This window comes from Microvirga sp. BSC39 (genome assembly GCF_000739015.1).
Lineage (GTDB): Bacteria > Pseudomonadota > Alphaproteobacteria > Rhizobiales > Beijerinckiaceae > Microvirga.
Genome location: NZ_JPUG01000057.1, coordinates 1 through 40,532, shown reverse-complemented (window position 1 = coordinate 40,532; position 40,532 = coordinate 1). Strand labels below are relative to the sequence as shown.

Here is a 40,532-nt window from a genome sequence, read left to right as displayed (position 1 = left end):
GGCTGGACGGCCGGCTTCGATATCGGCGCGCATTTCTGGACTGAGGTCGAGGCCGACGCCCGACGCCTTCTCAGCGAAGTGGCGGCGCTGGCCGAGCGCTTCGGCTGGTCGGAAGAGGCGCTGCTGACGATGCCCGCAAGCCGGCGGCGGGCCTATCTCGAACTCGCGAGGGTGACGTGAGCGTCCTCGCCCGCCTTGCGCTGCGCGCCATCGGGGTCGCAGGCCCGGTACGGCCCCGCATTGGCGGGCTGTTCGAGCGTGGGGCGCCCGGTGCCGCCATGGACGAAGGCGTGGACGCCGTCGCATCCGCGCTTCCGGCAACCCCCGTAACGCCTTCCGTGGTGGTTGCCGTGGCGCAGGGCGAGTCGCCCGGAAGCGCTCCCGTCCCGCCGATGATCTATCCTGCGAGCGCCATACCCGACGCCGGGCAGGAGCCGCGCGCGACCACACTTGCAACCACGCTCGCAACGGCGGGACCTCTTTCGGGGCCGCGCCCCGGGATTCCGTCACCTCCTAGGCAACGTGCTCGGCCCGGCGAGGAGATCGGGACGTCCCTCGCCGCTCCCGCCCGGCCCGCATGGACGCCAAATAAGCCTCTCGCTCCCGGGGTGGCCGATGCGCCGGTCGGGGCAAAGCCCGTCACAGAGACCCAGGCCTATCGCCCGCTGCTGCCGGAATTCTTCGCGACGCGCGGGTCCGCCCCACCTGTCGAGCTGCGGGCCGAGAGCGTGAGTCGCGACCAGACCGCGCTCCATATTTCCATCGGCCGCATCGAGGTGCGCGGCGGGCCGGAGCGACAGCGCCCCGCTCCCATCCCGAGGCCGGGGCCCCGGCTCATGTCCCTGGAGGACTATCTCGCCAAGGGGCGTCGCCGATGAGCAACGCCCTCGCCATCGCCTCCGTCACGCGGCTCCTCATGGACCTTTTGAATGACACCATGGTGAATGGCGACGTCAGCGGTGGCATCGGCGCGGACGTGATCGTCACCGCCCTGCCTCCGGACCGCGTGCTGGAGCAGCTGGGCGAGAACCGGCCCAGTCAGCTGAACCTGTTCCTGCACCGGATCACGCCGAACCCGGCGCTCACCAACACCGACCTGCCTACCCGAGACGCCCGCGGCCAGATCACGAACCGTGCACGGCTCGCACTGGACCTGCACTACCTGCTGACGGCCTACTCCACCCAGGAGCTTCAGGCCGAGATCCTGCTCGGCTATGCCATGGAGATGTTCCACGAGACGGCGATCCTGCCGCGGAACATGGTGCGCGCCGCCCTTGAGGGCAACGTCAACGGCGCGATCCTGCCGCCGGCGTTCCAAGATACCGACCCGGCGCGGCTCGCCGATCAGCTCGAGCTCATCAAGATCACGCCTCAGAACATGTCCCTGGACGACATGTCCAAGCTCTGGACCGCCATGCAGACCCACTATCGCACCACCGTGGGGTACATGGTCTCCGTAGTGCTGATTGAGCGCGAGGCGCCAAAGCGCACGCCCTTGCCGGTGCTGTCGCGAGGGGCGGTCGACCCGGTCACGAACCACGACGCCGGCGTCATCGTTCGGCCGGAACTCGCGCCGACCGCGCCCATCCTGACCCGGCTCTCACTGCCGGGCGAACGGCCAGCGATCCGACTCGGCGACACGCTGACCTTTCGCGGGCACCATCTGGACCGCGGCGAGCCGCGCGTGCGGTTCACCGAAGTGGAGAGCGGCGCCGTGATCGAGCTCGTCCCGACCGCCGCTCCTGCGCCCGACCGGTTGCAGGTGGAGCTGCCGCAGGGCGCGCCGCTCGATCCGGCCTCGCCGCTCGCCGGGACGGGAGCCGATCCGGGCGCATGGCGGATCGGCCATTACCTCGCCGATGTGACGCTGCGTAATGGCCCGGTCGAGCGAGTGACGAACCGCCTACCGGTGACGCTGGCGCCCCGCGCGTCGCCGACAGCGGCACCGGATGCCGGAGGCGTGCGGATCACCGTGGCATGCGAACCGCGCATCCGGAGCATCCAATCCGTTTCGATCCTCGCCGGTCAGCAGGAGCAGCCCCTTCCGGCCCTGGACGACGACGCGGATGAAGTGGAGGCGGTCTATGCCGCCATGCCCTCCGGGGCGACCCTGCCGGTTCGGCTGCGGGTCTCCGGCATCGACAGCCTTCTCATCGATCCGGCCGCCAAGCCGCCGCGCTTCGATCCGACCCAGCTGGTGGTGACGCCATGAATCACATGCCGCATCAGGACTGGGCCGCGGCAAACCGGCGCCGCCTGGATTTGAGGCTCGAGGCTCTCGCCGCCGCCCTTTCCGGCACGGAGCGTCCGGACGAGCCGGGCGCCGAACTCGAGCCGCCCGCCCGTCTCGACAGCCTCGCAGGGCTCTTCGACCTCAACCGCGTCGATACCATCCTCCTGCTGCTCGCCGTTGCGCAGGAGCTCAACTCCCAGAGCCTGCAGGGTCGGCGGCCGAATGTGGCCCTCGCCCTCCAACTGGGCGGCGAGGAGGTGTGGACCGCGATCTGTCCGCAATCGCCCCTGCGGCGCTGGCGGATGATCGAGCTGGAGGGCGCTGGCCCGTTGCGCGATCGTGGTCTCAAGCTCGACGAGCGCATCCTCAACCACCTGCTCGGCATCGACTACCTGGACCCGCGTCTCGACGGTCTGGTGGCCCCGGCGCCGGAACCGCCCGACCTGTCTGCGGGCGAGGCCGAACTCCTGGAGCAGCTCTCTCCCCTGTGGACCTGCGCGCCGGCTGCCGGCTGGCCGGTGCTGCAGATCTGCGGACCGGGGGATGACGCCAAGCGCGCGGTCGCCGCGGCCCTGTGCGCCCCCCGCGGGCAGCGGCTGTTCCAGCTCTCGCGGTCCGACATCCCGCGCGCTGCCTACGAGCGTCTGGCGCTGGCACGTCTCTGCGACCGGGAGATGGCGCTCATGGACGGCGTGCTGCTCGTCACCGGGGACGGCGCGGAAGAGGAGGACCGGTCCGCCGCCGCCTTCATCGATCTGCTGCTCGGCCCGACGATCGTGGCGGGACGCGATCCCCTGTCCCTGACGCGGAATCGCCGTCTGCGGGCCGATACGTCGCCGCCCGCCGTCGCCGAGCGGCGCGACCTCTGGCGACGGACCCTGGGCGGCCGCGCTCAGATGCTGGGCGAGGGCCTGGATCAGCTCGCGGAACAATTCACCCTCGACGGCGCAGGCGTTCGGGCCGTCGCCGACCTCGCTGCCGAAACGGCCAGCTCGAGGGAAGGCGACCTGTTCGTCCGGCTATGGGACGCAGCGAGGGCGCAAGCCCGGCGGCGGCTTGACGATCTCGCCGAGCGCATCGAGGCCAAGGTGGGTTGGGATGACATCGTCCTGCCGCCCGACCGGCTGGCGCAGCTCGCCGACATCGCGGTCCATGTGCGCCGCGCCCATCAGGTGCATGGCCGCTGGGGCTGGGCGGAACGAGGCGGACGCGGGCTCGGGGTCACCGCGCTATTCGCGGGATCGAGCGGCACCGGCAAGACCATGGCGGCGGAGGTCCTGGCCAACGATCTGCGCCTCGACCTCTACCGGGTCGATCTCAGCCAGGTGGTGTCGAAATATATCGGCGAGACGGAGAAGAATCTTCGCCGCATCTTCGAGGCCGCCGAGCAAAGCGGCGCGATCCTCTTGTTCGACGAGGCCGATGCCCTGTTCGGGAAGCGCTCGGAAGTGAAGGACAGCCATGACCGCTACGCCAATGTCGAGGTCAGCTACCTGCTGCAGAGGATGGAGGCCTATCGCGGGCTCGCCATCCTCACCACCAACCTGAAGAGTTCACTTGACTCCGCCTTCATGCGCCGTCTGCGGTTCGTGATCGACTTCCCCTTCCCGGACATCGGCATGCGCGCCGAGATCTGGCGCAGGATCTTCCCGGCGGACACCCCGTTGAAGGGCGACCCTTCGCGGATGGCGCGCCTGCCGGTGGCGGGAGGCACGATCCGCACGATCGCCATCAACGCGGCTTTCCTGGCGGCGGAGGCGGGCGATCCCGTTGGCGTGAACCACCTCGCAGCCGCGGCGCGGCGCGAATACGCCAAGCTCGACAAGCCGATCACCAATGCCGAGTTCGGAGGGCTCGCATGACGCGCAAGATTTATCTCCGCATCGATCGACTGGTCCTGGACGGCGTCGGACGCATGGACGCCGCGGCGTTCGAGCGGAGCCTTAAGACCGGCATCGCCGAGTCGCTCGGCGCGGCGGTCGATTCCGGCGGGCTTCGCGGTCTCGGTTCGACGGCCGAACTCGACGGCGGGCGCATGGCGAAGCCGTCCGATCCCGCGGCCCTCGGACGGCACATCGGCGGCCGCATCGTCAGGAGCGGCTCATGAGACGGGCGGCGCTGCAACGACGGCCCAGAAGCCCGGAGCCGGCCTTGAGGTCGGCCTTCGGCGTCCCCGTCTGCGCGCCCGAGCGCGAGGCGGAGCAGGTTGCGGACATGATCTCGACCGGAAGGCCGTTGCCGGCACCTCCGTTCGCTCCCCGCGGACTCGGCGCGCTGCGCAAGGCCGCCTCGATCCGGCCCCTCTCCGCCGCCCCGGCGCTGCGCCTCGCAAAAGAGCCGGGCGCCCCGCTCTCCAAGGGCGAGCGCGGTTTCTTCGAGCCAAGGTTCGGACGCGGCCTCGGCGGAGTGCGCGTGCATCACGGGCCGTCCTCCGAAGCGCTGTCGCGCCAGATTGATGCCAGGGCCTTCACGATCGGCAACGACATTTTCTTCGCTCCCGGCGAGTATGCGCCGCAGACCCAACGCGGGCGGCATCTGCTGGCGCATGAGCTCACCCATACGCTGCAGCCGGCCGCCTATGAACGCCTCCATCGCAAGACCCTGACCGACATTCCGGACGCGACGCGCACGAAGCTGCGTGTCTCCCGTCTGGCGCCGCCGCAATCGGATGTCGACGGGTGGATCGCGAACTACTTCAACCCAAAATCCGGAGCGAGAGCGGCGCCGCGCGCCAGGATGGAATTCAGCAACGAAATCACCGACGCCAACCAGCAGGCCGGCCTCAGAGGCATCGCCCATCACCTTGAGCACATGTCGGAGGTTGATACGACGCCCGCCACCGCGACCGAACCGGCGAAGAAAACCAACACTGACCCGACCATGTGGCCCCTCCCCCCGGGCACGATCCTCAACCTCGCGCTCGACCTGCGCCCGCAAGGCGGAGAGCACGCGATCTTCCGGTTCATTCACTACGTCGACGGCCGGGATACCAAGATCCTCGTCGAGAAAATCCATGTCCTCGCGCCTGCAACGGCGGCTGCCGGTGCGGCCGGCCCGACCCAGGCACCGGCGAGTCAGGCCCCATCTCAGACGGCGACCGGCGACGTTACCGTCGGCAGCGTCAAGATCAAGATCGACAGCTCGTTCGGCAACGATCGCGGCCAGCAGACTGTCGATGCCGTCCGTCTGCTTCCCGATCCGATCCGCGCCAAGGTGGACGGCGTCACGTTCTCGTTCATGGGCGGGACGAAGGGACCGGACGGCCGAGCCGGCGACTACCAGGAGGACAAGGATACGGTCCGCGTCTACGGCGACATGTTCACCGCCTCGCCATACCGCATCGGCAAGGGGACGCAGCCCCAGTACAGCATCGTCCACGAACTCGGTCACGCCATCGACCGGCGTCCGCTCTTCGCCGCCCAGCGCGCCCTAGGCAAGGCCGAGGAGACCAAGAGGAAGCTCGAAACGCAGCTGAAGCACCCGCCGATCGACATCAACAGCGTCGATCCTCTGGGCGATCTGTCGAGCGAGAAAAGCCCTGCCCGCCTCGCCGAGGAGAAGCGCCTCAAGGATGCAATCGCCGCGGCGCAGAGGGACATCGACGCCCAGAACGCCGCCATGGCGAAGGCGAAATCCGTCGCCGGCGATGAATTGGGAAATTCGAACCCGAGCGAACAGTTGCTGACCGATTTCGGCAAGGCGCTCGAGGCCGACGGCGTGAAAGCGGTCAAGGACGCCCGCAAGACGAACCGTAAGATCGAAGCCGAGAACGAGCAGGCCGCCAAGGAGAACGAGGCCGACCCGAGCGGAACGCAGAAGCCCATGAAGCCCGCGATCATGACGCTCGCAGGAGGCGTTACGGACTACGCGGCGACGAACCTGATGGAAGCCTTCGCCGAGAACTTCTCGATCTACATCCTCGATGAGGCGCTGCTGAAAGCGATCCGCCCGAAGACTCACACCTTCTTCGCCAAAGCCTTCCCCAAGGCCGTCGCGCCACCTCCCGCGGCAAAGCCATGAGCGCGCTGGCAGCCAGACAGGCGGCCCCGCCCGCCCCGATTCCGGCCCCTTCGCGGCTGCTGCAGCGGGCCTGCGCCTGCGGCGGCTCGGCCGGCCTGACCGGCACCTGCTCGAATTGCGAACACGAAAAGCGGTTCGGAAGCTCCGGCCTGCAGCCGAAGCTGCAGCTCAGCGCACCCGGCGACGTCTACGAGCAGGAAGCCGACCGGATCGCCGACGAGGTTGTCAGCCTGCCGGGCCCCGGGCCTTTCTTAGGAACTAAGGATGATGTCACGGCGGCGGCCCCAGCCCTGCACCGGAAAATCCTCCCGCTGGTCCAACGCCAGGAATCTCCCGGGGAGGACGAGGAAACCCTGCCCGGCCTGAGCGACGACGCGGGAATCGAGACGGAGGCCGCAGGCGAGGAGAGCGACGACGAAACCAAAACCATTCAGCCCCGGCGAATGCCGGACGCGGATGAAGCCGATACTGGCCCTGCCTTCCAGGCCCGGCTTGAGGCCGAGCATATAGGCGGCAGGCCCCTCGCCGAGGACGTTCGGTCCGACATGGAATCCCGCTTCGGCGTCGATCTCGGTCATGTCCGCGTCCATACCGGCGCGCGGTCGGCGGAGCTTGCGCGCTCCATCCATGCGCAGGCCTTCACCCTCGGCAGCCACGTCTATTTCGGGGAGGGCTACTACGACCCCGGCTCGAAGCGCGGGCGTCATCTCCTCGCGCACGAGCTGACGCACACTGTGCAGCAGGCGCGCGGCGCCATGCGCCTGCTGCCCCCCGAAGCGCAGCAGCCCGCCGCTCCGGCCTCGGAGGCGCCGCCGACGGTGCAGCGGTCGGTCGAGGACAGTTTTGTACCGGAGCGGGTGCCGAGCGGCGACCTGGTCCATGCGGAGATCCTGGAGGAGTTGGGCGAGATCAATCCCAATCTGTTCACCGAGGTGAAGATCCCGGGAGCGATGAGCGTCGGCCTGTCGGACAATGCCGGGCGGGCCGACCTCTACATGGATGTCGACGACCAGGGAAAATCCCGCAAGGCTCCCACCACGCCGGCCGTCATCATGATCGGCGACACGCCCGAATATCTCAGCTCCTTCGCCAATCCGAGGGTCAGGAGCACGAAAGGCATCTCGAGGCTGCTCAAGGGCGGCAAGAACTTCGAGCACAAGGCTCTGGGTGCTCCCCGCGGCGTGGAGGAGGGCGATACGGCTTGCGACGACAAGCCGGGCGTGAAGGTCTGCCGTCTCGACAAGGCGCCGAAGCGCATCCTCCTCGGCGACCTGAAACCGCCGCCCTCGCTGGAGAACTTCCTTGGCGGCACGATCCAGATCAGCAACTACGAAAGCGGGATCAGGGATACCAAGGACAGACTGAACGAGTTCATTCGGCAGCACCCGGACCAGGCCGATCCGCTCAATACCACCTGGTCGCCGACGACCGACAAGATCACGAAGCTCAGGATCCCCAAGGTCCGCAACATCAGGTCCAAGGACGCCACGAAGCTACCACTCCGGCTCTACGACAACCGAAAGGAAGATATCGCGATTGCGGATTTGAGGGGGCACCTGGCGGTCTACAAGGCCAAGGAGGCCGGGATCTGGCAGTATGAATGGATCCCAGAGAAGATTCCCGCCAGGCTCAGAAAGGGCGGAACCTCGGAGCGGGTCACCAAGGCGCTCACGCGCCTCAACGAACTCGTCAGGCAGGTCAGGGCTCCTCCCGTCGAGACGCCGGGCGCCAAGAAGGCCCTGCCCGGTGCGCCGCCACGCCGGACACCGACACCACCTCGCCCGGCACCGGCGAGGATCCAGCGCAAGGAGACCTTCGACAAGGACAAATGGCCCGGCGAGTTCAAGACCTGGCAGGAAACCCATGCCGTGCCGCTGCTCGGCAGCGACGCCGTCGGCCCCGTGGGCAAGCTTGGCGTCCAGACGCCGCAGAGCGAGGAGGCAAAGGCGCTTCGGGTCTTCGAAGGCGTGAAGGACCTCAAGTCCCGCGTGCCGGCGGAGGAACTGCCCGCCGATCTGGCGCAGCTCCCGTCCCTGCCCGCGGCCGCCACGGGCGGGATCAAGAAGCTGCAGCTCTGGGCGCGCTGGGGGTCGCTGATCGGACGTCTGCGCGTGGCGATGGGCGGCGTCTTCGTCAAGATCGCCAATCTCTACGAAAAGGCCAAGGAGCGGTTCGATCGGGCGCGCGGCGCGTTCACCGCCAAGGAGCCGAGTTCGGGCGGATCGATCGGCAAGGCGATCGTCTCAGGCGTCTTCAGGGTCGCCACGACGTTCTTCAAGATCCTGGTCGATCGGATCTCAGCAGAACTGAAGCGTTCGATGAAGCATGCCGCGACGGTGATCGTCGAGGATCTGGTGGGCGAGGACCGGCTCAACACGATCGCCGAGGCGAAGGAGGATTTCGAGACCATGGTCGCGGGCGTGCAGGCCAAGGTCGACGCCGAGGTCGAGAACGTCAGGGCGCTCACGGAGCCCTACGAGAAGATCTTCGAGACCCTGTCGGACGTGCAGAAGTCCATCAGCGACATCATGCGGCTGGTCAGCGCCGTGCGCTGGGGCCTGCGCATCATCCAGTGCGTCACCCCGCCGGGCCTCGGATGCCTGAAGCTCCTTCTCCAGGCCGTCGTCGAGGAGCTCGCCGCCAAGGTGATCTCGAGCTGCTGGTTCGTCTTGAACTTCATCAAGCCGATGCTGACGAAGTTCGACATCTTCACGAACCTTCCCGGCCAGATCAGCGGCTTCATCCTTGAGCAGGTCAAGAAGATCGCGGGACTTCTGCCGGTCACCGGAGAAACTCTCGACAAGGCATTCCCGCCCGTCACCGTGCGCACCGGAATGACGGCCACGGACCTCGAGTGCGACGACAAAGTCATCACGCCGGCCCAGCGCGAGATGAACAAGCTCCTCGACAAGTATGGCGAGGCGAAGATCCGGGAAATGATCAAGGTTCTCGAGGCGGCGGGAATGACGACCGACCGCGAGATGACGATCGCCGACGTAAAGATACTGGGCGGCCTCCTCGACAAGATCGAGAGCGGCGAGGTCACCATGGAGGACATCCAAAACGCGGTGGTGAACCTCAAGGCGGGCAAGGGCTCGGGCGTGCCGAACATCGACGACGCCATCAGCCAGCTCAGCGGACTTGGCGGCAGCGGCGGCGGCCACGGTCCGGGTAAGGGTGGGACCGGCTCCGGAACGGGCGGCGGCATCCGCCGGGTGCCCTTCGATCAGGCGAAGACCAAGATCCCGCCCGCCGGGGGAACGGTCGCGGGCACGAAGTACAGGGCGACCGGTAGCAAGCCCGACCATGTGGCGGGACAGGCGGTGACAATCGGACTGGCGGGCTTCGTCAACAATCGCCAGATCGCCGAGATCACCGACGTGCCGGCCACGGTGGAGGAGGTGCGGGACATCACCGTGAAGGGCGTGCCGCACTGCCAGCCTTTCTACAGGATAACAAGCACGATCAGGTTTGACCACGATGTGCCCGGCGTCGGCTCCTTCGTGGCCGATCCCGCCAAGCTGGTACCCGGAACCGCGTTCCCGGTGGCTGGCAACGCTCCGCCCGCTGACGCGCCGCAAAAGAAAGCGGAGCTTGTCCCATGACCAAAGCGGAGCGTGTCCCATGACTGGCTTCTCCCGCTCCCCAAGGCTCGCCAAGGCCGGGCTGGTGCTGATCGACCCAGAGAGCGGGGCGATCGTGCGCATCATCAGCCTTCAGTACAATTCCGAGAAGCTCACCCGCAGCCTGCAGGTCCAGTCGTCCGGGGAGGAGTCCGACCGGAGCCAGGCGCTCAGGCTGAAGGGCCCCGCCGTCGAGACCTTCACCCTGGAGGCGGTCCTCGATGCGACCGACCAGTTGGAGTTTCCCGACGCCAATGCCGCGGCGGTCGAGGCCGGACTCTTCCCGCAGATTGCCGCCATGGAAACTCTCGTTTATCCGACGAGCGCCCAGCTCCGGAAGCAGGACGCGCTGGCGAATGCCGGGACGCTCGAAATTGCGCCGATCGAGACGCCGCTCGCCCTCTTCATCTGGAGCCGCCACCGCATCGTTCCCGTGCGGATCACGCAGATCTCGATCACCGAGGAGGCGTTCGATCCCAACCTCAATCCGATCCTCGCCAATGTCAGCCTGAGCCTGCGCGCGCTTTCCGTGGACGATCTCGGCTTCGCCCACCGCGGCGGCGGCCTCTTCATGGCCTACCTCATCGCCAAGGAGCAGCTCGCCCAACGGGCTCCGGCTGCATCCCTGGCTACCTTCGGCGTCGGGAGCCTGCCATGAGCAACAACCTCGTAGAGACCCTCTTCGGCGCGGGCCTGCTGCCCAAGACCGACTTTCCTCCCGGGAGCCGCTATCAAGGCTCGGCAGTGCGGACGAGACCCGGTCCCGACGGCGCGCCCGTCGCCTATCTGACGCTGCGCTTCTGCCCGGATCCCGCGCGGTTCGCCACGCTCTCGGTCCATCGCGTCGTTGCGGGCGAGCGGCTCGACCAGACCTCGGCCCGGCTGATCGGCGATCCGCAGCAATTCTGGGCCTTGTGCGACGCCAACGGCGCGGTCTGGCCGCAGGAACTGGAAGCCGAGGATTGCCGCGTCCGCCTTACCCTGCCGATCGACGTTCCGCCGCCGAAGGAAGACAACCTGTGATCAAGGGCCTCACCCTTTCCCTGATGATGGGACCCGGCGTACCGCTCACGGCGCCGCGCGGCGTGCTCGACGCGCTGCAGAGCGTCAAGGTCACCGCTGAGTCGAGCGACACTCAAAGTGGCTTCGAGCTGACCTTTCAGATCGAGAAGAACTCGCCGCTGATCACTCTCTTCATGCTCTCCGGCGGCGCGGCGATCCCGTTCTTCCGCGTGCTGCTGATCGCCACGCTCTCGGGCCGTTCCGAGACCCTGATCGACGGGGTCGCGACCCAGACCCAGATCGCTCCCGGTTCCGGCGGCAGATCCGCGACCCTGACCATCCAGGGCAAGGACATGTCGGCCGCGATGGACATCCTGCCCTTCGACGGGCTGCCCTACCCGGCCATGCCGCCATTTGCGCGGGTGGCGCTGATCGTCGCCAAATACGCCTTCCTCGGGCTGATCCCGAAGGTGATCCCGTCCCTCGACGAACCGCCGATCCCGACAGAGAGGATTCCGCGGCAGTCCGGCTCTGATCTCGAATACGTCCGGACCCTCGCCGAGGAGGCGGGTTACATCTTCAAGATGGAGCCCGGTCCGGCGCCGGGACTCTCCTTCGCTTATTGGGGGCCGCAGATCAGCCTCGGCGCGCCGCAACCGGCGCTGACCATCGACAGCGGCCACGCAGACAACGTGGAGAGCCTCAGCTTCCGTTTCGATAAGGACGGCACCGAGATCCCCGTCGTCTTCATCCACAACCAGCTGACCAAGGCGCCCATACCGATCCCGATCCCGGGCCAGATCCCGTTCATGCCGCCATTGGGCCTCGTCCCGCCCCTGCCGCCGAAGGTCACGCTGCTGAAGGACACCGCCCACCTGTCGCCGATCGGGGCGCTGGTGCGCGGCTTCGCCCACTCGGCCAAGCACTCGCAGGCCGTCCAGGGCCAGGGAACCCTGGACGTGATGCGCTACGGCCGGCTGCTGAAACCCGGCGGTACGGTCGGTGTGCGCGGCGCCGGCATCGCCTTCGACGGCGTGCACTTCGTCGAACGCGTGACGAGCAACCTGACGCGCGGCAGCTTCAAGCAGGACTTCGCCCTGAAGCGCAGCGGTCTTCTCCCCACTTCGGAGCATGTGACAGTATGACGGAGAGAACCAAATTCTACGGCAAGTACCGCGGCACGGTCGTCAACAACATCGACCCGATGATGACCGCCCGCATCCAAGCCATCGTGCCGGACGTCTCCAACGTGATGCTGACGAGCTGGGCGATGCCCTGTTTGCCGGTGGCCGGCATTCAGACCGGCATGTACACGGTGCCGCTGATCGGCTCGGGCGTCTGGATCGAGTTCGAGAAGGGCGATCCCGATTACCCGATCTGGACCGGCTGCTTCTACGGATCGGCGGCCGAGGTCCCGGCGCTCGCGCTCACCGTCCCGCCCGTGATCACCGGCATCACCTTCCAGACGCCGCTGCAGAACGGGCTCTCGGTCAACGACGTGCCCGGTCCGCTCGGCGGGATCGTCATGAAGAGCGCCACGGGCGCAACGCTGATCGTCAACGATACCGGAATCTACATCCAAAACGGCAAGGGCGCGTCGATCGTCATGGTCGGCCCTGCCGTCACCGTCAACAACGGCGCGCTGAGCGTCATCTGAGGAGGCGAACGCCCATGCCAGGACCCGTGCTGCATCTCGGCGCCACCGTCCTGTGCTCGCATGGGGGCACGGCGACTCCCACCGCGCCCTTCCCGCGCGTGACGGTCTCCGGCCAGCCGGTGGTGACGCTCGCCAGCCCCTATGTGATCGCCGGATGTCCCTTCGTGACGCCAAGCGGCAACGGGCCCTGCGTGACCGCGCAATACGTCACCTCCGCCGCGCGGGTGTTCGCCGGAGGTGTCCCCGTGCTGCTGCAGGACAGCATGGCGGTCTGCGCGCCCACCGGCACTCCGACGCTCAACCTCGTCGTGCAGCCGCGCGTGATCGGGAGCTGATGATGCAGCTGGATTATCCCTTCCACTTCGACGGGCGCGAGCGGACGGCGGAGACCGGAACCGACGATCACGTCCGTGACCTGATCGAGCAGGTGCTGTTCACCCAGCCGGGGGAGCGCGTGAACCGTCCGGATTTCGGCTCCGGCGTCATGCAGCTCGTCTTCGCCAGCGCATCGCCGGAGGTCGCCGCCACCGCCGAATTCCTGATCCGTGGCGCGCTGCAGCAATGGCTCTCGAGCCATCTCTCCGTCGTCGACGTGACGGTGGAGGCTGTGGAGGCGCAGCTCATCATCCGCATTGACTACGTGGTTCTTGCCACCGGCGAACCGGCAACGGCTTCGTTTCAGCAGGAGGCCGGTCCATGATCTATCACTGCTGCGACGAAAGACGGCGGCGGAGGGTCCGCGAGCATCCCGTCCTGAACGGCATCGACTATATCGAGGTGCTGGACGCCGACGCCGTGCCGCTGGGATCCCCGCGCCAGCGAACCCTGCTGGTCCGGTTCGTCAAGGCCGCGCCCGCGCTCACCGTCGAGAGCTTCGAGATCACCGGGGGCGAGCGCATCGCCGATGTCAGGATCGAGTGGGCGACCCGCGCCAACGCTCCCAACCCGCTCGTCACGACTCCTCTGGAGCAGTCCTTCCTCGTCGCGCTTCCGGACCCGGAGGAGGTGATCGCGCTCCGCACAAGTTCGAGCGGCGACTACTCCACCTACACCCTGCATCTGGTCGCGGCGGCGGGCGCCATCGTACCTCCGGCCAACATCGATCCGCTGCTGGCGCGGGTGGACTTCTCGTTCAAGGTGGAATGCCCGAGCGATTACGATTGCGCGCCGAATGACCTGTGCCCGGAGCCCGCGGAGGAGACGCCGCAGATCAGCTATCTCGCCAAGGATTACACAAGCTTCCGCCGCCTGATGCTCGACCGCATGGCCCAGACCCTGCCGCAATGGAGCGAGCGCAACGCCGCCGATCTCGGCATCGCCCTCGTCGAGGTCCTGGCCTATGTCGGCGACCGGCTGTCCTACGCCCAGGACGCGGTCGCCACCGAGGCCTATCTCGGAACCGCGCGCCGCCGCACCTCCGTACGGCGTCATGCCCGGCTGGTCGACTACGCCATGCATGACGGCGCCAATGCGCGCGCCTGGGTGCAGGTGCGGGTCGGGGGCGCCGATCCGGTTCCGCTTGCACGCGCCGAAACCAAGTTCCTGACCAAGGTCGCGGGCGCCGAGCCTATCGTGCCTCCGCCGGCCGCCGACCCGCTGTTCGAGCGCCTGCTCCTGCAGCGGCCCCTGGTGTTCGAACCATGCGAGGACAAGCAACTCTTTGCGCTTCACAATGAGATGTTCTTCCACGAATGGGGCGAAGGGGAATGCTGCCTCCCCAAGGGCGCCACGCGCGCCACCCTTAACGGCGACTTCCCCGATCTCGCGGTCGGCGATGTCCTGGTTTTCGAGGAGATCCTCGGCCCCCATACCGGCCGCACCGCCGACGCCGATCTGCACAAGCGGTGCGCCGTCCGCCTGGTGCAAGTGGCCGCCGGGCTTGAGGATCCGCTGACCAATCCGCCCACGCCTATCACCGAGATCCGTTGGGCCGAGGAGGATGCCCTGCCCTTCGCCCTGTGCCTGAGCGCGCGCACCGGCCGCGAATTCGGCGAACGGATCGTCGGACCGGTGAGCCGCGCCCTGGGCAACATCGTGCTCGCCGATCACGGCCTGACGCGGACCGGCGTCGCTATCGGGACCGTGCCGGAGCCGCATCTCTTTCTCGCCGCCAATAGCGGCCGCTGCATGCCCGCCGAGCGGGAGGCGGTTCCGCCGCGCTTCGCGCCGATGCTGGCCGAGGGGCCGCTCACCCAGGCCGATGATCCGCCCGCGCCCGAAATTCCGGCCTCCGCCGTGCTGGTCCAGGCGTTAAGCGCCGTGCGGCCGCAGATCGCGCTCGACAGCACGCTTCCCGGAGGCGGCGGCGAGCGCTGGATCGCGCGCCGCGAGCTCCTGAACAGCGATGCCGCCGCCGCCCACTTCGTCGTCGAGGTGGAGGCGGATGGCCGCGCCCGTCTCCGCTACGGCGACGACCGCCACGGCAAGAGGCCGGCGTCTGGCACGGCCTTCGAGGCGGGCTATCGCGTCGGCAACGGCCCGGTCGGCAATATCGGCGCGGATTCCCTCGCCCATGTGGTCACGGGCCTCGGTGAGATCGTGGGCGTACGCAATCCCATGCCCGCGCGAGGGGGCCGGGAGCCGGAATCGGTGGCGCAGGCGCGCGTCGCGGCCCCGCAGGCTTTCCGCGTCCAGGAACGCGCCGTGACGCCGGAGGATTACGCGGCAATCGCGCTGCGCCATCCCGGCGTTCAGCGCGCCGCAGCGACTTTTCGCTGGAACGGGCATGGGCACACTGTCTTCGTGACGGTCGACCGTTTCGGCGCGAGACCGATCACCGAGGAGTTCGAAGTCGAGCTGCTGGCCTTCCTCGAACCGTTCCGCATGGCCGGCTACGACCTCGAGATCGACGCGCCGCATTACGTCTCGCTGGAGATCGAGCTGCTGGTATGCGCCAAGCCCGGCTACTTCCGGAGCGAGGTTAAGGGCGCGGTGCTGCAGGTGCTGGACGACGGGGTGCTGCCCGACGGCGAGCTCGGCGTCTTTCATCCCGACAGGCTGACCTTCGACCAGGACGTCTATCTGAGCGCGATCGTCGCCCAGGTGCAGGCCATAGACGGGGTGGAGAGCGTCACGCCGGTTGTCTTCCGCCGCCAGGGCCAGCCCGATCCGGCGCCGCTCGAGAGCGGTGTGCTGCCGATCGGGCGGCTCGAGATCCCGCGGCTCGCCAACGATCCGAACTTCCCCGAACGGGGCAAGCTCACCGTAACGATGGGGGGCGGGAAATGAACGGTCTTCCTCCGCTGCTCGCCGGCCTGCCCGACCGCGATGTCCAGGATCAGGATACCTGCGGCTGCTGCAAGGGTCTTGACGTCGTCACGCCCCTGCGGCTGGAGAATCGTCCCGGCCTCATCGAGATCGCCTATCGGCCAGGGACCTATGCCGACTTCCGCGCGAGTCAGCTCGCTCGGCTATCCTCGGCGGAAAATGTCGCCCTGCGGCGCTTGAAGAGCCGTGAAACGGACGACTTCTCCATCGCCCTCATCGACGCCTGGTCCTGCGTCTGCGAGGTGCTGAGCTTCTACCAGGAGCGCAACGCCAACGAGGCGTTCCTCGGAACCGCTCTCGAGGGGCGCTCGATGGTTGAGCTCGGGCGCCTGATCGGCTACCGCCTGCGCCCCGGCGTTGCGGCCGGGACGGACCTGGTCTTCCTGCTCGATGACCCGCCGGGCCAGATCGGCAACGCGGTGAGAGGCAAGCTCCCCGCCCCGTCAGTTGCGGTCGACGAGGTCGCCATCCCGTCCCGCACCCGCGTGCAGAGCATCCCCGGCCCTGGCGAGACCGCGCAGACCTTCGAGACGATCGAGGACCTGAACGCACGGGTCGCCTGGGACGCGCTCGTCCCTCGCAAGAGCCGATTCGAGGCGCCGCAGAATGGCGATGTCGGCTGCTGGCTGCAGGGCGTCACCACGAACTTGAAGGTCGGCGATGCGATCGTCATCGTCGGGTCCCAGCGGCTGACGGATGACCCCGGATCTGAGCGATGGGACGTCCGCAAGCTGACCGCCGTCATCGCCGATCCCGATGCGGATCGTACCCGGATCTCCTTCACCCATGCGCTGGGCTCAGTCGATCCGCCCGCGCTGCCTGCCCAGACCGGCCACCGGATCTTTGCCTTCCGCTCGCGGGCTTCGCTGTTCGGCTGGAATGCGCCGCATCCCAATGTCCTCGCGAAGGAAACGCGGGGCCTCTACAAGTTGGTGGATGGGTCGGACTGGACCTTCACGATCGACGATAGCGGGGTCGCGCTGGACGGGATCCAGGACGGCTGGGTGGCCGGATCGCTCGTGGCGCTGACTAGTCCCAGCTATGTCGAGCTGTATGTCGTCGCATCCGCCGTGGACGACGGAGTCGCCAACTATGCGGTCAGCGGCCGCGCCACGCGGCTGACCTTCGACAGTGCGGAGAACCTCGACACATTCGAGGCGGCCTATCGCAGCGTCTCGGTATACGGAAAAAGCGAGGAACTCGCCTTCGCCGAAACGCCCTTCGTCGAGCCGGTGATGGGCGACGCTCTGGTACTGGGCGTCCTCGTTGACGGCCTGATCGAAGGCCGACGCCTGGTGGTACGCGGCAGGCTGGCGCAGGCGCTGGTTGCCGCGGAAGGGATCGAACTTACCGAGGGCGGCGAGACCCATGCCGTGGAGGTCGGAGAGCGCGTCACGCTCATCGCCGCGCCGCGGCAGGTCTCGCCCGGTTCGTCGAGCTACGAATGGCGGCTGCGGGCCCCGGGCGGGTTCGAAGGTGGAGTGACGGCGCCGCTCGCCAGCTTCCGGTTCGTCGAGGCCGAGGTCACGACGCCCGTCGTGGCCGAAACCGCCGTCCTGAATTCGGTCTCGCTCGCCGACGACACCCATTCCAAGCTGAACCTCGACGATCCGCTCGTGCGCGCCTACGACCTCGCCACCGCGCTGATCCACGCCAACGTCACCGCGGCGACCCATGGCGAGACCACCCAGGAGATCGTCGGCGACGGGGATTCCGCCCGCGCCTTCCAGACCTTCCAGCTCAAGCAGGCGCCGTTGACCCATGTATCCGCCGCCAACAAGACCGGCGCGGCCTCGACGCTGGAGGTCCGCGTCAACGACGTTCTCTGGCACGAAGCGCCGACGCTCTACGGCCGCACCGCCGGGGAACGGGTGTTCGAAACCCGGACGACCGACGAGGGCGCGACCGTCGTGCAGTTCGGCGACGGCGCGTCGGGTGCCCGGCCCGCCTCCGGCCGCAACAACATCGTCGCCACCTACCGCAAGGGAATTGGCCGCGCCGGCTCGGTGAAGGCGGGAGCACTGACGACGGCCCTCGATAGGCCGCTCGGCCTGCGCGAGGTGTTCAACCCCCTGGCCGCCGCAGGGGGCGAGGATCCCGAAACGGAGGCCGGAGCCCGCGAGAACGCGCCGATCTCGACCCAGACGCTCGGGCGCGTGGTGTCGCTGCGCAACTATGAAGACTTCGCCAGGGGCTTCGCGGGGATCTCCAAGGCCAAGGCGGATTGGGCCTGGGACGGCGAGGCCCGCCGCATCCTGGTCACTATCGCCGGCCCGGACGGCGCGGCGGTGGACCCGTCGACCGGCGACCTGTTCGACAACCTCGTCCACGCCCTGCGGACGCTCGGCGACCCATTCGTCCGCAGCACGGTCGCCTCCTATCGCCTGGCGACGTTCAAGATCGACCTGACGGTGCTCGTCACGCCGGACCATCTCGAGGAGGTGGTCCTTGCCGACGTCGAGGCTGCGCTACGCGACGCCTACAGCCTGCAACGTCGCGGCTTCGCGCCCCTGGTGACCTCCAGCGAGATTTTCGCCACGATCCACGCAGTTGAAGGCGTCGCGGCAGTGGACCTGAACAAGCTCTACCGCACGGTCCCGCCCGATTCCGAGCCGATCGTGCACGGGCGGCTGCGGGCCCAGCCGGCGCTGCTCACGCCCTCCGGCGACCTGCTGGCTGCCGAGATTCTCGCCCTCGATCCCGCACCCATCGATCTGCAGGTGATGACATGAGGATGTCAGCAGAGAGCCTCTATGCGCTGTTGCCGTCGATCTATCGGATCCGGGACGCCGAGGAAGGATTCCCCTTGCGCGAGCTCCTCGGCGTGATCGCCGAGCAGGCGGCGGTGGTCGAGGAAAACATCGAGCAGCTCTACGACGATCAGTTCATCGAGACCTGCGCCGACTGGGTCGCGCCCTATATCGGCGGGCTGATCGGCTACCGGCCGCTGCACGGCGCGACAGCCGACATCTCCAGCCCGAAGGCCGAAGTCGCCAACACCATCGGCTACCGCCGCCGCCTGGGCACGGCATCGGTTCTGGAGCAGCTCGCCCGCGACGTCACCGGCTGGCCGGCCCGCGTGGTCGAGTACTTCCTCGTCGTCGCCACGACTCAGCGGATGAACCATATCCGGCCCCATCACCATTTCGCGCCGGACCTGCGCGACTGGCGCGGCCTGGAAGCGCTCGGCACCGCCTTCGATCCGTTCAGCCGCACGGTCGACGTCCGCTCCATCGAGCGCGCCGACGGGCGCTACAACCTGCCCAATGTGGGCGTGCATCTGTGGCGTCTCCAGGCCCAGCCGCGCGGCCGCCGGATCCCCGCGCCCGCCACGCGTCTCGACGACCGCCGCCGCCTCTTCAGTCCACTCGGTGCGCCGCTGCCGCTGTTCACCTCGCCGAAATCGGAGACGCGCATCACACAGCTTGCGGGCCCGCTCAACGTGCCTGGCTCGATCAGCAGACGCGTGCTGCATGCGGATCTCACGGGCGAGGACGGCGGAGCCCCGCCGCGGGCGATCTACGGACCGCAGATCAGCGGCGGCGCCTTGGGCGACCTGCAAAGCCTTGTCCTGTTCATCGACGACGTGGAAGTCGGCGCCGACGAGGTGGAATCGTGCAACCTTTCGGATGATGCGGGCGGTTGGGCGAACGTGCCCGCGGCCAACGGCGACCGCGTGGCGATCGACCCCGTCCTCGGCCGCATCGCCCTGCCCCCGGACCGCACCGGCGACGTCTCGGTGACCTACCACCTGGGCTTCAGCGCCGAGATCGGCGGCGGTGAATATGCCCGCGCAGGCGGGTTCTCGGTGCCGGACGCCACCCATCCGCTCCTGCGTGTTCCGAGCGTGGCCCACCCGACGATCCAGTCCGCCCTCGACGCCCTGCCGGCAATGGGAGGCATCGTCGAGATCCTCGACAATGGCCGCTACGAGGAAGCGCTCGCCATCGATATCGGCCCCGGCGCGGTGGTGGAACTGCGAGCGGCGGACGAGTGCTTCCCGCACTTGCGCCTGCCTGTCGATCTGACGGTGCGGGGCGGCGACGATTCCAGCGTCGCCCTCGACGGCCTTCTGATCTCCCACGGCGGCATCGTCGTGCCGGACGGCGGCGGCAATGCGTTGCGACGGCTGACCTTGCGCCACTGCACCCTCGTCCCCGGCCGCGAGCTCAATGCGGCCGGGGATCCGAGCCAGCCGGGCGAGCCCTCGATTGTCATCAATCGCCCCAGCCTCGACCTCGCTGTGGCCTCCTGCATCACAGGGCCGGTTCTCGTCACCCGGGACGCGATGGCCAAGCTGGAAGACACAATTCTCGACGCCGCCGCAGTGGAGCCGCTCGACAGCGCCGAGAGCGTCGCCTATGCCGCGCCCGACGGCGTGGATTTCGGCGGGCCGCTGACGCTGCTCCAGGTCTCGGTGTTCGGCAAGGTCGCCGCCGAGCGCTTCGACCTCGTCTCCAACAGCCTCCTCGTCGCGCGCCCCGCGCCGGGCGACGTCGCGCCCGCCGTGAGAGCTGAGCGCCGGCAGGCGGGCTGCATGCGGTTCTCATTCGTGCCACGCGGCTCGATCACGCCCCGTCGTTTCCGCTGCCAGCCACAGCTCGCCATCGACGAGGCAATCGCGGTGCGGGCGGCGACCCTCGGCGCGCCGGTTCCTGCGCCTGAACGCAACGCCATCGCCGTCAGGGAAGCCCGCCGCGTGGTCCCCGGTTTCGTCTCGCGCCGCTTTGGCCGTCCTGCCTATGTCCAGCTCAGGACCAGCACCGTGCGGGAGATCCGCACCGGCGCCGCCGACGAGTCGGAAATGGGCGCTTTTCACCTAGCCCACGCACCTCAGCGCGAGACCAACCTGCGAATCCGTCTGGAGGAATATCTCCGCTTCTCACTTGAAGCCGGCGCATTCCACGAGACCTAACAGGAGCGGCATAAAATGGGCGGGGATTATAGCCGCAATAGCTTCGACGCCCTGCGCGACTTCGCGGGTGTCCTCATGCAGCAGGGCCACCCAACCCTGGACGCCGACTGGAACGAGTTCGTCGCCATCGTTGAGCGTCGGCTGCGCGCGGAGACCGTGGACATCATCGGCCGTGCGGCGGTGCCCAAGGAGACGCCGACAGGCTTCCAGATCGTACCGGCGGCCGGGCCGCAGCTGACCATCGGGCGTGGCCGGATGTATGTAGATGGACTCGTGGCGGAGAACCACGGCCTGATCGGGCCGGACAACTCGCCGATCTTCGACCGCAGCCGCCTCGACAGCGGCGGACGGGCCGAGGGCGTGCTGGACGAGACGATCTCCCGCGAGCCCGGCGACTTCATCGACTATATGGCGCAGCCCTACCTGCCGGCTGCCCCCGCCCTGCCATCGACGGTCGGCCCGCATCTCGTGTATCTCGACGTCTGGAACCGCGAGGTCACGCCCTTGAAGGATCGGCGCCTGCTGGAGCCTGCGCTGAATGGCATCGACACCGCGACGCGCACCCAGACCGTCTGGCAGGTGCGCGTCCTCGCCGATGTAGGCGCCGACGCCACCTGCGGCGCGGATCTCGCCGCCTGGGACGCGCTCGTCGCCCCATCGGCCGCACGCCTGACAACCGCGACGATCGAATTCGATGATCCAGACGAGCCCTGCCTGCTGCCTCCTGGCGGCGGCTATCGCGGCCTTGAGAACCAGCTCTACCGCGTCGAGCTGCACGTCGGAGGCGCTCTTGGCGATGTCCGGTTCAAATGGTCGCGCGACAACGCCTCGGTGGGCGCCACGATCGAGGCCATCGCCGATGGCAACCGGCTTCAGGTGCGCCGCATCGGACGCGATTCCATCCTGCGCTTCCGCACAGGCGACTGGGTCGAGGTCACCGATGATCGTCGCGAATTCGCCGGCTTCGCCGGCGACCTGCGCCGCGTCGAGGTGGACGAGGATGCCAGCGAACTTCGGCTCGATTCACCGCTCAGTGCCGATCTGATCCCCGGCGGCGGTGCCGACACGACCGCCAGCCGCCACAGTCGTGTGATCCGCTGGGATCAGCACGGCGAGGTCCGGCTCGACGACGGTACGCTCTGGGTCGATCTCGACGCTGCCGGATCCGACGGATCGATTCCCGTTCCGCCCGCCGGGCAGGTCGTGGTGCTCGAAGCGGGAATCACGGTCCGGTTCGACCTTGAACCCGCCGGAGGTCAGGCGAAGGCTCTGGACCATTGGTGCTTCGCCGCCCGCACGGCCGGCGCTCAGATCGAGATTCTCGACCGGGCAGCACCGCTCGGCGTGCATCACCACTACGCCCGATTGGCCATGGTGACGTTCCCGACGGCGGTCGTGGACTGCCGCACCTTTTGGCCGCCGGAGTTCGGCGACGACTGCGCCTGCATGGTCTGCGTCAGCGCCGAGGAACACACTGCCGGGACCTTCACCATCCAGCAGGCCGTCGCCCAGCTGCCGGAGACCGGCGGCACCATCTGCCTCGGCCCTGGGACTTTCATACTCGGCGACACGCCGGTGGTGATCGAGGACCGCGAGTCCATTCGCCTGAAGGGCCACGGCTCGGCCACCTTCCTCGTCTATGCGGGACGCGGCGCGGCCGTGAGGGTGGTCGAGTCCGAGCACATCGAGATCCTCGATCTGGGCGTGTTCGTGCTGACCGATGTGACAAACGCCGGAGAGGTGCCCGCCGCCTTCCTGTTGCGGACCTGCGAGCAAGTCAAATTGCAGCGCAGCATCGCCTTGCTGCTGGCTCGCGAGGGAGGACGTGGCTTTGGCGTCGCCATCGACGGCACCCACAACCGGCTCAAGATCGCCGACAACCTGCTCTTCGCGCCGAGTGCCATCGGCACGCTGGCAGACCCGGAGCGAGAGGAGGGCCTGCGTTACTGTGCCCTGCACGACGTGCTGATCCAGGACAACAGGCTGATGGGTAACCGGGGCGTCGCGCTCGAAGGCCTAGTCATCCACCTGGCGGTCACGCGCATCGTGTTGAACGCCATCGACGCGTTCGAGGCCGGTATCGTCGTCACGGGTACAAGCGCGATCGAAACGGATGACGGCGAGATCACCAGCGACCAACTTGGCCGGAACGAAGCCTGGGGTCCAGGCGGCGTCGCCATCGAGAGCAACACAATCCTCTTGGGCGCGGTGGCCAGCGGCGTCATCAGCGGCGTGCCCAACCTTCTTCTTAAAGACAACGAGATCTCGCGGCTGGGCGGCCAGGAGGGGCCAGAAACGGCGTGTTGTGTGCGCCTGACGGAAGGCTTCATGCCCAAGCTCCAGCCCGACAGCCACATCGTTGGAAACCGCATGGGCCGCGTGTTCGGGTTCGGCATCAGCATCGAGGCGACACAGGCGACGCTCGTCATCAAGCAGAACCTGATCCGCGACTGCGCGACAGGCGGCGTGCGCATGGTGCCCGAGGCGCAAATCGGCTCCCTCGCGTTTGACAACAACATCGTGGAGCATATCGGCGATGGCGCCCGTGACAGGCGCGTCATCGGGGTATCGCTGTCCTCCGTGGTGGACGGCAAGGTGATCGGCAACAGCATCAATCGCATCGGACAGGCGGTCGAGGCAGCCGAGTATGTGGCTGGCCTCGAGGTGCACGGAGCGATGCTGCTCGACATCTCCCACAACGCCATCACCGATATCGGGCCTACGGCGGGTGCGAGGGAGCTCTACGCCATTCGCCTGCACGGTCCGCTGCAGACCGCCGATATCTCGGCCAACCGCCTGATCGGCGTCGCGTCGGCCGCTGAGAACGACCCGATGAGTTGGAGCGGAATCGCCCTCGACGCGCGGCTAGGAGTCGAAGGAGGACTGGTCCCAGGCGGACCTGCGACGGGCGTCAACCGCTTCCCGGCCTTCATGGCGGTCGGGGATCGGCTTCTCTCTCTCACAGCCCGGGGCGTTTCGATCCTTGGGCGCAGGGGCGACGCTCAGATTCGCATCGACGGCAACGTGATCACCGACGCGCGGGCCCGCAGTCAGCTGCCGCTGGTCGTCGTGCTTGCGGGAGGCGAAGGATTGTCAGGCTGCGTCTTCACGGGCAATCAGTGTCGGCGGCTTGCCGCCGCGGGCGTAACGCCGGTGATTTTGCAGGCGCCGCGCCTAGCCGTTGCCAACAACATAGTCCGCCGCGAGAGCGACGCCGATGCCATGGCCTTGCAGAGCGGCACGTTTGGCGGTCCCACCGCCACCATCGTGGGCAACATCACCTTCGGCAACATCCGGCTCAACGGGGTGGCCCTCCCTGCGCCGTGGCAAGCCCTCAACGTCCTAGGCTAATGCAGGAGGTTCCCGCATGCCGGTCAAACTTGTCACCGTGAAGCGCGTGAGCACCGTCTCCGGCCTGGCGAAGTCCATCTTCGGCCTGAGGAACGAGCCGGAGTTGCAAAGGCAGGCCGAGGCGGCACTGCTGAGGGCCAACCCTCATCTGGCGGGCGACGCGCGCTTGGCCTCGGGGTTCACCGTCGTCGTGCCCGAGGTGCCCGGCCTCTCGACCACCGACGATGCCCGCAGGCTGCCGATACGCCCCGCGCCCGTCGACGACCTCGACAGGGAGCGCCTCGCCAAACTTGCCAAGGCCACCGAACGGCTGGCGGTCATTGCCGCACAGGATGGGGAGACTCAGCGCGCGGAGCTGAAGAAGCGCGATTTCATCGCCGTTCTTGCACGCACCCATCCGGATCTGCGCGAAAAGCTGCCCGAGATCGCCGAGGCCGTATCCGCCCACGCCGAACTTATCGTGGTGCGGGCCAAGCAATTCCACGAAGCCGTCCTGCGCGCCCAGGAAGACCAGGAGCGCCGCAGGAAGCGAAGTGGCCCGGGCTAGAGTATCCGTATTGATCAAGCGGGTTTTGCGGGCCAGTTTCGCTGATCTCGCAAGAGCGCATTGGCCAGGATGATGAGGGCATCGTCACATTCCCCGGCGTTCGACAGCATCACGACGAGATGAGCCTCGATTTCAGACGGCAAGTGCCGCACAGGTGATGTCCGCCCATGCCTCGAAGGCTGCCTTTCGAGCACTGCGATAGGTGGTGGCAGTCAACTGATGACGCCGCAGGTGAAACAGATTGCTGATCGGATCATGAGCCGAGAGAAAACGTTGCGCCTGCCCGGCCGACTTGAAGCGCTTCATCTGGCGCTCTTGTCGGCGGGTGGGTTGGTGTGAGTTCTCTGCCCGGTTGTTTAATACCCGCTCAGGGAATTGGTGACGCGGTGAGATACGGGTAGGCCGTCAATGTTGTGAGATGGCCAGTCTCGTCGAGGAGCCGGTTCCAGGCGCGACAGACCGCGTCGAGCACCGCGTCATAGTCGTCGAGCACGCGATGCGAGAGATAACGCTCGCGCAGGTACAGCCAGACGCGTTCCACTGGGTTCAGCGCAGGTGATGCCGGCGGCAGCGGCAAAAGGGTGATGGTGTCCGGCACATGCAAGGCCCGGGTGTCGTGCCAGCCGGCCTGATCCAGCACGAGCACCGCGTGCACGCCTGGCTCAAGCTGCCGCGTGAAGTGCTCCAGGAAGATCGTCATCGCGTCGGCGTTCACCCGCGGCAGAGCCAACGCGAAGGTCTCGTCGGTGCCGGGCCGGCAGGCGGCAAACAGATACAAGCTCTCGAAGCGCTGATCGACCACGCCGGGCGGACGCACGCCGCGCTCATACCAGACGCGGGTCGTGCGGCCCTTCTGGCCAAAGCGTGCCTCGTCCTGGCACCAGAGCTGGAGACGCGCGTCAGGATGCTCCGCCGCGAGGCCCCGCAGCTTTGACGGGAGTTCCTTTTTTGAACGCCGCTTGCGCGGCCGGATTGCCCTTTGGGTGCGAAGGCCGGGTCTTCTGGCGCGACAGGTTCAACCGCTTGAGCAGGCAGGAAAGTCCCCACTGGCTGTAGCTCACGCCATACGTCCGCTCGACATGCTCGCACAGGTCGACCACACGCCAGGCGCTCACTCCATCGCGTTCGGGCTCGGGCCCGCGCAGGATGTGGGCTTTCAGCGCCGCCTGCTGACCAGCCGTAAGCTGCTCCGGGCGGCCGGAGCGATGCCGGTCCTGCAGGTCGCCGGTCCCTCGGCATTGAAGCGCTGGATGGCATCGTGCAGGGCCTGGCGCTCCATGCCGGCCAGCCGGGCGGCCTCCGTTCGGGTCATGCCCTCGAGCGCATTGGCGATCGCCAACAGCCGCAGGCTGGCCCGGATGTTCCTCTCGCGAGTGGCGCGCTGGCGCAAATCCGATGGAGGGTAGTCCTGACGGATCGGGAGCCCCGCCATGGTGGTCTCCTGCAATTGCGCCCCCTGCCATCAGGGAATCATGCCAGCCACATCGATGCAAATCCGAGTCAGCAATTCTCTGGATGGGTATAAACCTTTGTGCTGCCGATGCTCGATGCCCAGGCCCATGTCCCTGCGAGCCGCACCGTAGGACCCGAGTTTGTCTGTGACCATCACCAGCGGAGCCATGGCGCTCTTCTTCAACAACTTGCGCAGCAGGCGCTTGGCTGCTTTGCGGCCTCGACGGCTTTGGATTAGGACATCCAGGATAAAGCCGTCCTGATCCACGGCCCGCCAGAGCCAATGCTTCTTCCCTGCAAGGTGATCACCACCTCATCGAGATGCCAGCAATCGCCCGGCCGAGGAAGGCGCCGGCGGATGCGATTGGCAAACTCCCGTCCGAACGTCTCAGCCCAGCGCCGAACTATTTCGTGGCTGACCTCAATACGACGCGCGGCCAGTATCTCCTCGACGATGCGCAGACCCAGGGGAAAGCGGAAATAGACAGACTGCAAGGCTGATCACCCCGGCGGGAAAGCGGTGGCGGGCGCACAATGCAGGACGGGGCTTCTTCATGGCCCCTCATAGAGCAACACCCAATCCCATTCCGTTAATGTGACGATGCCGCGCCCGCGATGGCAAGCTCGAAGGTGTTCGGCTCGATGCGGGGCAACTCGTTGTCACTCCCCTGCCCGGCGATGTAACGGTCCCCGCCGAGGAGTTGAAGTGGGAGCTTGGCGACATGTACCCGCTGATCGAGGTTCCTGATCTCCTGATGGAGGTTCATGCCTGGGCCGGAATTGCCGATCGCTTCACGCACATCCGCACCCAGGAACCGCCTGAGAGCATTCCGGCCATGTTGGCCGGGGAACGGGCGGTCGCCACCAATCTCGGTGCCAAACACGTGGCCGCAGCTTCGAAAGGCATCACTGCGCGGGAGATCGCCTGGAAGTGGATCTTCCATATGCGACCTGAGACCTACAAGCTGGCGCAGGGCTGCATCACCGACAGGCATGCCCAGCACCCACATGCCCTGCTCTGGGGTGACGGCTCCACCGCTTCATCAGACGGGCAGTTCTTCCAGGCCAGCGATCACGCGGCCGCGAAGCGACATAAACCTGCACTTCGGCTGCAAACCCGGTTCGAAGTTCTACAGCCATCTCTCCGACCAGTATGGTTACTTCAGCATCCTGCCGATCAGCGTCACCGAGATATTTACGAATACGTCAATTGACCGCATTTGGCTCCTTTGCGGCCAGTTAGGAAGAGCCCAGAAATCCATACCGGTCCGACGGAGCCTTCGTGTATTGAGGAGTCGTTTGCACGGTTTTCATACAAGAATATGGTCTGCGGAAGCCCATGATGCTGCGCCTGTTGGTTGCCGAGATGATCCTGAAGCTGGTAAATGCACCTGCTGCATCTTAGGATCGAGCATAATTTATGCTGCCTGCGATGCCTTCAGCGGGTCAAGCTAATCGATTGGCTCAAGTTGGTGCGTTCTTGATAGAAGGATTGCAGAACGGCCCACGGTCTGCTCAACCGAAACTGGCTCCCTGCGTGGGACCGACCTCCTACACGTACGAAGAAAAAAATCCGGCAGCTAAGCTATCGCAAAGGCTGCATCACTTCGCCCCTAACCATCACACACCATACCTCTAATGCGATGTTGGCATGTCTTATCTCGCGAACTATTGTACTCGGCGCTAGTGGATTACGTTCTAGATCAGACCCAACAATGCTGTCGAGTAGATATATCGGCGTAACCATACAAGCTGTTCGTCAGATAAGTATTCGCGAACCATATATTTGGGTCATAGGTTAAGTTGCTGTCAGGATCCGACAGTTCTCCACAGGGAGCAGTCTGATGCCAATGGCCCTCACAGATGCATTGAGGAACGAGTATTCTTTACTGTTCTCACGGATGTCTCTCCGTCCTGAGCGGATGCAGGACATTGATAGAATCTATAGGAGGATCATGGCGCCTGGTGCACGGGAAAGATATTTCCAAGTAGAGCAAGAAACCGGTGTCCCATGGTTCTTTATTGCGATCATCCATAACCTTGAAGCAAGCGGACGCTTCGACCGCCACTTGCACAATGGAGATCCCCTAACAGGGCCCACATTCCATGTGCCGGCCAACCGTCCTTCACGACAAAAGCGGTCTTACACATGGGTTGAAAGCGCAGCAGATGCTCTCCGGTTGAAGAAGTTTCATAGGGCCTCGGATAACCAATGGACAGTACCGGACATCGCCTTTGCCCTGGAGAGCTTCAATGGCTTCGGTTATCGCAACAGGTACCCGCATGTAAAAAGCCCTTATCTTTGGAGCTTCAGCAATATCTACACGTGCGGCAAGTATATTCAGGACAGTGTCTTCTCGGAAATTGCAGTGAGCCAACAGTGCGGAGGGTTATCCATGCTCCGCCACATGATCGACTCAAACAATGAGATTGCCAGGTTTGTTAGCGCTCAGCCGTTGATGGATGACGATCAGGACCATACTCAATCTTTCCCCTGGTGCGATGGGCCCGAGGGCGAAGAAGTGCCGGACATGCCGGCTGCCAGGAACGTAAAACCCTATCCCGGACGCTATCTTATTTTTGGCATCGAGGATGATGAGGATGTTCGAACTTTACAGCAGCGCCTGGTCTATTTTGGCTTCGATCCCGGCATCATAGATGGCGACTTCGGCGAGGTCACCGAACGAGCAGTCATGCTCTTCCAAGCCCGTTCGGCCGATCTGTCTGGAGAGCCTCTGGAAATCGATGGCGTTGTTGGGCCAAGTACCTGGGGCGCCCTTTTTGGTCCCCTTTCTGTGCGAGGGCAGGAGAAGGGGCCAGACTTCCTGAAGGTTCCCGCATCCGTCCTGTCGGAGGCCGTTCTCGCAATAGCCGCCCGTGAAATTGGAGTTCGGGAGTTTCCAATCGGATCTAACCGCGGCCCTCGGGTCGACCAGTACGTGACGGCTGCTGGCCTGACACCGGCCGGCCGACATGCTTGGTGCATGTGCTTTGTCTATTGGTGCTTCGAACAGGCCGCGCGGCTGATCGGCATGCCGAATCCCTGCCCGAAGAAGGCGAGCGTTCACATGGCGTGGCAGGCATGCCAAAATGCTGTCACCAATGGCCGCCACGATCTCACGGTCGTCAGGGCGCGGGACGCCCATAGGGATCCATCGAAGGTGCGTCCCGGCATGGTGTTCTTCATAGACACGGGTGGTGGCACGGGCCACGTTGGACTTGTTGACTCTCACCACAATGGGGCGCTTGAAACGATAGAAGGAAACACGAATGATAACGGCTCCCGCGAGGGAGTTGGTGTCTTCAGACGATCAAGGCGCAAAATCAACCAGATCAATCTCGGCTTTGTGAGCTTTTGATGGAGCCGCGCGCACGCCCGTTTGCCGGATCCTGTATCCGAACAAGGGGACCAGCAATCAAACAGCCGCTGATCTGACACTGGCACACTGTTTTCTATTGCCCGATGACATCTATTCCTTAGCAGGAGCATTAAGATGAAGCGCCTTGTTATCTGCTTTGACGGGACTTGGAACAGTGCTGACAGCGAGCGTGCCGAAACCAATGTGGCGCTGATCGCAAGAGCCATTCGCGCCAACCCGGACGGTGACTCACCCCAACTCGTTCTTTACTTGAGGGGCGTAGGGTCGACAGGCATGGCGTTGCAGCAGATCGTGGATGGTGCCTTCGGCAAGGGGGTCGATGAAAATATCCGCTCCGGCTATATGTTTCTGGCGCAGAACTATGTGCCTGGCGATCAGATTTTTCTGTTCGGTTTTTCGCGAGGAGCTTTCACAGCACGCAGTTTGTCCGGCTTCATCAGTTGCTGCGGTCTCCTGAAGCGCCAAAGTCTGGGTGACCTCACAAGCGCATGGACTTACTACAGAGGCGGCGGCGCTCGCTCGCCCGCAGATTTTTGCCGTCAGAACGGGAGCGATTGTCATGAGCATGTATCGATAGACTTTCTAGGTGTCTGGGACACCGTGGGGGCACTCGGTGTGCCGACCACCATACTGGGCTCATTGACGAGCCAGAAATACGCATTCCATGATACGGAGCCATCGAAATCGGTCAAACGTGCGTTTCATGCCCTTGCGGTCGACGAATACCGCGACGAATTCGCGCCAACCTTGTGGACGGGTAAGATACCTGAGGGCGCAACCATTGAGCAGGTGTGGTTTGCCGGCGCCCATTCCGACGTGGGGGGTGGCTACCGGAACCGAAGGCTGGCAGATATTCCCTTGGTCTGGATGGCAGAGAAGGCAAGAGAAGTCGGCTTAAGTTTCGACGACACGATGCTTCCCAAGATCGACGATGATGCGCACTTGTCGCCGCACCATGAGTCGCGGCAGGGCTGGTCGTTGAAGGACCGGCTGACCCCGACGTACCGCAGGGTGTGTGGAGAGCCCTTCGACGTGAAGCCCAACGAGCGACTGTATTATCCAGTCGGTGACGACGGAAATGATCTCCCCACCATCAACGAGTACCTTCACCCAAGTCTGATCGAACGTTACCGGAAAGAGGCTCACTTCTTGGCGGAGGATGAGGAGGATGAAGGTCACACCCAGATATATGAGCCAAAGAATCTGCGGCCCCTACTGAGAGATGCCTGAGCTGATTCCACTAAATGGCGAGATCGGGTGGAACCTCTCCGAGGATCCCCTATGTACCCGGCACGTAGGGGTGAAACTTCGGAGAGTCTGCTCAAGCGAGGGGGCGTTTTCAATGCACGCCTGATCACCGTCCCAGATGCCCACTGCACAAGCACTCAGGGACGGGATATTCTCGTCGCTCCGGAAAGGCTGAGGATCTGCACCCTGACATGCACGAAAACCTTGGGCGTGGCAGTCTTGTCGTATTACTCACAGCGTCTCGCCTGGGCCGTCTTGCAGGGCAACCAGGGTTATCGCGCTCCGGCTGCTGCGGCCGCATAAGCTGCCCCCAGAAGCCGGATGAGAGGTTTGCAAGGTTGGTGGAGGTGGTGATGGTGTGATGACGAACCGGTCGAGCCGGGGATCAGACAAACCCGTGATAAGCCGTTGCGCTCTGACGCAGCATAAATGTTGGGGACCTGATCCGCGAACTTCATCAAGGCCCGCGGTCATGAGGCCGCATCACAAGGCCGAACACATGGCTGCCCACGACCAGATCGTCAAAACGCCAAAAACCCCTTGCCACGCAGGCGCCGTCCACACAGGCTTATCGGAGATTGCGCTGAGTGTTTCACCGCACAGGCATCATCCCTGCCACGGCCTACAGTAACTTGGGGGCTTAGCACCGTCGCGGAGACACGCGCATGGACACCGACACTCGCACCCGACCCCAGGCATCCCAAGTGGCACCTGAGGCCCAGAGTAGGTTTGGAGCCTTACACTCATTGGTCACCGAGTTCATCACAGGGGGGCGGCCAGACCCGGATAATCCTCAACCCCCTGGCCCTTGGGACCCGGTAATCCGCCAGACCCTGACGCGGATCAGGGATCACCTAGGGCCACACCCTGAACCATGGAGGGTCATGGGTTCTGTCTCAGACCTCTCGGATATGGTCAGTCTCAATCCGCAGCCTCTTCCGCCGAAAGCACTGTTCTCGATCATGCTTGCCGAGGAGGTAGTCAACCATGTGTCGCGCCTGCAGGATATCACCGACATAGCAGGCCAGTCCGGCTCACCCGCCCAGGATTACATGGCGCGGTTTGTCGACGACATCGAACTCTGCCCGCCTTATCGGAAGTGGCCGTTCCCGCCACCGAAGCGCGGAGAGACTTTGTTCGATCCAGTTGACATCGTCACGATGGGCGTTGCCTTCACGCATCTGGCCGAAACGGTTCCTGACGAGAGGCTCCGCGGTGAAATCCAAGGCATGGGTGCAAGGCTCATGGAGAAGGGCACAGCCCGGATGTAGCAAGCTGGAGGAGGGCTTCCCAGAGCGGCTCTCCTCTCCACCTAACATTTCCATAAACGGCCTTACGCGTAAGTTCGATGACGCTCCGCCTTAGGATGTGTTCTATGGGATTGTCGGGGGCATACATGGTGAAGACGGCGCGTCTGCGCGCTGAACCCAGCGAAAGAGGGTAGATGGATCAACGTTGACACCGCGCTCCTGCATCATCTCAGCGAGGTCCCGATAGCTGATGCTGTATTTGCAGTACCAGCGCACGCACAGCAGGATGATCTCGACCGGAAAGCGGCAGGGACAACAGGACGGCTCTTCGAGTGGCTGCCCTTCATTAAACTGCCAAGGTTAATGCAACGGAGCCCGCGCAGGCCGTACGCCTCGGGCTCATCCTGTTGTAACCTGGCTTGCAGGCTCATTACGCGCCGATTGGTATCTTCAATATCTGACCAGGGAAGATCCGATCCGGATCACTGATGACCAGTGGATTTGCCCTGACAATGTCCTGGAAACGGCGGAGATCGCTGTAGTGGTCGCGCGCGATCTTCGCAAGGGTGTCGCCGGGCTGGACCGTATGAAGACGGAAGCCTACGTACCCGGGTACGATATTAAGCCCGAAGATAACGGGGACAATCACTTTGTTGATTTCTGAGCCGTCTGCTGCGCTCTCCTCGAACACCTCGACGAACAGACGGTCCAACTGGAAGACGGCTTCAGATACGTCGATCGACAGGTGGAACTGTCCGTGCTCACCGGTCCCGCCACCGACCGTGAAGTGGCCTGTGCGGTCGTCATGGCCGTCATGGATGCGATATTGAAGAATGGCTTCAAACCCTGAGCCAATGCCTCCGATCAAGATAGGATTGCCCACCAAGTCAAACGGCTTGGGTTGCTGGATCTCGTTCGCCATACCTGCTCTCCTCGACCAATCCTGCGCTGCTTCGCCCGATCCGAAATGATGTGCGATCGGAGTGCAGCCATCCGCGATGATCCACTTCAGTCAGCTCGCCGGCCCTTCGTTCTCCAGTGCAGCAACAACCGCCCAGGTTTTTGCACCCACGACGCCGTCCACAGCAAGATCGAACCGTTCCTGAAGCTGTCTCACTGCCGCTTCTGTTTTTGGGCTGAAGCGTCCATCGACCCCGCCGGTGTCGAAACCAACCGCACTCATCCGACTCTGAAGGCGGCGGACTGGCAGGCCGGTTGAGCCAAGGCGGAGAACTGGCTCGCTTTGGTCGGCTTCATCGATATTGATCCATGTGACCCGGCCGACGACTCCATCCGCAGCGATGCCCATTGACTGCTGAAAGGATCGGACTGCGCGCTCAGTGCTGGCCCCGAAGACACTATCGACCGGCCCTGGATTATGTCCGAGGGCATTGAGGGCCTCCTGCAAGTCCTGCACAGCAGGATCAGTTGAACCCTTCTTCAGAACTGGTTCTGCCATAGCGTGCTGCCTCCTGAGATCGGCCTATCTAGTCTGCTGCTCACAGGAACAGAGTACTCCCGATCACAATTCGACATGTGCTCGGTCGCACTTTGCTGGCGCGGTCTCGTGTTGGTACTGTCAACTTGAGGCCGAAGAGACAAGCTAGCGGGGCACTGCGGTCAGGCCATCCAGCGTCAGCCTGCGAGGGGAGCTCCTGCCGCATCGCGCCAAGTGGAGAAGGCATGATTGCGCGCAGCCCGATACTCACTGGCGGAAAGACGATGGCGGCGAAGTTGGAAGTGGTTGTGGATCCGGGTATGGGTGGAGAGGAATTGCTGTGCCTGCCGAACTGACTTGAACCGCCTCATGTGGCATTCGCGCCGTCGGGTGGGTTGGTGTGAGACCTCACAGCGGTTGTTCAAGTACCGGCTCTGCCGATGCTCGACGCCCGGCAGGATCTCGCGTTTAGCGGTGCCATAGGCTCCGAGTATATCAGTCACAATGACCCTTAGCACATAGCACAAGCCCTTCAGCAGCTTGCGAAAGAAGCGCTTGGCGGCCTTGGGATTGCGGCGGCTTTGAATCAGAACGTCGAGCACGTTGCCGTGCTGATCAACGGCTCGCCACAGATAGTTCAGTTTGCCGCGAATGCGGACAAACACCTCATCCAGAAACCACTTGTCGCCGGGTTTCGGCCGCCGCCTCTTGAGGCTATTGGCGTAAGCTCGTCCGAAGCGCAGGCTCCACTCGCGGATGGTCTCATAGCTGACCACGATGCCTCGCGCCGCCAAGATCAACTCGACTTCGCGCAGGCTGAGGCTGAAGCAGTGCCATGCTGCGTGAGACGATCGAGCGCTCAGGCTGGTATCCGGCTGTGCGCGGTCCGGAACGCAGGCAGCTCATCGAGCGGGATGTCGAACAGCACTGGCACCTGATGATTGCGGAGGCTCGCAAGGCCTTAGAGCAGCGCACATGAGAAGGGCCAGGTCAGGCTCTACCCTGCGCTTGGCGTCGTGGTCTAGGGGCTTGGGTATCAGGCCTGCTTACTGCGCTCCACCTGTGAATGATGCATGCTGTTAGCTCTAAAGGGATATTGCTCAGGCTCGGGCCGCTTGGTTAATAGCTGGCTTATGAATGGCCCATCGACTCATCCCGCCAATGATCTGGCGGCGCTTCTTTGCCGACTCGCTGGACTGGTATGCGCCGTGGCGCTCCTCGCTCTGGCATTCAACCTTGTTCGTATGTGACCGCTATGAACGTGCACTCAGACAATGACAATGAAGTCCGAGCGCCGGATCCCTTCAGCCTTCCCTTTAGCCGCTATATCGAGTGGGCCGGTCTGGTTGGCGTTCTAGCCCTTCTTGGATGGGCAGTAGCGGTAGGGATCTAACCGAGAGGCCTCCCTTCCGGCCAGCTTGTGATCCCAACGCATGGTCTGCCAGTTGTCGAACTGCATTATGTCGGCCTGATTGCGCCTGGCTTCGGAGAGTTGACGCTCTTTTTGGTTTGCTATCATTGTCCGCGTGAGGAAGCGCAGAAGGATGTCCAAGGCTGCACGATCTTGGGAGGGCTCTTCAGCCTGGGAGGAGCAAAGGAAAGCCTAGGCTTGATGTTCGTCAGCTTACTCGTGCTCACTGCCGCGCTATACACTGTGAGAATTTGACTAGATCGATCACCGCACGGGCGGCGCCTATACCGAACTGCTCTCTCCTTGTTGGAGAGACCTGACATTAGCTTGAAGCCTGTGTGCTCATTTGGATTAGTCTGTTTAGACAATCTGCTATTTTCTCCAACTAGGCTACTACTCGCACTCTAAGCACTAATATCCGTTCGTAGCTTCGATTTCAGCACAGTTGTTGAGTTTCTTTCTTAGGTTTGAGGCTGACCCATGGTCCACTCGATATCTAGAAGACTCGCAGAGGAAATGGATAAGATAGCTCCTGGTGATCTCTCGCGCTTGGAAAAGGTAACTAATATCCAAAAAGCATTGTCTGAGGCGCGAAAGGCAACAGCTGATACGAGGAAAGCCATTTCAGATGCTAGACTTGCGAGAACGCAGTTGCGAACCACCCGCACGCAGGCGTGGTCTGCACTGCTCGTCCCACTAGTCTCCGTTATTACAGTTCTTGTGACAACTGTGATACAAACACAGCAGCTAAACGAGAGCAGGAGACAGACTGAAGCAGCTAGAATTGCGGCTCAGGAAGCCGGCGAAGATGCACGCTGGAATGCGCTTGTCGGTTCGATCAAAAATCCAGACGATTTCCGTACAGACACTACTCTTTTAGCACGACTGCGTGCCTTCACAGAGTCTCCTCGATACAGACAGCCGGCTGTCGACATTGCCAAGCGGGCAATCTCAGAAGCATCAACTGCGACTCTATTTCGAGATCTATTCGACGTGGCATTCCCAAAAGTTGAAAGTCCATCGATTCACAGCATCGCCGAGATCAGTCGCCGGGTCGGTGAACGGCATACCGCGGTTCAGACACAATGTGAGGCCGACTCTGCTGGGTTCGAGATACCAGAAGCGGCACGACTTAGTTATGGTTTTCTTTGCTCGAACAACGTTACGGACGCTAAGCTAGCTGAAATCGTTAGATCTACAGCAATACAGGAAGAATTCAAGAAAAAACGCCAGCTAGTATCAGAACTATATGGCATATCGTCTTTCCTTGGAGAGAAAGTCCCCGAATATCTTCGGAATAGAGATAAATTTTCTGATACCAGTAGTGTGAACTTTTCCCGGGCTTATATCCGCAATGCTTCCTTTGATTCTATAAATTTCGCCGGCATCGATCTATCTAACGTATATATAGCTAGCTCTTCTCTTACTGGCGCAAAATTGGTACCGGTATGGCGAGAAGTACCAGGGCTCCTAACCGCAAATTGGTGGGATGCTGAGACTATTGACCAAGATCTATTGATCGAACTTACCAGACGAACCTACCCAAATTGGCTGCCCAATCTCGGCTACAAAGATAATTATTCAATTGATAGAAGCGCATACTACTCGCGCATTGCCGCGCTTTGCACGTCAAAACGACCGCAGTGTCAGCCGAAATGCCTGCGAATTGCTGACGACCCGCCGCCCACTGATCCCGAGTGTAAAGCTCCTATTGTTCGAACAGGCGCAGACGGTCAACCAAAACAGGAAAAATGATTATTAGATTTACTAACCCTGGGCATTAAGACTTAATTGCACCTGAGCCAACGACGTAGCCCCCAGCCTCTCAGCTATGCTCTCTTCTACGAAGAGGTTGAGCATCGCGACATGTTGCGGGTCAGATTTTCAGAACCCAAAGGCACATTGCAACGCGTTAGACGAACTCCCAAGAAACCTTTCACGATCTAATCGACCAAGTCCGAACAAAGCTCCACCGTATTATCCCAGAACGCCTCACCATTACCTCCGTATTGCTCCGGAAGTAATCCAACCTGCTTGTGATATCGAGCCACAAACGCCTTCTGAGCGGCTGACAAGCCTGCATTTGCGAGCGCATAGCAGTTCGCCTCGAATTCGTTGTTCGTCTGAAGGACGAGATGGCCGCATTCGTGCGCTGTTGTGAAGACTTGCATAATGCTTGGGAGTCGGAAGTACGTTGGCCCATAGGTTATCGCCGGCATGCCATCGGGATCCCAGTTTGCGTGGGCCCATGCAAACGATGGTCCGATCCGTTGCCGTACGGGGACTGTAGCCCCACTGTAGCCGTTACGCGCTGCACAAGCTCGCGCATTTGGTATCCTACTGCCGGATATCGCGTCAAATACTTGCGCATCGGCACCATGCGGCCAAGCAATCGGCAGCAGAAGACAAACCAGCAATTTGATCCGTACCACTATTGCCCCCTATATGAGACAACGAATTTATGACATGATTCTTCTATTCGATCGAAGGATAGATTTGACTACTCACTTCGAGGAAATCATGCCTTCACGCAGTATAGTTTCTGGCACAATCAACATAAACGTTCTACTGAGTTTCGTAGTAGGCGTGGCAATTGTTATTTTTATGCTGGGTTTTGCAATCTTTAACCCTGACCCGACGCCCTTTTCTCAATGGGTTTTCATAACAGTACTTGCATTGGCAGCCGCGGGAGTTGGCGCAGTCATTCCTGGAATGCTTGAAGTTCAGCTGCCCTATGTGAAAGCAGGTGGCGCACTCGCTCTCTTCTTAATCGTTTTTCTTATGAAGCCAGCGATTATCATCGGCGTCGACAAGGCTAGGGAGCTTGTGGGTCCAAAGATTTCTCCGAGCGCTGTTGTTCATGAGTACCTCGAGAAGGTCGACAATGGCGACGTACAAGGCGCTTGGTCGGCACTGGATCCCGAGTCACAAGCCCGGTATCCATTCGATCAATACAAGAGCCTAGTTTCGGGTGCACGTGAGCCACTCGGACCGGTAAAGAAGCGCACTGAAATCGGTGCAAGCAAACTCGATTCACCAAGCGGTTATCCGCGTGGCGTCTATAGCATCACTACTTTCCGAACGGATTTTCAGTCTGGAGTCAGCCACCGCGAGTCGGTCGCGGCTAGAGCAGTGGATCCGAAGCAGTGGCGTGTCTACGAGCATAATATCGATCCAAACCCCCTCTCGTCCTCGTCCGCGGCACGATAGGCCTCAAGGCGCAGACTCTCGGCCGCTATTCCTTCAGATGATTGGTGCTGACCTCTATCATGAGACAGTCGTCGTCTCGTGTGTAGGAGTTGCGGGATTTGGAAAGACACCAAGACATCAAAAAGCCCGCTGCAGCAGGCTCAGCATTATTGATCTCCATAGTCGAGGCACGGGGTTAAAATTGCCGCTCACGCGCTTTGACTAGAGGGTGTCTGGAAAATCGGGCGGCGCCCATCTGAAGGGGCATGACAGCCCTCAACTACGACACCGACCTGAGCGATGCGGAGTGGGCGATCCTAGCGCCCCTCCTTGCTCCCACGACCCGCCGCGGGCGTCCCCGCAAGCACGACCTGCGGTTGGTGCTGAATGCCATCCTCTACATCCTGCGCGGCGGCGAGCCCTGGCGCCTGCTACCGCACGAGTTTCCGCCGTGGCAAAGTGTGTATGACCACTTCCGGCGATGGCGTCAGCATGGCACCTGGCAGCACATCAATGATGCGCTCCGCCCACGCATCCGCATGCTCGCCGGACGAGATCCGCAGCCCCATGCCGCCATTATCGACAGTCAAACCGCCCGCACCAGCGAGGCCGGAGGGGTGCGGGGATATGATGGTGGCAAGCGGATCTCCGGCCGCAAACGCCATCTGGTGGTCGACACGCAAGGCCTGATCCTGCACGTGCTGGTGCATCCGGCCGATGTGCATGACCGTCGCGCGGCGGAGGCCGTGTTGGCTGACCTGAGAAGCCGCTATCCGGAGGTGGAATGCCTGTTTGCCGACATGGGCTACCAGGGGCTGGCCTCCTGGCTGGCAACGGAGCTCGGATGGACGCTGCTGATCGTGAAGCGGCCGCGGCGCTGGGTGCGGGTGCCGGCCGATCAGCCTGCCCCTGAGATGCCGGCTGGGTTTGCGGTTCTGCCCCAGCGCTGGATTGTGGAGCGCACCTTCGCCTGGCTCGTGCGCAACCGCCGCTTGGCGAAAGACTGGGAGCGCCTCTCGGCCACCACTGAGACGTGGATCTACCTCGCGATGAGCCGCCTCATGACCAAAAGGCTAGCCCGTGCAGCAGCTTAATTTCCAAACACCCTCTAGCACTACTTTGGCACTTTTATCAGTGAGCCGAGGGTAAAGCGGGCCCGACAGAACGGACATCGCAGGCGCATGGCGTGTGCCAGATGGTCAAGCAGCAGGCGCCGGATGGCCGGTAAGCTGGGTTGCGGCGGTGGTCCGCCGGCTTTTCTTTTTTCCCCCTGTGGCTGCCCGCAGGCGTAGATGCTGCAGGAACAAATAGGCGATGAGCGTCAGCAGCGCATGTCGATGCAAGCCGCGCCATGAGCGGCCCTCGAAGTGGTCAAGCCCAAGCTCCTCTTTCAACTGCTGATGCGCCTGCTCGCACACCCAGCGCGCCTTGATCAGGGACGCCAATTGCTTCAATGGCGTGTCGGGCGGCAGGTTGGACAGGTAGTACTTGCGCTCCCCCGACGAGCGATGCTCACCCACCAACCACACCTCGTCGCCGGGCAGGTGCTGGGCGGCATGCCCGCGCAACTGAACCGCCGGTCCATCAGCCACCCGCACACGCGTGGCGGCAAACCTCGCCCGCAGCGGCCCCTTGGTGCCGCGCCGCCAGGTGACCTGGCGCCATGACACCTTAGCCAGCATGGCCTCGGCCGAAACCGCTTCGACATCCGGAACCAGCGTCTTGCGGGGTCGTCCGCGCGTGGTGGTGGAGGCCACCATCTGCACATCGGCCGGATAAACCTTCTGAATGCGCACGGTGCCTACTGCCCAGAGCAACCCAAGAGCCGTGAGCGCCTGCCGGAAGGGCGCGCTGATGCCGTAGCCGGCATCAGCCAGCACCGCCCCGAAGCTCACGCCAGCCTGCATGACACGCTGGAGCTCAGTGAGTGCGATCTGCGGCTTCGAGCACTCCGTCCAGAAGGGCTCGGGCACACCGGCGCGCAGCAGGCGATCGGGATCGTTGACCCAGGTGTCAGGCAAGAACAGGCGCAAGGCGACGGGGATCGGCACCTCATCCTTGGCAAGCGTGAGGGAAACCAGCACTTGGCAGTTCGCCTTCTTGCCCACCGCCCCGGCATATTGCGGACCAACACCCACCGAGTGGGTGCCCTTCTTGAGCAGGGCGGTGTCATCGATCACCAGGACGGCGTCAGGCCCGCCGACAAGCCGATTGGCCTGCGCCAGCAGTTCGGACTCCAGCGGAGCCTCATCCCACGGCCCCACAGACACGAAGTGATGCAGCTGGTCGTAGCCGACAGGAGCAAGCCGAGCCGCGATGGGCTGCAGGCTTTTGCGCTCACCCGGTCCAATCAGCCCAGCCACATAGAGCGGACACATGCGCCGGCGGGCTGGATGATGCAGGTGGGTGAGGAAGGGTTCAAGCCAGGATTGAAGTTCGTGCTCCCACGCCACTGAGGTGCTCATGACGACCTCCCGCGCAAAATCCTTCAGCGAGAAAAGTCGATGGGGTTCGCCCGGTTCCTCTTACCTGCCAAAGTAGTGCTAGGC

At 63.8% G+C, this 40,532-nt stretch carries 31 protein-coding genes and 4 pseudogenes; 26 read left to right on the top strand and 9 right to left on the bottom strand.

Annotated features, from left to right (window positions below; all coding sequences use genetic code 11):
* From MA07_RS30075 to MA07_RS09195, 18 genes are all read left to right on the top strand, one after another.
* Positions 1-180 (top strand): hypothetical protein (locus tag MA07_RS30075; protein ID WP_036349751.1); only part of this gene is annotated, 180 nt, incomplete at its 5' end.
* Positions 177-878, top strand: a complete 702-nt coding sequence (locus MA07_RS09275) for a hypothetical protein (RefSeq protein ID WP_036349748.1) — start codon at positions 177-179, stop codon at positions 876-878. The genes MA07_RS30075 and MA07_RS09275, both read left to right, overlap by 4 nt.
* The gene (locus tag MA07_RS09270) at positions 875-2,212 is read left to right on the top strand and encodes a DUF4255 domain-containing protein (protein WP_036349745.1); all 1,338 of its coding nucleotides are present in this window, start codon (positions 875-877) and stop codon (positions 2,210-2,212) included. Before MA07_RS09275 ends, MA07_RS09270 begins: the two co-directional genes overlap by 4 nt.
* Positions 2,209-4,095: an ATP-binding protein gene (locus tag MA07_RS09265; protein WP_036349743.1), complete on the top strand. Its 1,887-nt coding sequence runs from the start codon at positions 2,209-2,211 to the stop codon at positions 4,093-4,095. The genes MA07_RS09270 and MA07_RS09265 overlap by 4 nt, the downstream gene beginning before the upstream one ends.
* Complete coding sequence (locus MA07_RS09260) at positions 4,092-4,340, top strand: hypothetical protein (protein WP_036349740.1); 249 nt, start codon at positions 4,092-4,094, stop codon at positions 4,338-4,340. The genes MA07_RS09265 and MA07_RS09260 overlap by 4 nt, the downstream gene beginning before the upstream one ends.
* The gene (locus tag MA07_RS27670) at positions 4,337-6,253 is read left to right on the top strand and encodes a DUF4157 domain-containing protein (RefSeq protein ID WP_081928870.1); all 1,917 of its coding nucleotides are present in this window, start codon (positions 4,337-4,339) and stop codon (positions 6,251-6,253) included. The genes MA07_RS09260 and MA07_RS27670 overlap by 4 nt, the downstream gene beginning before the upstream one ends.
* A complete protein-coding gene (locus tag MA07_RS30440) occupies positions 6,250-9,858 on the top strand; it encodes a DUF4157 domain-containing protein (protein ID WP_036349737.1) in 3,609 nt (1,202 codons plus the stop codon). The genes MA07_RS27670 and MA07_RS30440 overlap by 4 nt, the downstream gene beginning before the upstream one ends.
* Before the next feature lie 19 nt (positions 9,859-9,877).
* The gene (locus MA07_RS09245) at positions 9,878-10,534 is read left to right on the top strand and encodes a hypothetical protein (RefSeq protein WP_036349735.1); all 657 of its coding nucleotides are present in this window, start codon (positions 9,878-9,880) and stop codon (positions 10,532-10,534) included.
* Positions 10,531-10,899 (top strand): hypothetical protein, encoded by a 369-nt coding sequence (locus tag MA07_RS09240; protein ID WP_036349733.1) that lies wholly within the window; start codon positions 10,531-10,533, stop codon positions 10,897-10,899. The genes MA07_RS09245 and MA07_RS09240 overlap by 4 nt, the downstream gene beginning before the upstream one ends.
* Positions 10,896-12,023, top strand: a complete 1,128-nt coding sequence (locus tag MA07_RS09235; RefSeq protein WP_036349729.1) for a hypothetical protein — start codon at positions 10,896-10,898, stop codon at positions 12,021-12,023. Before MA07_RS09240 ends, MA07_RS09235 begins: the two co-directional genes overlap by 4 nt.
* A complete protein-coding gene (locus MA07_RS09230; RefSeq protein WP_036349726.1) occupies positions 12,020-12,535 on the top strand; it encodes a phage baseplate assembly protein V in 516 nt (171 codons plus the stop codon). The genes MA07_RS09235 and MA07_RS09230 overlap by 4 nt, the downstream gene beginning before the upstream one ends.
* Before the next feature lie 14 nt (positions 12,536-12,549).
* Positions 12,550-12,870, top strand: coding sequence for a hypothetical protein (locus MA07_RS09225; RefSeq protein WP_036349723.1), 321 nt, complete (start codon positions 12,550-12,552; stop codon positions 12,868-12,870).
* 2 nt (positions 12,871-12,872) lie between these two features.
* Positions 12,873-13,235 carry a GPW/gp25 family protein gene (locus tag MA07_RS09220; RefSeq protein ID WP_036349719.1) on the top strand — a complete coding sequence of 121 codons (363 nt, stop codon included), beginning with the start codon at positions 12,873-12,875 and terminating at the stop codon, positions 13,233-13,235.
* On the top strand, positions 13,232-15,763 hold the full coding sequence (locus MA07_RS09215) for a putative baseplate assembly protein (RefSeq protein WP_036349716.1): 2,532 nt from the start codon (positions 13,232-13,234) through the stop codon (positions 15,761-15,763). The genes MA07_RS09220 and MA07_RS09215 overlap by 4 nt, the downstream gene beginning before the upstream one ends.
* Positions 15,760-18,534, top strand: coding sequence for a baseplate J/gp47 family protein (locus tag MA07_RS09210; RefSeq protein ID WP_052002990.1), 2,775 nt, complete (start codon positions 15,760-15,762; stop codon positions 18,532-18,534). Before MA07_RS09215 ends, MA07_RS09210 begins: the two co-directional genes overlap by 4 nt.
* Entirely contained in the window at positions 18,531-20,717 is a 2,187-nt protein-coding gene (locus MA07_RS09205; RefSeq protein ID WP_036349714.1) for a hypothetical protein, read from the top strand. Before MA07_RS09210 ends, MA07_RS09205 begins: the two co-directional genes overlap by 4 nt.
* A gap of 15 nt (positions 20,718-20,732) precedes the next feature.
* The gene (locus MA07_RS30070) at positions 20,733-24,068 is read left to right on the top strand and encodes a DUF6519 domain-containing protein (RefSeq protein ID WP_036349712.1); all 3,336 of its coding nucleotides are present in this window, start codon (positions 20,733-20,735) and stop codon (positions 24,066-24,068) included.
* A gap of 16 nt (positions 24,069-24,084) precedes the next feature.
* Complete coding sequence (locus MA07_RS09195; protein WP_036349709.1) at positions 24,085-24,615, top strand: hypothetical protein; 531 nt, start codon at positions 24,085-24,087, stop codon at positions 24,613-24,615.
* 132 nt (positions 24,616-24,747) lie between these two features.
* On the opposite strand, the pseudogene MA07_RS29565 reads toward MA07_RS09195, so the two are convergent.
* The 4 genes and pseudogenes from MA07_RS29565 to MA07_RS28765 form a co-directional block, all read right to left on the bottom strand.
* Positions 24,748-24,981 (bottom strand): annotated as a pseudogene (locus tag MA07_RS29565) (IS6 family transposase); the annotation flags it as partial.
* Position 24,982: 1 nt separating this feature from the next.
* Positions 24,983-25,588: an IS630 family transposase gene (locus tag MA07_RS09185; protein ID WP_152568796.1), complete on the bottom strand. Its 606-nt coding sequence runs from the start codon at positions 25,586-25,588 to the stop codon at positions 24,983-24,985.
* 183 nt (positions 25,589-25,771) lie between these two features.
* Positions 25,772-26,047: a helix-turn-helix domain-containing protein gene (locus MA07_RS28770; protein WP_081928868.1), complete on the bottom strand. Its 276-nt coding sequence runs from the start codon at positions 26,045-26,047 to the stop codon at positions 25,772-25,774.
* 90 nt (positions 26,048-26,137) lie between these two features.
* A pseudogene (locus MA07_RS28765) lies at positions 26,138-26,623 on the bottom strand (IS6 family transposase); the annotation flags it as partial.
* 49 nt (positions 26,624-26,672) lie between these two features.
* On the opposite strand from MA07_RS28765, the pseudogene MA07_RS28760 reads away from it, so the two are divergent.
* The 4 genes and pseudogenes from MA07_RS28760 to MA07_RS09150 all read left to right on the top strand — a co-directional run.
* Positions 26,673-27,258, top strand: a pseudogene (locus tag MA07_RS28760) (Tn3 family transposase); the annotation flags it as partial.
* 653 nt (positions 27,259-27,911) lie between these two features.
* On the top strand, positions 27,912-29,426 hold the full coding sequence (locus MA07_RS09160) for a peptidoglycan-binding protein (protein WP_081928866.1): 1,515 nt from the start codon (positions 27,912-27,914) through the stop codon (positions 29,424-29,426).
* Positions 29,427-29,561: 135 nt separating this feature from the next.
* The gene (locus tag MA07_RS09155; RefSeq protein WP_052002985.1) at positions 29,562-30,677 is read left to right on the top strand and encodes a DUF2235 domain-containing protein; all 1,116 of its coding nucleotides are present in this window, start codon (positions 29,562-29,564) and stop codon (positions 30,675-30,677) included.
* 902 nt (positions 30,678-31,579) lie between these two features.
* A complete protein-coding gene (locus MA07_RS09150) occupies positions 31,580-31,966 on the top strand; it encodes a hypothetical protein (RefSeq protein ID WP_152568795.1) in 387 nt (128 codons plus the stop codon).
* Between the two features lie 147 nt (positions 31,967-32,113).
* Here MA07_RS09150 and MA07_RS28755 read toward each other — a convergent pair.
* The 4 genes and pseudogenes from MA07_RS28755 to MA07_RS09135 form a co-directional block, all read right to left on the bottom strand.
* Positions 32,114-32,236 (bottom strand): annotated as a pseudogene (locus MA07_RS28755) (IS6 family transposase); the annotation flags it as partial.
* Between the two features lie 139 nt (positions 32,237-32,375).
* Positions 32,376-32,867: a Gmad2 immunoglobulin-like domain-containing protein gene (locus MA07_RS09145; protein WP_036349697.1), complete on the bottom strand. Its 492-nt coding sequence runs from the start codon at positions 32,865-32,867 to the stop codon at positions 32,376-32,378.
* 90 nt (positions 32,868-32,957) lie between these two features.
* Positions 32,958-33,404: a peptidoglycan-binding protein gene (locus MA07_RS09140; RefSeq protein ID WP_052002984.1), complete on the bottom strand. Its 447-nt coding sequence runs from the start codon at positions 33,402-33,404 to the stop codon at positions 32,958-32,960.
* Between the two features lie 176 nt (positions 33,405-33,580).
* Entirely contained in the window at positions 33,581-34,246 is a 666-nt protein-coding gene (locus MA07_RS09135; RefSeq protein WP_052002983.1) for an IS6 family transposase, read from the bottom strand.
* Here MA07_RS09135 and MA07_RS30060 point away from each other — a divergent pair.
* The 4 genes from MA07_RS30060 to MA07_RS09115 all read left to right on the top strand — a co-directional run bounded on the left by MA07_RS30060 (position 34,219) and on the right by MA07_RS09115 (position 39,077).
* Positions 34,219-34,362 (top strand): hypothetical protein, encoded by a 144-nt coding sequence (locus MA07_RS30060; protein ID WP_160195410.1) that lies wholly within the window; start codon positions 34,219-34,221, stop codon positions 34,360-34,362. The genes MA07_RS09135 and MA07_RS30060 overlap by 28 nt on opposite strands.
* Positions 34,363-35,310: 948 nt before the next feature.
* Positions 35,311-36,549 (top strand): hypothetical protein, encoded by a 1,239-nt coding sequence (locus MA07_RS29560; RefSeq protein ID WP_152568794.1) that lies wholly within the window; start codon positions 35,311-35,313, stop codon positions 36,547-36,549.
* A gap of 711 nt (positions 36,550-37,260) precedes the next feature.
* A complete protein-coding gene (locus tag MA07_RS09120; RefSeq protein WP_036349688.1) occupies positions 37,261-38,004 on the top strand; it encodes a DUF4019 domain-containing protein in 744 nt (247 codons plus the stop codon).
* A gap of 245 nt (positions 38,005-38,249) precedes the next feature.
* Positions 38,250-39,077: an IS5 family transposase gene (locus MA07_RS09115; RefSeq protein WP_036349685.1), complete on the top strand. Its 828-nt coding sequence runs from the start codon at positions 38,250-38,252 to the stop codon at positions 39,075-39,077.
* Positions 39,078-39,182: 105 nt separating this feature from the next.
* Here the strand turns inward: MA07_RS09115 and MA07_RS09110 are convergent, their stop codons facing one another.
* Positions 39,183-40,448 (bottom strand): IS701 family transposase, encoded by a 1,266-nt coding sequence (locus MA07_RS09110; protein ID WP_036345392.1) that lies wholly within the window; start codon positions 40,446-40,448, stop codon positions 39,183-39,185.
* Positions 40,449-40,532 lie beyond the last annotated feature (84 nt).

Excerpts from the sequence above, each read along its gene's own strand:
- MA07_RS09270 (WP_036349745.1), top strand. The coding sequence starts at position 875 with ATGAGCAACGCCCTCGCCATCGCCTCCGTCACGCGGCTCCTCATGGAC.
- MA07_RS09265 (WP_036349743.1), top strand. The coding sequence starts at position 2,209 with ATGAATCACATGCCGCATCAGGACTGGGCCGCGGCAAACCGGCGCCGC.
- MA07_RS09260 (WP_036349740.1), top strand. The coding sequence starts at position 4,092 with ATGACGCGCAAGATTTATCTCCGCATCGATCGACTGGTCCTGGACGGC.
- MA07_RS27670 (WP_081928870.1), top strand. The coding sequence starts at position 4,337 with ATGAGACGGGCGGCGCTGCAACGACGGCCCAGAAGCCCGGAGCCGGCC.
- MA07_RS30440 (WP_036349737.1), top strand. The coding sequence starts at position 6,250 with ATGAGCGCGCTGGCAGCCAGACAGGCGGCCCCGCCCGCCCCGATTCCG.
- MA07_RS09245 (WP_036349735.1), top strand. The coding sequence starts at position 9,878 with ATGACTGGCTTCTCCCGCTCCCCAAGGCTCGCCAAGGCCGGGCTGGTG.
- MA07_RS09240 (WP_036349733.1), top strand. The coding sequence starts at position 10,531 with ATGAGCAACAACCTCGTAGAGACCCTCTTCGGCGCGGGCCTGCTGCCC.
- MA07_RS09230 (WP_036349726.1), top strand. The coding sequence starts at position 12,020 with ATGACGGAGAGAACCAAATTCTACGGCAAGTACCGCGGCACGGTCGTC.
- MA07_RS09225 (WP_036349723.1), top strand. The coding sequence starts at position 12,550 with ATGCCAGGACCCGTGCTGCATCTCGGCGCCACCGTCCTGTGCTCGCAT.
- MA07_RS09220 (WP_036349719.1), top strand. The coding sequence starts at position 12,873 with ATGCAGCTGGATTATCCCTTCCACTTCGACGGGCGCGAGCGGACGGCG.
- MA07_RS09215 (WP_036349716.1), top strand. The coding sequence starts at position 13,232 with ATGATCTATCACTGCTGCGACGAAAGACGGCGGCGGAGGGTCCGCGAG.
- MA07_RS09210 (WP_052002990.1), top strand. The coding sequence starts at position 15,760 with ATGAACGGTCTTCCTCCGCTGCTCGCCGGCCTGCCCGACCGCGATGTC.
- MA07_RS09205 (WP_036349714.1), top strand. The coding sequence starts at position 18,531 with ATGAGGATGTCAGCAGAGAGCCTCTATGCGCTGTTGCCGTCGATCTAT.
- MA07_RS30070 (WP_036349712.1), top strand. The coding sequence starts at position 20,733 with ATGGGCGGGGATTATAGCCGCAATAGCTTCGACGCCCTGCGCGACTTC.
- MA07_RS09195 (WP_036349709.1), top strand. The coding sequence starts at position 24,085 with ATGCCGGTCAAACTTGTCACCGTGAAGCGCGTGAGCACCGTCTCCGGC.
- MA07_RS28770 (WP_081928868.1), bottom strand. The coding sequence starts at position 26,047 with ATGGCGGGGCTCCCGATCCGTCAGGACTACCCTCCATCGGATTTGCGC.
- MA07_RS09160 (WP_081928866.1), top strand. The coding sequence starts at position 27,912 with ATGCCAATGGCCCTCACAGATGCATTGAGGAACGAGTATTCTTTACTG.
- MA07_RS09155 (WP_052002985.1), top strand. The coding sequence starts at position 29,562 with ATGAAGCGCCTTGTTATCTGCTTTGACGGGACTTGGAACAGTGCTGAC.
- MA07_RS09150 (WP_152568795.1), top strand. The coding sequence starts at position 31,580 with ATGGGTTCTGTCTCAGACCTCTCGGATATGGTCAGTCTCAATCCGCAG.
- MA07_RS09145 (WP_036349697.1), bottom strand. The coding sequence starts at position 32,867 with ATGGCGAACGAGATCCAGCAACCCAAGCCGTTTGACTTGGTGGGCAAT.
- MA07_RS09140 (WP_052002984.1), bottom strand. The coding sequence starts at position 33,404 with ATGGCAGAACCAGTTCTGAAGAAGGGTTCAACTGATCCTGCTGTGCAG.
- MA07_RS30060 (WP_160195410.1), top strand. The coding sequence starts at position 34,219 with ATGCTGCGTGAGACGATCGAGCGCTCAGGCTGGTATCCGGCTGTGCGC.
- MA07_RS29560 (WP_152568794.1), top strand. The coding sequence starts at position 35,311 with ATGGATAAGATAGCTCCTGGTGATCTCTCGCGCTTGGAAAAGGTAACT.
- MA07_RS09120 (WP_036349688.1), top strand. The coding sequence starts at position 37,261 with ATGATTCTTCTATTCGATCGAAGGATAGATTTGACTACTCACTTCGAG.
- MA07_RS09115 (WP_036349685.1), top strand. The coding sequence starts at position 38,250 with ATGACAGCCCTCAACTACGACACCGACCTGAGCGATGCGGAGTGGGCG.
- MA07_RS09110 (WP_036345392.1), bottom strand. The coding sequence starts at position 40,448 with ATGAGCACCTCAGTGGCGTGGGAGCACGAACTTCAATCCTGGCTTGAA.